Source organism: Cellulomonas sp. P1_C4 (assembly GCF_056406355.1).
This window is the reverse complement of sequence record NZ_JBFUAI010000002.1, coordinates 172,204-228,941: the sequence shown is the minus strand read 5'-3', so window position 1 is coordinate 228,941 and position 56,738 is coordinate 172,204. Positions and strand designations below refer to the sequence as shown.

The window sequence follows — 56,738 nt, the reverse complement described above, 5'->3', positions numbered from 1 at the left end:
GGCCATCCGGTAGCCGATGGGGAGGTTGCCCTCCTCCTCGGAGATGTACAGGAGCGCGTTCGCCAGTTCCACGGCTCGCTCCGGCAGCAGCGTGGTGAGCAGCGGCAGCTGGGTCCGGTAGATGTCCCACATGGTCGCGATGTCGAACGCGAACGGGCCGTCGGCCGGCCAGAACGGTGACTCGTCGGGGGCCAGGCACGGCTTGATCAGGGAGTGGTAGAGCGCCGTCGAGAAGACGGTCTGCTTGTCCTTCGACGGGGTGTCGACGCGGATCTTGCCCAGGGTCGCCTGCCACTCGGCGGCGGTCGCCGCGCGCCGGGACGCGAAGCTGGACGGCCCCGGGCCGCACTCCCGCTCGAGGTTCTCCCGGGCCTGGTCGACGCCCCGCAGCGAGAACCCGAACCGCAGCTCCACCACCTGGCCGGGCTCCGACGGTCCCGCCCACATCAACCCGAACGGGCGCAGGGTGGTGGGCCGGATCCGGTCGAAGTCGAGCCGCGTCCCACCGGGCATGAGCCGGCGGTCGTACCAGAGCATCTGCCGCCAGCGCGGATCGTTGCACTCGACATGGATGGCCAGGGGCGCACCCTCGACGACGATCTCGCCCTGCGCGACCCCAGGGCTGATCGAGTGCAGGTGCGCCCGCAGCGGCACCGTCCGGCCGTACGGGATGGTCAGCCCGCCGAGCGAGAAGTCGATGACCAGCCGCGCGTCGCGGTGCGCGGGGAACGTGTACCGGTGGACCGCGCTCTTCGGGCCGACCGTGATCTCCGCGCGGATGCCGGAGTCGAGCGTCGCGGCGTAGTACCCGGGCTCGGCGGCCTCGTCGACGATGTCCCACAACTGCCCGAGGGCGTCGAGCGGCTGCAGCATCGGGGTGACGCGGAAGTAGTTGTAGTACTTGCGGATGGCGCCGGTGCCGGACTGCTGGAAGTGCGTGAAACCGCTGGCCACCTGGCGCTCATGCATCTCCGTGGGCAGACCCTCGGTGCCGAGGTCGTAGCGCCCGTAGCCCGTGGGGTAGGCGCCGCTGTACGCGCACGCGCTGACCATGCCGAGCGGGTACGTGGCGCCCGGGTGCGTGTTGCCGACCTGCGGCTTCGGCCACCACCACGTCGTCGCGAGGCCTCGTTGGGCGGGCAGGCTCGTGGCTTCCGTGCCGATGAAGGGGTCGACGCGTTCGAACATCGGGCCACACCTCGCGCTCGTCCTCGGGGGTCACAGGGTCGCGTTCGGGCGACCACTGCGTCCGTGCCTCGTGAGGGGGACGTTACGGCGGGAGTGTTGCGGGGGGGTTTCGGGGGTCCCAATCCGGCCGAGCTGTCACCGCGACAAACTGAATCGGTCCCAGCGCCAAGCGAGCAGATCACGATCKGGGTGGTCGGCCTTATGCCGCGGAAGCGTCAATCGCCGCCCGTGCATCGCCTGTATCCCGTGCTGCAGCATGGGCCCGTCCACCTCTGCCAGAACGTCCGTCGCGATCTGGATGTCGAGGTCCGGAGTGATGCCGAGCATGTTCTGGTCGTACGCGGCGTGGTGGATCTTGCAGAGTGCGAGCCCGTTCGGGGTCGTGGGCACGCCTAGCTCTTCAGAGTCGGGCACGATGTGCGCGGCGTCGAGCAGGGCTCCGTGCTTGAGCGTGCACACGGCGCACCGAGTCTCGTAGGCCAGCAGCACTCGCGTGCTGAACGCTGGCTGGTGCAGCCGCTGTTTCGCCAACCGCAGCGCGTACTCGCGCTGGCGAATGTCGAGCGTGCGCAGGTCGCCCATGAACCGAAAGGCCTCGTCGAGCGCGATCAGGAACGTGCGATTCTCGGGGAAGTCGTCGACGACGTAGACGGGCATCACCGGCGTGTAGTAGTTCGCGATCTCCTTGCGGAAGAGGATCAGGGGCATTCCCGTCTCGATCGCGGCTCTCATCTTCTTGTTGTCGCCGCTGAATTCATCGCCGGCCCGATAGGCGTAGTGGAGCAGTCCGTCGTCCGACTCGGTGTCGTCGTATGGCCCCGACGCGGATGCCACGATCGCGAGAGTCGACGAGAAGCTTGCCGGATTCCGGATGCCGCGAGAGAAGTCGATGATCGGCAGGTCCCGCCCGTCGATCCGGAAGCTCAGCAGCTCCTGGCGGTGAAGAAATCCCCCATTGGCCTCGGCGCGCTCCTGGACCCATTCCATGATCCGCACTCGTAAGGCGGCTTCAATCGCGGTGTCCATGCGGCGAGCTCATCAGCTGGCGCGTTCGACCACAAGGCCCAGTCGTGTGAGCGCTACTTGCCCGTCAGATGTGGGAGCAGGTTCAGGGCGAGGAAGAGCCCCGCGCCGACGAGTGCAACACGGAGCAGGGCGGCGCGGACGGCCTTCTGCTGGCGTCGAGCCGCGGCGGCTCGACGCTGCGCCGAGCCTCGCTGAGGGCGGTCGGCGCGAACAGAGACCTGCGCAGACCGCTGCCGGGTCCGCCGAGGCGGCCTGGATGTTGCGGTCACGCCTGGACTCGTCGCACCGCCGAGGTGGCCTTGGAGATAGCGCCCGAGGTCTGCCACGTCGAAGGGAGTCAGCCGGGGAGGCATGCTGGCGAGAAACGCCGGGAGCTGCGCCCGACCAACCACGGTCACGCCCCACGGGAAGCTGGTGGGGTCGAGATCCTGGCTCGCGAGGCAGACGATGCCACGTACTGCCGACCGATGGTTGGGGGCAAGTTGCGCAACCAGGTCCGCCACAGCGGCTGCTACCGACTCGACCTGGCTCGTTCGGTCGTACCCGTTCTGACGAAGCCGCCCGTCGACACCTGTGACGTCCCCTGACCAGTTCTTCGCGTCGACGAGGACCACTCCGCCGGGCCCGAGTGCGACGTGGTCGAGGTTTGCCTTCGGCCTGCCCGGCCAGTGGAGATCATGCAGAGCCGTCCAGCCGTACCGATCCAGGCTCTCGAGGGCGACGGCGACGAGACGCTCGCCCTCTGCGCCTGCAGACCACGCGCGCTGGTCGCGTTGGGCGCGCGCCAGCTGAGCCTGAACCTCGGCGTCCAGCGCCGTTCCGCGTTCTTGCTCGGCGCGCAGCTGGGCCACGCGTCGAGCTCGACGGCTCGCCTGTTCTTCGGCGCCGAATCCTGCCTCGCCCATCGCACCTCCGCTGCTGCTTCGGCCGACCGGGAGTCGCACTTGAGGTTGACGGCAGTTCTCTCGTGAATCGGGAACTGCGTGTTTCTGTCGCCCCGATTGCGGCCGCACTCAACCGGGGGGAGCGTTGGCGGCGACATGCGCACAGGCCGCGTCAGGACCCTCCCGAAGGACAGAGCTCATGGCGGAAGCGTCCAAGGCACCCGCCTACCAACCCCCGACCGTCCCCCGCAGCGCGTGGAACGCGCTCATCGTCCTCATGGCCGGCATGTTCATGGCCCTGCTGGACACGACGATCGTCAACGTCGCGCTTCCGACGATCCGGAACAGCCTCGATGCGTCGGAGGCGACGCTCAGCTGGATCATCAGCGGGTATGCGCTGGCCTTTGGCATCGCGCTGATCCCTGCGGGGCGGGTGGGGGACCGGATCGGGCACAAGTGGGTCTTCTTCACCGGCCTGCTGCTGTTCACCGTCGCCAGCCTGTTCTGCGGGCTCGCGCAGACGAGCCTCCAGCTGATCATCGCGCGTGTGGTTCAGGGGCTCGCCGGCGGCATGTTCGTGCCCGGCGTCACGGCCATGATCCAGCTGCTGTTCCAGCCCGCGGTGCGCGGCAAGGCGTTCGCGATCCTCGGGTCCGTTATCGGAGTCTCGACTGCCCTCGGGCCGATCCTCGGTGGGTTGATCATCGAGGCGTTCGGCGACGAGAACGGCTGGCGGCTCGTCTTCTGGGTCAACATCCCGATCGGGATCATCGCGCTGATCGCCGCCGCGAAGATCCTTCCGGCCGGGCACGAGGGACAGGCCAAGCCGGGTTACGACTTCGTCGGGCTGGCGTTGCTGACGTCGGGGCTGGTCGCCGTGCTGGTGCCGTTGATCGAGGGCCAGGACAAGGGGTGGCCGGCGTGGACGTTCATCACGCTCGCCGCGGGCGTGCTGCTGATCGTCGCGTTCGCGCTGTGGGAGCTGCGGATCTCTGACAAGAACCCGATGGTGCCGCCACACCTGTTCTCGCACCCCCAATTCACCGGCGGGACGATCCTCGCGCTGGTCTACTTCGCGGCATTCACCAGCATCTTCTTCACCATCTCGCTGCTCTGGCAGGCGGGTCTCGGGCACACCGCGCTGGAGTCCGGCGTGGTCGGGGTGCCGTTCGCGATCGGCAGCATCATCGGTGCGTCGCAGAGCAACCGGCTGTCGCAGCGGCTGGGCCGCACCGTCCTCATCGTCGGCACCGCGATGGTCTGCGTCGGGCTGGTCTGGGTGTGGCTGGTGCTCCGGATCGAGCCGGCGGCCGACCTGGTCAACTGGGACCTGCTGGCTCCGCTGCTCATCGCGGGCATCGGCAGCGGTCTCTTCATCGCGCCGAACGTCCAGTTCATCGTCGCGACGGTCGACCGGTCCGAGGCCGGGTCGGCCAGTGGCGTGATCAGCGTGATGCAGCGCGTCGGGTCGGCCATCGGCATCGCGGTCATCGGCAGCGTCCTGTTCGGCACCCTGCACATCACCGGCCCCGCGGACGTCCAGCAGGCGTTCGTCGACGCCGCCGCGCACGCCATGGCGGTGAGTGCTGCGCTGTCGATCGTCGCGTTCGCGCTCGTCTTCGTGCTGCCGAGGAAGGTGAACGCGTACGGCGGGCCGCCGCCGACGGAATGAACACAGCGCTCGGGCGTGCGCGTCACTATCCGTTGGTGAGGCCGAAGGTCACCAATTCAGGCCCGGGTGCGCAGAGGTATTGCACGCCGTTAGGCGCGAGCGCCTCCCAAGACTCGTAGAGCGGAATCGGTCGGGCGACGAGCCGACTGCCGTCCGAGAACGTCAACGAGAGAGTGCAACTCGCATCTGTGGATGCCTTCCGGATCGTCAGTCCCGCGAGCACGTTGAAGGTGAGGTCACCGGAGCGGTCGGTCTCACCGATCGCAACGATGCTTGTTGAGCCGGCGTGCTCGAACGCCACGGGAACCTCGATCACAATCCCGCCGCCTCCGATGGCGTCCAGCCGCAGGGAGTAGTCGAACGCGACCGTGTCGACGACCCAGCCGTCGAAGTGAAGGTCCACGATCACCAACCCTCCGGAATGGGGTAGCCCCCGTCGGGCGCGATGTGATGATGGGTCTCGGCGTGGCTCCCTGGCCTGCCCTCGATGCTCAATCCCTGACCCGATTCGTTGGTGTACCGCACATAGCCTCGTTCATATAGATCGGTCGGCTCGGCGAGCCGGAAGCCAGAGGCCTTGAGGCGGCCAGCTGCGAACTGTTCCGGATCCTGCCAGACCCACCCCTTTCCATTCAGCGCGCGAAACTTGATCCAACCCGTCTTCCCACCTGGTGGAGGCGCCGGATCGGCAACGCCCGTGAGCCCAAGCTTGTTGGTTACCCGCTCACCCTCCGGCAGCCGATCCAGCGCGGACACAGGCTCCTCAGCCGCGTGCTGCATCAGCGACCCGGCGCCCCCCGCGACGAGCACGGCACCGGCGCCGATCAGGGCGGCCGACGCGATGTTGATCGGCACGCCGGCAACGGCGCCGACGCCGGTGGCATCGAGTGCGAAGCCGCCGACCTCACCCCCGGCGCCGAGCTGGATCAGGACCATGCCGCCCACCAGTGCGGCGACGTCCTCGGGGTGCTGACCGGCCGCGTGGCCGACGGAAAGAAGGGTGTTCGCGGCGTCGATGCCTGCGTTGGCGCCGGCGTGCCAGGCTCGCGACCACCAGTCGCCGACGTGGTCGGCCCAGGTCGGTGACTGCGGTGCCCAGGACGCCGCCTCGTCGATGCGGCGGGCGGCCTCGTCGCCGGACCGCTCCAGTTGGTCACGGGCGTCGGACAGGACGTCGGCCGCCTCGGCGCGCAGCCGCTCGCCGTCGGGCGAGGTCGCGGCGAGGGCGAGCAGCTGGTCGGCGTGGCGCGCGCGGGCGTCGGCCCACGCGACGGTGTCGGCGTGCCGCTCGAGGGCGTCGGCCGCCGCGGTCATGGCATCGGCCGCCCGGAACCACCGCGCGGGCTCGGCGGCGTAGCGGTCGCGAAAGGCCTCCGCCGCGGGGCCGGTCCAGCCGTCGGTGCACGCCGAGCGGAGCTGCTGGCCGGCGTCCTCATACGACGCGGATCGCGCTCGGAGCTCGGTGATCACCGCAGGCCCAGGAGGCGTTCGGCGACGAGTTCGTCGGTCGAGCGCGTCGACGAGACGACGTCGCGAAGGCCCGTGCCGGCGGCCGAGGCGTCGGTCGTGAGCACCTGATGACCCCGGGTCCACGCGGCCCCGAACCGAGCGAGCGCGGCGTCGAGGCGGCCGTGGCCGACGCGGGCAACGGGGATGGCACCGTCGAGGTCCGAGGCGGCATCCAAGCGCCTCGCGACCGCGAGCAGCTCCTCGGCGTCGAGCTCGAAGCCGTCCATCGATCTCTCCCTCGTCCGTCGACCAGCGGGACGTTAGCGACGATCACCGGGACCCCGCGGGCGGCCTGTGGACAAGTCGTCGGCAGGACGTCATCCGGTCGTCGGGCGCGCGTCACGCCGGCGCCACGTCGACCGCGTCTGATGGGTGGTGTCGACGAGAGGACCAGCCATGGCCGCCACGCTCGCATCGCCCCGTCTCTACTCCGCGACCGACAACCACCAAGCCGACATCGGTGCGACGGTGTGGGCGGTGGCCCACCCGATCGGCGAGGTCGCCGACGACGGCCCGGACGACCGTTGGGTGATGGTCATGGGCGAGGTGATGGGCGTTCGTCTGGACACCCCGGGGTGGCCCAACGGTCAGGTGTGGTCGAGCGAGGAGCTGTGCCGGCAGCACGCCTGGTCGCGGCACGTTCTCGGCCGGCGCACGGGCTTCGAGGTTCGTCGGCTCGAGGTCGTGACGCCGGCGCTGTTCCGGCTGGCGACGGCCTAGGACGCCGGTAGCGTGAGCCTCGCCCGCAACGACGAGGGAGCACGCACATGAAGGACTTCGACCAGGCGCTGCGCACCGCGGCTCCCGGCACGATCGACGGCGCCAAGCTGCTGACCCGGTTCGCCTACGAGCCGCTGGCGGTACCGAGCGGCGGCCCGGTCGGCGAGCACTTCGAAGGGTTCATCCCGGCGATCCTCGACCGCGAGGGCGTGCACCACCTGGTCGCGTTCTCGTCGGCGCAGCGGTTTCACGACGAAGGCCGCGTGGGCGGCGAGGCCATCGCGATGCCGGTGCGCGAGGTGCTGCTGCGCATGCCCGCGGACGTGGGCATCGTGGTCAACCCGGGCAGCTCGCAGGGCTTCGAGCTGGGGCCGGACGTCGTCGCGACCCTGCGCGACGAGCTCGCCCGGCCCCACGACGAATGAGCTAGGGCTTGACCGTGGTCAGGAACGCCGCCGCCTGCGTGAGGTCGTCGAAGTCGTTGCCGACCAGGTCGACCAGCAGGTCGTTGCTCCACAGGGCGAGCCGACCGATGGTGAACTGCTCCTTGGCGACGTCGGGCAGCGTGAGCCCGTAGACCCGCTTCGCGATCTCGCGCTTGCCGCCGCGTGCGGCGCCGTAGGTCGAGATCGGCAGGTAGGTGTCGGGCGCCATGGCGCACAGCACGCGGGTCAGCGCCGGCTCCTTGAAGCCGGTCATGCCGAGGCCGCCCTGGCCCAGGATCAGGCGGGTCAGCCGGTCCGGGAGCGGCACGGTCTCCGGCCCGTAGAGCAGGTAGCGGATGGTGTTGCGCGTGCGGGCCGAGGCCTCGTGCTCACCCATCTTGTCCCAGGCGCGGTTGAACGACGCCGTCGTCGCGTTGGTCGCACCCGGGGTGTCGTTGACGAACGCCTTGAGGTCGCGCGGCTCGCAGGTGGTGATCTCCTCGCGGCTGAACACCTGCTGGTAGTGCGACCAGTCGTACCCCGGTTCGGTGGGCGGCGCGGCCGCGGCCAGCTTCTCGACCTGCTCGAGCCGGGTCGGGTCGACGGCGGTCCGGTCGGGGAACCGGGCCTGCAGATCGGCCGACGACGAGGGCAGCGGTGCCGACGTCTTCGCCTCGCCGCGCGTCCACTGGTGGTTGCAGGCTGTGCAGCGAACGGTGCGGCGGTCGTCCGCCAGCCGTTCGACGAGCTCGAGCTCTCCGGATCTACAGACCGGGCATGTCAGCATGGTGCTCCTTCGCGTCTAAGGAGAGTGTGACGCACCTTCGGGCCCTCCATGTCCGGCACCAGGGCGGCCCGCGACGAGGACCGGGCTGCTTACGGCGCTGACCTGGGACGATGCGGTCTGCGACCTCGTCATGCCGGAAGGTGCAGCCACCACGTGATGCCCATCCCGATCAGCCGCAGCCCGCACCGCTCGTAGAGCGCGCGGCCGGTGGGCGTCGAGTTGAGCACGACGTGCTCGGCCCCGGCCGCGGCGGCCGCGGAGCACACGGCCTGCATCAGCCCGGTTCCCAGGCCGCGACGCTGGGACGACTCCCACACCGCGACGTCGAAGACCCCGGCGAGGTTGCCGACGAGGTGCGACCACGCCCGACCCGCCAGCCGGTCGTCGTCGTACGCCGCGGCGTGCCAGGCGCGAGGCGGTCGCAGCCGGGCCATCGCCAGCTCGGCCGCGTAGGTGGCGTGCTCGTCGATCCGCTCCTGCAGCTCGACCCGCGGGTCGGCGGGGAGCCCGAGGTCGGCCGGCCCGGTCATCCACCACGGCGACCAGCCCCGCTCGAACCCCGCGGCTGCGAGCGGGCTCGCATCGACGTCGAGACCCAGCCAGGCGCCGACGATGCGCGTGCCCGTGGCGCGTGCCCGCTCCACACCCCGTGCGAGTGCCGCCGGGTCGATGACCTGCGGGAACATGAGGTCGCCGTTGGCCCAGGTGAGGCCGGTGTCCTCCCAGGACGGCACGCCGAGCACCTCCGAGCGCAGCTGGAACCAGCTGGTCTGGACGCGCTCGCAGTCGGCGACCGTGACCGGCGCGCGGGTCACGTCGGGAGAGGACCGCGTCGGATCCGCTCCAGCAGGCCGTCGGGGGTGACCGTGTCGAAGTCCCAGTTCGAGTCGATCCACCACGTGACCCCGGCGGCCTCGAGGGCCTCGACCTTCTCGCGCGCGGCGGCGGGGTCCGTCGGCAGCACGCCCTCGGCGATGAGCTCGAAGGGTTCTCCGCCGCGCTGCTCGGTCACCCAGGCGCTCACCTTGCGCAGCTCGTCCGGCTTCAGCGGGTCGAACCCGTCCTCGCGACGGATCGCGATGACCCCGTCGCGGCCGGCCGCCCGACGCATCGAGCGCGGCGCGAACCACGACCCGATCACCCAGACCGGGATGGTCCCGCGCACCGGCCGTGGCTGGAACACCAGGTCGGTGACCTGGTGGAACGTGCCCGCGTAGCTGAACGGCTCCCCGGTCCACGCGAGGTCGAGGATGGCGAGGGAGTCGTCGAGCAGCGCCGCCCGGTCCTTCGCGTCGACGTGCTCTCCGGACACCCGGCTGTAGGCGCCGTCGTCGATCGCCCCGAGCCCGACCGGGAGCACGAGCCGCCCGCCCGAGAGCTGGTCGACGGTGAGCGCCTGGCGAGCCACCTCCCACGGCTTGCGGCGGGGGAGCGAGAACACCATGGCGCCGAGCGTGAGGCGGGTGGTCTGCACCGCGGCCGCGCCGAGGATCGTCCACGGGTCGAAGGTGTCCATGGGCCCGACGCTGATGCCATCCCAGGCGAAGAACCCGTCCCAGCCCGCCTGCTCGGCGGCGACGGCCATCTCGATCGACTGGGCTGCGGAACCGCAGGAGGCCGTGACTCCGAACTTCATGGCACCCGACGCTACGCCCGACCTCCGACAGGCACTGGCGCCCGCGCGGCGAGCATCTCCTGGACGACCTGGTCCCACGGCGTCGCGACGAAGCCGAGCACCCGCGACGACGCGGCGGTGTCCATGACGTACGGCTGGGAGAAGTGATCGGAGACGGCCGCCACCTCGCGCAGCAGGGGGACGACCAGCCCGAGCGCGCGCATCACGGGCGCCGGGACCGGCGCGATCCGAGGGTTCGGGGCGAACCGCGCGCCCAGCTCGCGGAACGTCAGCGGCTCGGCGGTCGGAACGTGCCACGCGCGTCCCCACGCGGCCGGGGTGCTGCCGGCGGCGACGAGGGCCCGCGCGAAGTCGGGCAGGTACGTCCAGCTGTGCGGCTGGTCGACGGCGACGATCGGGCGCACGACCTTCCCGGCCAGCAGGGGGTCGAGGAAGCGTGGCCCGGCGTGCGCCTGGGAGTCCGCCAGCGGGCCGAGGTAGTCGGCGGCGCGCACCTCCGTCGCCCGCAGCTCACCGGAGCGGTGTCGACGCTCGGCGTCCCGCCACATCTGCGCGCGGACGGCTCCCTTGGTGTCGGTGGCGTCGAGCGGGCTGTCCTCGGTCATCACGGCGCCGTGCGTCGCGTACCCGTAAAGGTTGCCGGCCGTGACGAGCACGGCGCCCGTGGCCGCCGCGGCGTCGAGCATCGCAGTCATCAGCGGCGGCCAGTCCGTCGCCCAGCGGTCGTACGCGGGGTTGCCGCAGTTGTAGAGAACCTCGGCCCCGTTGGCGGCGCGCACCAGTGCGGGGACATCGAGGGCGTCGATCGCGGCGTGCGTGACGAGGCCCGACGACGTCCCGCCCGACCGGCTGAGCACCAGGACCTCCGAACCCTGCTCCGCGAGCAGCTGGGCCAGCGTGGAGCCGACGGCTCCCTTTCCGATGACGACGTGGCGCGGCATGATCGACTCCTCGAGAAGTGAGAGCGGTGCTCTCGTCTGTGAGCGATGCTCGCACACTCTCGGACCCGCCGCAAGAGCGGTGCTCTCACTTGTGATCGGTGCTCTGGCACACTGTGCCCATGGCCGAGATGAAGACAGCGCGCGAACGTGCCCGCGCCGAGGTGATGTCCGACCTGCTCGCCGCCGCCCGCGCGCGACTGGTCAGCGACGGCGCGGCCGACCTGTCGCTGCGCGCGGTCGCCCGGGACCTCGGCGTCGCATCGTCGGCGGTCTACCGCTACGTGCCATCGCGCGACGCGCTGCTCACGCTGCTCATCATCGAGTCGTACGACGCCGTCGGCGCCGTCGCCGAGGCGGCCGCCGCCGAGGCCCGCAGCCGCGGCGCCGACCCCGCCCAGGTGTGGCTCGAGGTCGCGCGGGCCGTCCGGGGCTGGGCGCTCGACCAGCCGTACTCGTTCGAGCTCATCTACGGCACCCCGGTGCGCGGCTACCGGGCACCGGACGACACGGTCGCGTCCGCCCTGCGGTTGTGGGGCGTCGTCGTCGGCCTCCTCATGCAGGCGGCCGGTGACGGGTCCCTTCGACCCACCGGCCCCGACTTCGACCCGCACGGCCGCCTCAGCCCCGAGGTGTTCGCGTTCGCCGGCTGGTCCGACCCCGCCGACGTGCCCGTCGACATGGTCCGCGCGGCCGCGCGTTCGGCCACGCTGTTCACGTCGCTCGTCGGCGCCATCTCGGTCGAGCTCTTCGGCCACCTGCACCGCGTCGCCGCCGATCCCGCCCTGCTGTTCGACGTCACGATCGCCACCGCGGCGGCGGGGGTCGGGCTGCACGTGCCGCTCGACTGAACGGACACCGCCGAGCGGGTGACGTGCGTTGCGCGGCGTGACCTGCGGCTCAATACTCCCGGGCGCCCTGTCGATTGAGGTGCTGACATCCAGGACCGCTATCGAGCACCGCAGGAGATCCGTGAGCACCCAGGACTCTTTCCCGCCGCCGTCCGGCGCGTGGAACCCGGCCCCGGCCGCTCCGTACGGTCAGCCCGCGGCCGACCCGTACGCCCCGCCGGGCCCCTACGCCCAGCCGGTGACCGACGCCTACGGCGCTCCCGCGTACGGCGCCCCCGCTTACGCGCAGCCCGCCTACGGACAGCCGGCGTACGGACAGGCGGCTTACGGACAGCCGGCTTACGGACAGCCGGCTTACGGACAGGCGGCTTACGGCACTCCGGCCTACGGTGCTCCCGCCTTCGGTGCCCCCGCCTACGGGCAGCCCACGTACGGATACCAGTACGGCGGCTTCGGGTTCGCGCCTGCATACGCGTCGTGGATCCAGCGGGTCGGTGCCTACCTGCTCGACGCGCTCGCCGTGCTCCCCTACCTGGCGGGTCTGCTGGTGATGTCGATGGCGACCGAGCCGGGGTACGACGCCTTCGGCAACCCCGTCGACCAGCCGTCGTCGGCCGGTCTCGGCGCCCTCGCCGTGGGTGGGCTGGTGTCGCTGGTCCTGTGGGCGTGGAACCGGTGGTTCGTGGCCGGTCGGACCGGGCAGTCGTGGGGCAAGAAGGCCGTGGGCCTCACGATGCAGAAGGACGCGACGGGTCAGCCGATCGGCGTCTGGATGGCGTTCGTCCGCGACGTCGCGCACTACGTCGACGGGTTCTTCTACCTCGGGTACCTGTGGCCGCTGTGGGACGGGAAGCGGCAGACGTTCTCGGACAAGCTCACCAAGACGGTCGTCGTCAGCTGACGCGCGTGCGGAGCGCCTCCGCGTAGGCGCTCCGCACGACTCCCTCGGCGGCCTTGCCGAACACGCAGTAGTCGTCGTCCGTCGCCGCGACGCTCTCGTCGTAGAGCCGAGCCGGCCAGTCCCAGAGCAGGAAGCCGCCCACCCAGTCGCGCCGCGCGCAGGCGGTGAACGCGGCCTCGTACCACTCGACCTGCGCCTGCTCACTCGGCGCCCCCGCGAGCGCCCAGTCGTTGGGCAGGGCCGGGGAGCCGACGCGGCTCGGGCAGCCGGCCTCCAAGAACACGAACGGCTTGCCGTGCACCGCGACGACGGGCGCGATGCGGTCCAGCTGGTTCTCCCAGTCGTCGACCGGGTAGTAGCCCGACGACGAGATGACGTCGACCGCGTCCCACCAGCCGACGTGGTCCTCCTGGTACTTGTCGCAGTTGTAGGTGACCAGCCCGCGGTAGACGGCACGGACCTCCGCGATGAGCGCACGCCACTCGGCCTCGCGGCGGTCCGACTGGACCATCTCGCAGCCGATGCAGAACATCTCGACGCCCTCCTGCTCCGCGATCCGGGCGTGGTGCACGATGAACTCCGTGTAGGCGGCGAACCACTGCGTCCAGGTGGGCTCGGGCGGCACGTCGACGTCGAAGAAGTTGATGTGCGCCCGCCAGGTCCCGTTGCGGACGTTGACGACCGGCTTGAGGCACACCGACAGATCCCGCTGCTTGGCGGCGCGGATCGCCCACCGGACCTCGTCGTCGGTGACCGTCGGCTCGTCGCGGAAGTGGATCTCCGTGGACTGCGCGGTGTCCTGGAGGGCGCCGAACGTGATCGCCGTCCAGGTCACGCCGAGCCGCTCGACCATGAGGTCCATCGACCGCTCGGCCTCCGGGCCGCCCCACGTGCCGCGCACGCCGGTCCAGCCCCACGTCATCCCCGCCACGTAGTCCACCATCCCGGCAGCCTAGGGCTTTTTTCGATGCCTTAACAAAGGATCTAGTGCATCCACGGGGTGTACGTGATGCCCACCAGCAGGCCCTCGGGGCTCTGGAGGCGGGCGGTCGTCTGGCCCCAGGGCTCCTCGGTCGTGTCCTTGAGCAGACGGTGTCCCTTGGCGCGCAGCTCGGCGACGCCCGCCGCGACGGCGTCGACCGTCGGCACGTCGAACTCGAGCCACGCCTGCGGCGTCGGCACGTCGGCCGGCCAGTCCGGGGACCCGAACGTCGACTCCGCCGCCTGCGACAGCGGCCACAGGGCGAACGCCTTCACGCCCTCGAGGTCGTCCTTGGTGAGGTAGCCCGGCACCGGCTCTTCGAGCGTGAGCCCGAGGCCGTCGCCCCAGAACGCCCGGGCGGCGTCACCGTCGGTGGTGATGGGACCGAAGCCCGCGACGAACGAGATGTCCATGCGCTCAGGCCTGGCAGACGACCGTGGTGTCGACCGTCATCTGGCTGATCGCGCCTCCCCGCCGACCCTGGGGTCCGGCTGATTCCTCGTCCGAATACGTCGTCGCGCTCATCGTCGAGCCCTCCCCTGGGTTGCTCGCAGCCTAGTGAGCCGGACATGTCAGACACCAGGGCGGCGGCCCACCGTCACCCGGCGAGGGCCCGCGCTCGCAGCAGCACCGCGTCCAGCATCGGCGGGGTCAGCCGGCCCGTGAAGGTGTTCTGCTGGCTGACGTGGAAGCAGCCGAGGAGCACCACCTGCGCACCGCCCGGTCCGGTCAGCACCAGCTCCACGCCGTGGCCGAACCGCGGTCGCGGACGCGGGACGTCCCAGCCCTGCTCGGCGAGCGTGGTGAGCAGCGCCTGCCAGCCGAACCCGCCCAGCACGACGATCACCGCCGGGCGCACCAACGACAGCTCCCGACCGAGGAACGGGCCGCACGTCCGACGCTCGAGAGGGGTCGGGTCGTTGGCCGGCGGGGCGCAGCGCACGGGCGCCGTGACGCGGATGTCCGTCAGGGTCAGGCCGTCGTCGCGGGACACCGACGTCGGCTGGTTGGCGAAGCCCGTGCGGTGCATCGCCGCGAAGAGGAAGTCGCCCGAGCGGTCGCCGGTGAACATGCGGCCCGTGCGGTTGGCGCCGTGGGCCGCGGGGGCGAGGCCGACGACGAGCACTGCGGCGTGCTCGTCGCCGAAGCCCGGGACCGGTCGCGCCCAGTACGTCTCATCGCGGAAGGCGGCCCGCTTCTCGACGCCCACGAGCTCCCGCCACGCGACCAGCCGAGGGCACGCGCGGCACGTGGGGACGACGGCGTCGAGCGCGGCGAGGTCGGTCGCGGCCGCCGCGGCGCGGACCACGTCGTCCGCGCTCGTCGGCACGTTCGTCATCGGCACCCCTGAGCGAGAGTTCGGMACGAGATCGAGGGGCTCCCGATCTCGCGGCCGTCACCCATCGTGCGGGCCCAGCGCGTCGACCAACCGGAGAGCCTCGTCGAGGGTACTCACCGGATGCAGTCCCGGGTCCCCAGGGAGCGACCACCCCCGGAGCGCCACGACGGGCACCCCGGTGCGGACCGCCAGCGCGACCTCGCTGAGCGTGCCCCAGGACCCGCCGACGCTCACGACGACGTCGCTCGACCGCACGAGCAGGGCGTTGCGCATCTCACCCAGTCCGGTCGGGATCGCGACGGTGAGGTGCGGGTTCGCGGCTGAGCGGTCGGTCCCGGGCAGCAGGCCGACGACGATCCCGCCGGCTTGGGCGGCCCCGCGCGCGACGGCCTCCATGACCCCGCCGTGACCGCCGCAGAGCACGACGTGCCCGCGCTGGGCGAGTCCGCGCCCGACGGTCGCCGCATCGGCCAGGTCAGCCTCGTCGGCCGCGGACGGCCCGACGACTGCGACGTAGCTGCTCACTGACTCACCCTCCCGCCGACGCCGGTCGTGCGCCAGCGAGCTCGAGATCGTGACATCGCGTCGAGCTCGCCGGTTGCGATGCGACCGGCGAGCTCGACCGGGAGTCACGAGTTCGGCGCCGGCGGAGGTCAGAAGCGGTCCGGGTCGCCCGCGCCCACGCGGACCACCTCCGGGGTGCCGTCGGTCCAGTCCACCACCGTCGTCGGCTCCGTGCCGCAGTCGCCGGCGTCGACCACGGCGTCGAGCACCAGGTCGAGCTCCTCCTTGATCTGCCAGCCCTCGACCATCGGCCACTCGTGGCCGGGCATCAGCAGGGTGCTGGACAGGAGCGGCTCGCCGAGCTCGCGCAGGATCGCCTGGGCCACGGGGTGGTCGGGGATGCGCACGCCGACGGACCGCTTCTTCGCGTGCGCGAGCCGCTTGGGAACCTCGGGCGTGGCCAGCAGGATGAACGTGTACGGGCCGGGGGTGGCCGCCTTGATGGCGCGGAAGGCGCTGTTGTCCAGGTGCACCAGCTGGCCCAGCTGCGCGAAGTCGGAGCAGACGAGCGTGAAGTGGTGCCGGTCGTCGAGGTGCCGGATCTTGCGGATGCGGTCGGCGCCGTCGTGGTTGTCGATCCGGGAGCCGAGCGCGTAGCAGGAGTCCGTGGGGTAGGCGATGACCGCGTCCTTGCGCAGCAGCTCGACCACCTGCGCGATCGAGCGCGGCTGGGGGTTCTCGGGGTGGACGTCGAAGTACCGGGCCATGGGGACGAGGCTAGGGCTTGTGGGGCGCGACGCCGCGAACCTCGTCGGCGGCGAACCTGCGGTGGGAGTCGGCCAGCTTGGCCCGGGCCGCCTCGCCCAGGTCGACGCCGAGCACATCGGCCAGGCACACCAGGTAGACGAGGATGTCGGCCATCTCCTCCGACACCCGCGCGTGGCGGTCCGGTGACGAGAAGCGCTCCACGGCCTCGTGCGCGGGCACCCACTGGAACAGCTCCGCGAGCTCCCCGACCTCGCCGACGAGGGCGAGGATCACCGACTTCGGGTCGTGGAACTGCTGCCAGTCGCGCTCGGTGCTGAACTCCCGGACCAGGCGCGTGAGCTCGGTGAGCTCCCGCTCGTCGGTCACGCGGGGACCAGGTGGTCGGGGCACACCTCGAACCGGTCGGCCTCGATCGACAGCTCGGCGCGGCCGCCCGTCAGCGAGCGGAGGTCGAGCACGTACCGGGCCAGCTCCGCCTCGGGCACGGACGCCTCGATGAGCACGAGCCCGTCGTCGAGGGACGTGGTCGCGTTGATGTGCCCGCGGCGGGCGGACAGGTCGCTCATCACATCGCCCTGCGCCGTCGTCGGCACCGTGACGGACACGTGGCTGACGGGTTCGAGCACGATGGTGCCGGCCGCGTGCAGCGCGTCGCGGACGCCGTTGCCCGCGGCGGTCCGGAACGCCATGTCGGAGGAGTCGACCGAGTGCGACTTGCCGTCGTAGACCTCGACGCGCAGGTCGACCACGGGGTACCCGTGCGGCCCGCCGGAGGCCATCGCCTCGACGACGCCCTTGTGCACGGCCTGCACGTAGGTGCGGGGGATGGCTCCGCCGACGATGGCGTCGACGAACTCGAACCCCGATCCGTGCGGCAGGGGCGAGACCCGCAGCTGCACCACCGCGAACTGCCCGTGCCCGCCGGACTGCTTCTTCACCTTGCCCTCGGCCTCGACGGGTCGGCGGATGGTCTCCCGGTAGCCGACGGGCACCGGCGACGTGCTCACGTGCACCCCGAACACCCGGCCCAGGCGTTCCAGCGCGACGGCCAGGTGCGTGTCGCCGAGGCCGCGCAGCACGGTGCTGTCGCCGGAGCGGTCGACACGCAGGGTGGGGTCCTCGGCGACCAGCCGGCCGAGGGCGGCCGAGAGGCGGTCGTCGTCGGACTGCGTGAGGGGTTCCAGCGCGAGCCCGTAGACGGTGTCCCGCTCGCGCGGCGGCCGGGCGGTCATCGACGCGGCCGGGCCGGTGCGCTCGGCCAGCAGGGTCCCCGACGGGGTGCCGGTGAGCTTGGCGACGGCGCCGATCTGCCCCGCCGGGACGGCGTCGACGGGCAGGTGCTCCTTGCCGCGCAGCCGAAACAGCCCGGGGATGCGCTCCTCGGTGCGGGTGGCCGTGTTCAGCAGGCGGTCGCCGTTGCGGACGGTGCCTGACAGCACCCGGAACATGGTGACCTGGCCGACGAACGGGTCCGCGAGCGTCCGGAACGCGTACAGCAGCGTGGGGCCCTTCGGATCGGCGGCGACCTCGACCTCGGTCTTCCCGGCCCGGACCCGGGCGGTCCGGTCCGCCGGCGACGGCCCGAGCTCGCACAGCAGGTCCGCCAGCCGGTCGACGCCGACGCCGGTGACGCCGGACGCCAGGAGCACGGGGAAGGCCTCGCCGTCGCGGACCTCGTGCGCGAGCGTCGTCTCCAGCTCCGCCGCGGTCGGCTGCTCTCCCGACAGGTAGCGCTCGAGCTGGTCGTCGTCGTGCGCGACGATCTCCTCGGTGACCTCGTCGTGCAGCCGGTGCTCCTCGTCGGCGAGCCCGGTGGGCAGCGCCTCGGTGTGGTGGTGACCCTCGCGGTCGTAGGCGAGGCCCTCCTCCGAGAGCACGTCGGCGACGCCCGTGAAGGCCGTCTCCTCGCCGAGCGGCAGCTCGAGCGGGACGAGCCCGTCGCCGAACGCCTCCCGCAGGTCCGCCAGCACGTGCCGGAAGTCGGCCCGCGCCTTGTCCTCCTTGGTGACGACGACCATCCGCGGCACCCCGGCCTCCGCCGCGAGCCGCCACGCCGCTTGGGTGCCCGCCTGGACGCCGTCGACCGCGCTCACCACGATCAGCGCCAGGTCCGCGGCCGCCAGCGCCGCGTCGACCGCGCCCGCGAAGTCGGCCGACCCCGGGGCGTCCAGCAGGGTCACGTCGTAGGCGTTGCCGTCCGGTGCGGTCCACGGAAAGGGGGCGACCCCGAGGCCCAGGGAGATGCCGCGCGCGATCTCCTCCGGCTCGTGGTCCGTCACGGTGGTGCCGTCCTCGACCCGACCCGCCCGGGTCAGCACACCGGCGCGGTGCAGCAGCGCCTCGGTGAGCGTGGTCTTGCCCGATCCCGCGGCGCCCAGGAGCGCCACCGTGCGGATCCTCGGCGTCGCTGCCTGGTCCATCGTCCACTCCCGGGCTCCGGAATCGTGTGGCTCTTCCCCGCCACCCTAGGACGCGACGAGCCCGGGACGCGAGGCGTCCCGGGCTCGTGGTGGAGCGGTGCGTGCTAGGACGCGGCCAGGATGTCGACGACGAAGATCAGCGTCGAGTTCGGGGGGATCGTGTCGCCGCTGCCCTCGGCGCCGTAGCCGAGGTCCGGCGGGATGACCAGAAGCACCTGGCTGCCGACCGTCTGGCCCGTGAGTCCCTGGGTCCAGCCCGGGATGACGCCGGTCAGCGCGAACGTCGCGGGCTCGCCGCGGTCCCACGAGGAGTCGAACTGCGTGCCGTCCCAGAGCCAGCCGGTGTAGTGCACGGTGAGCGTCTGGTCGGCCGTCACGGGGGCGCCCGCGCCCTTGATCAGGGGCTGGACCACGAGCGTGGTGGGGGCCGCGTCGGTGATCGGCGTGATCGACGGCTTGCCGTCGGCGTCGAGCGTGACGGTCGGCAGGCCGGCGGGGGGCGTCACGGCCTCACCCTCGGCGCGTGCCGGGACCGGCGGGGTGTCCTTGGCGTCGACGACCTCGGCGGCGACGACGTTGGTCCCGCTGTCGGTCGGCACGGCGAAGAGGATCCGCACGCCGACCTTCTGGCCGACCAGCGCGTCGTGCAGCGCCGGCGGCAGCTTGTCGTCGGCGACGACGGACTCCGGACCGCTCTCGTAGTTGTCGCCGAGGACGCTGCCGTCCGTGCCGGACACGGCGACCTCGTTGATCGAGAGGGTCTGCCCCTCGGTGATCTCGGCGCCCGTGCCCTCGTCGACGACGCGCACCGTCACCCCGGTCACCGTGAACGGCTTCGAGGGGAGGGTGATCGTCGGCTTGGTGCCGGGGTCACCCTCGACCGTCACCTTGGCGAGCGCGGCGGTGTCCGCGGCGTTCTCGGCCGACGTGGCCGACGCGGACGGCGAGGCCGACGGGTCGGAGCCGCCGTCACCGGAGCAGGCGGCCAGCGACAGGCCGAGGGTCAGGGCGAGTGCTGCGGCGGCGAGGCCGCGGCGGGCGGTGGTCGTGCGGCGCACGAAGGTCCTCCGTCGTTTTGGGTCCCGCCCGGGGAGGCGGCGGACCTCGGCACGGTACGCGAGTTTTCTGGGAGGCCGCTGAGCGAGCCGGTGGATGGGCTGCCCGAAACAGTTCAGATCAGCCGGCGGTCGCCCTCGCGGACGACGCGGAGCCAGCGGTAGCCGTAGCCCTCCAGGTCGACGTCCGTCCGGCCGCGCGCGTCGATGGTGCACGAGCCGTCCTGCAGCAGGTCGACCAGCCGCACGGTGTCGTCGCAGTCGGCGAACCGCAGCGGCACGGTGACGGCGTCGGGAGACAGGTTGTGCACCGCGATCGTCGACCCGTCGCCCCAGGTGCTGCGGTGCGCGAGGACGGCCGGGTGCGGCTGCGCGAGGATCTCGGCCCGCGGGGTCCAGCCGAGCTCGGGGCTCTCCCGGTACCGGCGGATCAGCAGCTGCACGAAGTTGAGAATCGAGCCCGGGTCCCGACGCTGGTCGGCGACGTTGACGTGCTCGGGGGAGAAGCCGCCCTCGGTGACCGGGCCGGACAGCTTGGCCTTCGACGCCTGCGAGAAGCCGCCGTTCGTCCCGGACGTCCACTGCATCGGCGTGCGAACGGCCATGCGGCCCTCGGCGGCCAGGTTCTCGCCCATGCCGATCTCCTCGCCGTAGAAGAGCACCGGGGTGCCGGGCAGCGAGAACAGCAGGGAGTAGACCATCCGGATGCGGCGCGGGTCGCCGTCCAGCATCGTCGGCACGCGCCGCCGCAGGCCGCGACCGTACAGCTGCATGTCCGGGTCAGGACCGAAGGCGTCGAACACCTCCTGCCGCTCCGTGTCGGAGAGCTTGTCGAGCGTGAGCTCGTCGTGGTTGCGCACGAAGGTGGACCACTGGGCGTCGTGCGGGATGTCGGGCCGCTTCGAGAGGGCGTCGGCGATCGGGCGGGCGTCGCGCCGCGCGAGCGCCAGGTACAGGCTCTGCATCCCGATGAAGTCGAACTGCAGCGTGAGCTCGTCGCTGTCGGCCGCCCCGCCGCCGAAGTACAGCCGCTGCTCCGCGTACGGCAGGTTGACCTCGCCCATGAGGATGGCGTCGCCGACCCGTCGGGTCAGGAACGACCTGAGTTCCTTGAGGAAGTCGTGCTTGTCGACGATGTCGTCGCCCGGAGTGTTCGCGGCGTCGGCCAGGAAGAACGGGACGGCGTCGACCCGGAACCCGCTCAGCCCCACCTCCGCCCAGTAGCCGATCACCTTCGCGATGGCGTCCCTGACCTGCGGGTTCGCCGTGTTGAGGTCGGGCTGCTGGTGGTAGAACGTGTGCCGGTACCACTCGCCGGTCGCGTCGTCCTTGGTCCAGATGCCCGTCTCCTTGTCGGGGAAGACGACCTTGTCCTTGGTGGACGGCGGCTTGTCCTTCCGCCAGACGTAGAAGTCGCGGTACGGGTTGTCGACGCTCTTGCGCGCCTCCTGGAACCACCGGTGCTTCCACGACGTGTGGTTGACGACGAGGTCGGCGATCACCCGGATCCCGCGGTCGCGGGCGGTCCGGATCACCTCGACCAGGTCGCCCACGTCACCCAGTCGCGGATCGACCCCGAGGAAGTCGGAGATGTCGTAGCCGTCGTCGTAGTCCTGCGTCGGGTAGAACGGCATGAGCCACAGGCACGTCACGCCCAGGTCGGCCAGGTGATCGATCCGCTGCACCAGTCCCGGCAGGTCGCCGACGCCGTCGTCGTTCCAGTCCATGAACGTCTCGACGTCCAGGCAGTAGATGACGGCGTTCTTCCACCACAGGTCACCGGTGTCGTGGATCCTCATGGGGATCGTTCCTACCCGTTGTGGTGCCGCGCCGCCCGTCGAGAGCCGGACTGCAGCTGGGGGAGGAGGTGCTCGGCGGCCATGTCGACGAACGCCTCGAGAGTCGCGCTGCGCGGGGTGCGGGTCGGTGCTGCGTCGCCGTGCTTCTCGTCGTCCGGGACGGCGTCCGTGGCGACCTGGTGGAGGTACAGCGCGTCGAACCCGATCGTGGCCAGCTCGCTCAGGCGGTCCGCCAGGCGGGAGGGGTCGTGGTCGACGAGGACGCTGCGGCGGACGCTCTCGTCGCCGACATGCTCGCCGATCGAGTCGAAGGCTTCCGGAGTGTCGAGGTCCCACGCGACCGGCGGCCCGAACACCTGGCCGCGCCACTGCTCGCGCGCGGTCGCCAGGGCGGTCTCCTCGTCGGGCGCCCACGACACGTGCACCTGCAGCGCGATCTCGCCCCGGCCACCGGCGTCCCGGTACTCCTGCACCACCTGCCGGAGGATCTCGGGGGTCTGGTTCACCGTGACCAGTCCGTCGGCCCAGGCCGCGTGCGACCGTGCCGTGGCGGGGGTCACCGCCGGGCCGATGAGGAGCGGCGTCTCGTCGGGAAGCGTCCAGAGCTTGGCGCGGTCCACCGTGACCAGGCCGTCGTGGGTGACCTCTTCGCCGTCGAGCAGCGCGCGGATGACGTCGACGCACTCCCGGAGCCGGGCGTCACGCGTGGCCTTCGGCGGCCATCCCGCGCCGGTGATGTGCTCGTTGACGTTCTCCCCGGACCCGAGCGCCACCCAGAACCGGCCCGGGAACATGGCGCCCAGCGACGCCACGGCCTGGGCGATGATCGCCGGGTGGTAGCGCTGGCCCGGCGCGTTGACGACGCCGAACGGCAGCTGCGTCGTCGCCATGGCCGCGCCCAGCCATGTCCAGGCGAACCCCGAATGGCCCTGCCGGACCGACCACGGGGCCCAGTGGTCCGAGCACATCGCGGCGTCGAAGCCGGCCTGCTCCGCGCGCTGGGTCACCGCGAGGAGCGCCGCGGGGTGGACCTGCTCGTGCGAGTTGTGGAAGCCGACGATGGTCATGTCCATCGTTCCTACCGGCTCCGCCCGGCACGTGCCCGCCGAGCGGGCTGGGGGTGAATGCCGACTGGGTGGTGCCTGTGAGGTTCGTGCCCGCATTGTCTGCAGCTGGCGGGCGTGACAATCTGCAGGTGAGCCGCGCATCGGGTGCGGTGCGGGAGGCAGGCAGGACGTAGGGCCAGAGGCGGTGTCGGTGCAGGTTCCTACAGTGGAACGATTGCCCCGTCGAACCCGATGCGGCTGACGACTTCGACGGGAGAGCGCGTGGTCGACACCGTGGTCCGGCACGATGCCGTACGCGCCCCGGCCTGGCCGGCGTTCGCCGCTCTGGCCGTCGCTGTGGTGTCCGTGGCGGTCGCCCTCGTCTCCGTCCTCCTGCTGGACGCGCCGTCGGTGCCGCTCCTCGTCGCCGGATACGTGCTCGGCGCCGTCGTCACCACGATCGTGGCCAGCGTGTACCGCGCGATGCGGGGCCGACGTCGGCCGGACCCGCGGTTCCGGCCGCAGCCGTGGCTGGACCGGCTGGCGACGTCGGCGCTGGTGCTCGGTGTCGCCGCGGGGCTCCTCAACGCCTTCCTGCTCGCGACGGAGCTGGCCAAGTGAACCGGGTGCTGCGCGCCGTGGCGTCGCTGGCCGCGCTCGGCGTCGCCGCGTCCGCGTCCCTGGTCCTGGCACCCTCCGCGACGGCCGCCTCCGACCTCAGCGACGCCGGTGCCTCCGCGTTCGCCGACGTCGCCAGCTGCGCCGCGAACGCCGACCACCTGCTCGCGGCGATCGTCGTCGACGCGTCCGGGTCGTTGCGCCAGACCGACCCCGACGACCAGCGTGTCGGCGCCATCTCCACCGCCCTCGACTCGCTCGCCTCGTTGCGCGCCAGCAGCGACGGGACGCTCGACGTCCAGGCCAGCCTCGCGACGTTCGGCGCGGAGTACGAGGAGCTCGTGGCCTGGGGGACGGTCGACGGCAACCAGCTCGCTGCCCTCGAGGACTCGGCGACGAACGACCTGCCCGGCCGCGACCAGGAGAACCTCACGGACTATCGCGCGGCCCTGCGCGGCGCGCAGTCCTCCCTCGACGCGCAGGCGGCCTCGCTCGACGGCACCAGCTGCAAGGTCCTCCTGTGGTTCACCGACGGCCGGCTCGACGTCGACGGCACCGGCGGCGGCGAGCCCGCGACCGACGCGGCGCGGACCGAGCTGTGCACGCCCCAGGGGCAGATCGACGGCGTGCGAGGCGACCAGATCGCGATCATCGCGCTCGCGCTCTTCACCGAGGGGTCGGTGACCCAGCAGGACCAGGACCGGCTGCGAGCGATCGCCGAGGGCACCGGGGGCGGCGAGTCGTGCGGGACGGTGCCCATCCCCGCGACCTCGACCGGCGGGGCGTTCCTGCGCGCCGACGACGCCGGGGCGATGCGGCGCCTGTTCGCGCAGGCCGCGGCCCTCATCGCGGGCGGCACCTCGTGGAAGTCGGTCGACTGCCCGTCCGCGGAGTGCGTCAACGGCACGCTCCCCATCCCTGCGGACCGCGGCATCGGGCGCTTCCGCGTGGTCCTCGAGCGCGACCCGGGCGCGGCTCTGCCGACGTTGCTGGCACCGGACGGCGAGGCCGTCCCGCTCGACGGTTCGGTCGCCGACGTCGATGGCGCCCAGCTGGTGGTCAGCGACCGCGACGGCCTCATGACGATCGACGTGACCTTCCCGCCGGCCGGTTCCGACGGCGGGGAGTGGACGCTGCAGCTCGGCGACACGGCGACCCTCGTGGACCTCTACTACTTCTGGGGTGTCGAGCTCGCGATCACCGGGCCGGATCGCGGCCTCACCATCGGCGAGACCAGCACCGTCACGGTGACTCCGCAGCACAAGGACGGCAGCGCCGTGCGGCCGGCCGAGCTCTCCGGCCCGCTCGACCTCGGGGTGACGGTGGCGGGAGCCGACCAGAGCGCCGACGTCGAGGACAACGGCGACGGCACCTACTCGTTCGACGTGACGATCCCCGCCGACGGGGCCGCGCCGTCGATGGCGATCGAGGCCACGGCGCGCGGGGTGAGCCGGCCCAGCGAGATCCCCCTCGGCCCCGTCACCTCCCACAAGGACCTGCCGACCGCCCTGCCCACCTCCTACCCGACCGTGGCGCCGACCCGGTTGATGCTGCCCAACCTCGTCGGCGACGGCACCGCTGCCGGGACGCTCACCTTCACCGGGTCGAAGGACGGCGCCACGCGCGCCTGCCTCGGGGACGCCACGTTCACGGCACCGGAGCCCGCGGGTGAGATCACCCTCACGCCCGACGCCGGCTGCGTGGACATCCCGGCGAACGGCACCGCGCAGATCGCCGTCGAGGTGTCGGCCGAGAACCCGGCCGACGGTCGTGTCGACGGCTCGCTGCCGATCACGCTGACCGCGGCCAACGGCGGGGACGACGTCACGCTCGCCGTGCCGGTCGGGACGTCCATGACGCGGCCCGTCGACACGGAGAAGCAGCTGGGCCTGACAGCCCTCTTCCTGCTGGCCGCCCTGCTCATCGCGTGGCTCACTGCGGAGGTGTCGAGGCGTGTCGCGGACCGCTACCGACTCACCACCGACGCTCGGGTGGCGTCCGTGCCGGTGCTCGTCACCGCCGGTGGCGTGCGACGCGCGACCGACGACAGCGCCGAGCTGCTCGACCCCGCCTTCGACTTCGAGCCGCTGCGGGTGGGCAAGTCCGGCCGGCTCGGGAGGTTCGACGCCGCCGGGCTCGAGTTCCGGCGCTCCTTCCCGTGGTTCCCGCTGCGGCAGGGGACCGGCGTGGTGCGGGCGGCCGGGGACTCGATCGTCGTCACGACGGCCGGGAACGAGCTGACGCGCGCGGACGGCCGAGCCTCTGAGGTGGACCTGCCGGGCACCATGGGGTTCGTCCTCGCCGCCGAGCCGCCCCTGCCGGGCGCGACCGAGATCCGGGGCCGGCTGGTCATGGTCGTCGACTCGCGCGAGGGCGTCGCCGCGGTGCTTCCGGAGCGGCTCGACGAGGTCCGCGATGCGCCGTGGGACCGGATCGTCGACGCGGTCGTCGGTGCGGCCGCGGCTCGCACGGCTGGTCCGACGCCGACCGCGCCGTCGGCGGGGCCGGCACCGACGAGCGACCGGGAGCCCCGTGCGGCGTCCTGGGCGGACGACGAGGCCACCCCGGCGGCGCCCGGGCCCGCGCCGGCGTCGAGCTGGGCCGACGACCTCGGCCCCGCCACAACCCCAGCGACGCCCGCGCCGACCGGCCGTGGTCGGCGGGGCCGTCCCGCGAAGTCCACCCCGCCACCCGCACCACCGCCCGCCGCCGACGACGCACCGCCGAGCTCGGTCAACTTCTGGGACTAGCAGTTCCGCACCTACTCACCCCAAGGACATCTCATGCTTCGTCCGTTCCTCCTCGTCGGTGTCGGCGGTTCCGGCGGCAAGACCCTGCGCGTCGTCCGCGAGGACCTCGAGCGGCGGCTCCAGMAGGCGGGGTGGGTCGGTGACCTGCCGMGCGCGTGGCAGTTCCTGCACATCGACGTGCCCACGGTCGCGGACGGCAACGACCCGGACCTGCCCGCGCAGCTGCCCGACCGGGACTACCAGGGGCTGGTGGCCAGCGGGGTGGACTACCGGACCATCGACGCTGCGATGACCAGCACGGCCAGCGCGCACCTCGCGGACGCGCTGGGCGGGTGGCGGCCGGACCCCAACCGCGTGAACATCCCGGCGAGCAAGGGCGCCGGCCAGTACCGGGCGCTCGGGCGGGTCATCACGGTCGCCGGCCTCGACCGGGTGCGCGAGGCGCTCCAGCACGCTCGCCGTCAGCTCACGGGCGCCGAGGTGATCGGCGAGCTCCAGCAGGTCACCACAGCCCTCGGGGGCGTGCCGTCGAGCGTCGTCCACGAGCCGACCGTCGTCGTCGTCTCCTCGATCGCCGGCGGCAGCGGCTCCGGTGCCGTGATCGACGTCTGCGACGCCGTCCGCGCGCTCGGGGACAAGTGGGCCAGCGAGATCGTCGGCATCCTGTATGCCCCGGACGTCTTCGACTACCTGCCCGAGGAGGCCCGTCGCGGGGTGCGGCCCAACTCGCTGGCGGCGCTGGCCGAGCTGCTGAGCGGCTTCTGGAACGAGGACGGCGCGACCGAAGGGACGACCGACCTCTTCGCCCGGTACGGCGTCCAGCTGGGCACGGCGAAGCGCCTCGGCCCGCGGTACCCGTTCCTGGTCGGCGCCCGCAACGAGCACGTGACGTACCGGACGCAGAACGACATCTACCGCGCCCTCGGGCGCTCGCTGGGCGCCTGGGTGGTCAGCGAGCGGCTGCAGGACTCGCTCTCGACGTACACCCAGGGCAACTGGGCACCGACCGCGCAGTCGGTGCCCGACAAGCTCGGCCTGCACACGCAGGGCACCGAGACGCCGTTCGCGGCGCTCGGGTCGTCCCGCGTCGGGCTCGGGCGCGACCGGTTCCGCGACTACGCGAGCGAGCACCTGGCCCGCACGGTCGTCGAGCGGTTCACGCGACGGCACGAGGAGCTGCGGCAGCGCGGCGACGACCGGACCGAGAAGCAGCTGGTCCGGGACACGGCCGACGACGTCTTCGGCGGGTTCCTGGCGGCCTCGGGCCTGGACGAGCGCGGCAAGGACCGCAACCAGATCGTCGACGCGCTCCGCCCGCAGAGCCTCCGGGACGACCTCAAGGCCGTCTTCGTGGAGATCCAGACCAAGGCCAAGGAGGCGATCCCGGACAAGGGCGCCCGCGCGGAGGACGTGCGCCGCAACATCAGGAACCTGGTCAAGGACCGGCAGTCGCACTTCCAGACCGCGCAGCTCGCGGCCCGGACGGACGCTGCGCGCAGCTGGGTCGACAACATCCAGCGTGACCTGACGGCACTCACCGCCCGGTACATCGCCTCCAGCGGCGCGCCCGTCACCGTGGAGCTGCTCCGCCGCCTGTCGACCGAGGTCGGGCAGGTCCGCGACGAGCTCCGCAGCGAGGCGAGCGCGAGCCGTCGGTGGGCCGCGGACGTGGACCAGCAGATCCGCGGCGCCCTCGACGACGCCGACACGGCGGTCATCCTGCGCACCACCGACAGGCTCGCCGAGGCGGTCAAGCGGGCCGTCCAGACATTCGCCGAGGAGCAGGAGGCCGAGATCCGCGACCTCGCGGTCGAGCTGATCCAGGACCTCGTCGACAACGTCCTCGAGCCGCTCGTCCAGTCGGTCGAGCACGGTCTCGAGGCGCTGGCCGAGGCCGGCAGCATCCGCGGTGACGGGCGCCCGTCCGTCATCGCGCTGTGGCCCGAGGGCGACGTCATCCCGATCCGCCTGCGGCCCGCGCCGAACGAGTTCTTGCTGGAGAAGCCGGACGACTACCCCTCGATCCTCTCCTCGCTCGTGTCGCGCACGATCGGGATCGAGCAGCCGCGTGAGGCGCGGAAGTCGGCCGACATCCAGGTGCTCCTGGGGACCGACGAGGTCGAGGGCCGGGTGCAGCACCTCGTCGTCCGGACCGCCGACTGGGTTCCCCGCAACCACCTCCTGCACCGCACGGTGACGGCGGCGCCGAGCCGGGCGTCGTTCGTCGTCCACGCCACGGCCGGCGACCTGCTGGACCGGGCGCGCGGGTGGCTCCACCGCGACGGGACCGCGGTGGGTCGGTACATGGACGAGGGCCTGCGGGACTACCTCGACCCGGCATCGGTCGGCCCGGCCGATCTCGCCGCGCGCCTGCAGCGCTTCGAGGGACAGCTGATCGCCGCCCTCAACGCGGGCTCGCCGCTGGTGAGCGTCAACCCGTCGGTCCTCGTGCAGGTGCACGGCAAGAACGAGGTCTCCTACACGACCCTCTTCAGCGAGGTGCCGCTGCCGGAGAAGTCGCCGGCCCGTGAGCGGTTCCGGACCCTGCTGGAGTCGCGCAGCCAGTGGAACGAGGTGGTGGAGAAGTCGTTCAGCGACGGCAACGGCGCGTTCATCGACATCTTCACCGTCAACCGGGAGCCGTACGAGCCGGTCGTCTTCGACAGCCTCATGCGCCCGATCGCGAGCGAGTGGGGTGCCCGCAGCGCGTCGACGGACCAGCGTGCGGAGTTCTGGCGCTGGCGTCGGTCCCGTCCGCTGTCCGAGGCGCTGCCCTTCTCGCCGGCCGTCCTGCGGTCGCTGGTGCGCGGGTGGTTCGTCGCCGGGTGCCTGGGTCACCTCGACGTCAGCGACACCGGCGCCCGCGTGTTCGTGCCGGCCGACCTGGGCAAGGGCGGTCGGATGGCGGCGTTCCCGTGGCCGACGCTGACCAGCGTGAAGCCGACCGGCCCGGACCTGCTGCCGGCGCTGCTGGAGTCGGTCACCCTCGCGATGCTCGACGTCAACACCACCGAGTCCCTCGACCCGATGAAGCCGTACGAGCGCCTGCGAGCCCTCGGCAGCAGCGGGGACGACGTGCCGGACGAGCTGTCCGCGTGGATCCTCGACGGTCGGAACCCGAACGGCGACACCGGTCCCGCCGCCGACTGGGAGCTGCGGCGCAAGAAGGTGGAGCAGCGGATCGACGCGCTCAGCGCCAAGTTCGACGAGCACTTCTCGCGGGTCGAGGAGGGCAACGACCTGCTCGGGTTCCCGGGTTCGTACGAGCTGCGCGGCGAGATCCGCGCGTCGCTCGGCGACCTGCGTCGCAGCGTCGGCAACCTGCAGCCCGTGGCCGATGGCGGGGGCTTCTACTGACATGCGCACCCTGACCGTCTTCGTCGTCGGCAGCGGGGCTCGCGACACCGCGATCCGCGGGCTCGCCGAGTCGTGGACCGGCGCGGGCATCGTGGAACCGTCGCTGTGGGTCACGCCCGACGACGTGACCGTCCACCCGGCGGGTCCGCCGTCGGTGCGGGCCCGGTTGGTCGACGCGGGCGGCGTCCATCCGGTCGACCTGTTCGAGCACATCGGTCGGTTCCGGCTCGATCTCGTGCGCGTCGTCGTCGGGCACGTGCTGCTCCACGACGCCGGGACCGACCTGACGCTGTCCGCGACGGGCTGCGCGGTCGCCGACGCGATCGAGTCGACCCTCCCGCGCCGCACGGATCTGCACGAGGTCGGCTGCCGGCTGCACCGCTCGGTCGTCGTGCTACCGGTCAGCGGGGCGTTCGGGGCGAACCCGGCCATCTTCCAGGCTCAGTGGGACGTCAATGTCGTCATCTCCCCCGAGGACCGTCCCGACCTCGACCGCGCGAGCGTCTTCGTGCGCTTCCCCGGCAACCTCGACGGCCACGCCGCGGCCGCGCTCGCCGCTCTCGGCGGCATCCTGCGGGGGGTGCCGGACGGCGTGCTCGACGCCCTGACCACCGACTCGAGCGCGCGCGAGGCCGATGCCGTGGTCGCGCGCGTCTCGATCCGTTCGGTCGTCGGCGAGGACATGCTCGACCACCTCGTCGCCGAGGCCCTGGACACGAGCCGTCTCGACCAGACCGGGCCGGCGCCGGTGCTGGCGTGGGCGCGTCCGGCCGCGCGCCCGGACATGATCGCCGCCCAGGCGGCGACGGCGATCCTCGAGTCGCCGGAGTGGGCGCCGACCCAGGAGCGGATCCCGAGCGGGCCGCCGGACCGGTACCGCGGGTTCTGGGCTGCGCTGCGCACGGCCGCCGGGTTCAACGTGCGCACCGTCGGCGCGGTCGGCAGCTGGGTGGTCGCCCGGGTGCGCGGCCGGGCCGAGGCGCGGGCGACCGACGCGATCATCGGCGCCGAGAACGGCATCCTCGTCACGCTCGGCCCGAAGCCGGTCGACGACCTCGCGAACGCGTCGACCCGGCTGCTCGAGCGCGAGCGCGCCCGCATCGACGCCACCACCCGGTTCGAGGCCACCCGGACGATCGCCCCGGTGCCCGCCACGTGGGCGCGGCCGCGGTCGCTGCTCCTCGCTCTGGTCGACGGTGGCGACCTGGACGACTTCCCCGAGCCCCGGCAGGCCGGCCGGCGCGAGCTCCTTCCGCCCAGCGCCGCCGTCGTGCCACCCGGCGCGCACTGGGTCGGTCTCGACGACGAGGTCGTCGCCGCCGACGACCCGATGTCGATGCGCGGGTACCGGACCGATCTCGCCGCCCACCTGGCCGAGGCCAAGGAGGCGGCCGAGGAGGCCGCGGCCGAGCTGGCGGCGGCGCAGGCCGCTCGCGCGGAGTCCGAGAAGGTGCGCGACGCGGCCCGCGCGGCAGCAGCCGCCGCGGCGAAGGCCGCCAAGGCGAAGTCCCGCGCCAAGGCGCAGGACCCGGGCTCCGAGCCTCCCGCCAAAGAAGCGCTACCGGCCGTGCTGCCCGACGACGCCACGCTGGCGGAGCTCGCCGGCGAGCTGGACCGCTGCCGGGAAGCCGTCGCGGCGCTCACGCTCGAGACCGACAGGTACGCGGCCTGGTACGCGGAGATGTCCGGCACCGTGCTCTGGAAGGTCGGTGACGACGTCGCTCACCGACGCGCGGACCTGCAGGTCAGGCTGGACAAGATCGCCGCCCGCAAGCCCAGCACGCCGCCCGCCGAAGCGCTGACGCGCGCCAAGCTGGTGGTCACCCGCTGGTGGCTGTGGACCGTTCCCATCTGGCTCCTCGCCACCGGCGCGTTCGTGTACCTCCGGTACGGGCCGTGGCCGGACGCGATCGCCGACTACGACTTCCCGCTGTCCTCGATGCTCGCGTGCTGCGGCATCCTGCTCGTGGCGGCGCTCGTCCTGCTGGCCGCGGCCAACCACCAGTTCTACAAGGCCGTCCTGACGTACGAGTCGGCGGTCGAGCGCGAGCTGACCCGGATCCACCGGGACCACGCGGAGCTGCTGTACGCCGGCACGGAGCTGGCGCGGCTCGACCTGCTCGACACCCTGCTGCGGGACTGGGTCCGCATCCTCGGCGAGGCGATCCACCGCCCCTGGTCCTCGCCGGAGCGCCGCTTCGACGACCTGCCGGAGGACGTGATCGACGCGCTCCCGGCGGCGATGGGCGTCGCGCGGCAGGCGACCGGCCAGGACGCGATCCCGACGACGACCCTCGTCTCCGCCTACCGCGTGCTGTACCCCGCGCGCTGGGCGTCCCGGAACTTCGACATCGCGTACGAGGCGTTCGAGGCGTCGGAGCCGACCGGCCCGAACGAGGGATACCGCTCGGTCGACCTCGATGCGCTCGACGGTGTCATCAGCCCGCGCAAGCGGCTCCGCGAGTTCTGGTCGTCGGGCGCGGCCCGCGCCGTCCTCACGGAGCACGCGCACCACGACCTGCACCGGGCCGTCCGCGAGGGCGAGCTCGAGCTCCCGACGAGGGTGGTCGGGCGGATCGGTAGGTACGCCGACGGCGAGACCGGGCCGGAGCCGGAGTTCTTCCGGGCCACGGCGACGGAGAGCACGACGTTCTCGACCGACGCCTTCAGCCCGTCCGGGCGGCAGGCCCGTCGGCACTACGTCGAGCGGTCGATCGCGTGGATGCCGACGTCGGCTCGCGGCGAGGTCCGGGAAGACGGCGTGGTCCAGTGGCACGACTGCGCCGGCCCCACGGCGGTCCGGGTGGACGTGTCGCGACGGACGGCCGCGCACGACCTGTCCATGTTCTCGGCCGAGCCAGTCGAGCCGGAGGCCGAGCTCGAGACCCCGGCCGCCGTGACGGTCGAGACCGACCTCGAGGACGTCGCCTGGCACTGAGCTACGCGGGCCCGCACAGCCCGATGAACGCGCCCAGCTCCGCCAGCTGCTCGGGCCTCGTCGGCAGGTAGTCGCTCAGGCGGCGGGAGCGCACGATCACGGCGCACCACTGCGCCCGGGATACCGCGACGTTGAGCCGGTTGCGGTTGAGCAGGAACTCCATGCCGCGCGGCACCTCGTCCGCGGACGACGCGCAGGTGGTGACCAGCACGACGGCGGCCTCCTGGCCCTGGAACTTGTCGACGGTCCCCACCCGGACGCCCACGATGCCGGCGACGTCGAGCGCGCGGCGAACCGTCCACACCTGCGCGTTGTAGGGGGCGACGACGAGGATGTCCGACCCGGCCAGCGGCCGGTCGGTGCCGGTGTGCGGGTCGCTCCAGCGCCGACCCAGCAGCTGCCGCACCTCCTCGACGACGACGGCGGCCTCCTCCGGTGACGACACGGCGTTGCCCTCATGGTCGACCAGCACCGTCCGGACGCCCGGCGCGACCCCGTCGAGCGAGCGGTCGGCGGTGAGCGGGACGGCGGCCAGCCGGTCGTCGTAGGACAGCCGCGACACCGCCGCGCACAGCGTCGGGTGCATCCGCCACGTCCGGTCGAGGAAGTAACCGAGCTCGTCCGGCAACGTGTCGTGGCCCTGGGCGAGCCAGCCGAGCGCCGACCGGTCGACGGGCGCCGGGTGGCGGCCCTGGGTGACCTGGGGGAGCTGTTGCGGGTCGCCCAGGAGCAGCAGGTTCCGCGCGGCCGTCGAGACGGCGACCGTGTCCGCCAGCGAGAACTGCCCGGCCTCGTCGACGACCAGCAGGTCGAACCCGCCGTCGGGGATGCGGTCGCGCGTCGTGAAGTCCCACTTGGTGCCGCCGATGACGAAGCCGCCCGCCTGCTGGGCGTGGAACGCCACGGCGTGCTTGCCGGACGGCAGCGACTGCCACACGGCGTCGTCGGGGTGCTCGTCCTGGGCCTTCTTGCCGATGCGCTCAGGGGCGAGACCGGCGGCGTTGACCGCCCGCAGCATGTTCTCGACGACGGCGTGCGACTGGGCGACGACCGCGACCTTCCAGCCCTGCGCGGCGAGCGCCGCGATGACATGGCCGCCGGTGTAGGTCTTGCCGGTCCCGGGCGGACCCTGCACCGCGAGGTAGGAGCCGTCGAGGTCGAGGACCGCGTCGATGATCGCCTCGGTGACGCCCGTGGCGTCGTCGGGCCGGGGGAGGGGCAGGCCGCTGCGGGTCCGGGGCGGGATCCGGCGCAGCAGGTCGACCACGGGCAGGTTCGGGAGCGTCGGCAGACCGACCGCGACGCCGCTGACCAGCTCCCGGATGGCCTCGACGATGCTCTTCACGCCCGGGCCGGGCGCCGGCGCGAGGGCCATCGGGAGGTCCGGTGAGGGCGTCGCGCCGATGGGCAACCGCTCGCTCACGAGCAGGACGTCACGCGTGCCGGATGCCGAGTCGACGGCGCCGCGCGCGGTGACGTCGAGGATGCCTACGCTCGCCGTCCACCCCCGGTGGCCCGTGCTGGACGTCTGCGCGTAGGCGGGCGGCGGGTCATACAGCGCGCACGCCTTGCCGCCCGCGCGCAGGTCGCTACCGGGCTCGAGCTGACCCGTGAGCCGCAACAGCCGGGCGAACGTCCGCTTGCCGGTGCCGATGTTCCAGTCCTCGACGACCTCGGGCGTGCCCTCCACCAGCAGCGTTCCGCGCGGGTCCATCCACTCGGCGGGGTCGGACTGCAGGCGGTCGAAGTGCGCCCACCAGAACGGCTTGGCCTCGCGGGAGTGGTAGCCGACGGCCGCGGCGAGCATCTCGACGGCCTGGCGGTTGTGCACGTCGGGCAGCGCCTCGGCCTGCGCGAGCAGCCCGACGACGAGCGGATCCTCGTCGGCGGGTTCCTGGGGCTCGGGCGTGGTGTCGCCGGACGGCGCGATGCCCGCCGACGCGCCCTGGGCCAGCAACCAGTCGCGCAGCCGGAGGGTGGAGACGCAGTCGTACCGGTTGTAGTCGGCGATCTGGGCGAGGCGCTCCTGCCAGGCGGTGGCGTTCCCGGCGTCGCGAAGGTCGCAGGCCTCGGCGTACTCGGTGATGGAGTCCGTCGCGGTGGTCACCGCACCCTCGCGGTGCTCGGACCCCATGTACAGCGGCTCGAGCTTCTTCAGCGAGTACGAGTCGCTGCCCACGCGCAGGCCGCGGCGGACGGTCGCGTACAGGTCGACCAGCACGCCGTCGCGCAGCAGCTGGTCGACGGCGTCCTCGCCGACGCCGTGCCGACCGGCCAGCCGCAGCAGTGCCGTCCGCTCGTACGGGGCGTAGTGGTAGACGTGCATGCCCGGGTGGGCGGCGCGGCGGTCGGTGACGTACGCCAGGAAGTCGACGAGCGCCTGCTTCTCCTGCGCGCGGTCGTGCGCCCAGAACGGCCGGAAAGTCCCCGATGCCTCGACCACCCCGAAGAGGTATTCCAGCCCCCAGTCGGCGGGCTGGTCGGCCGGGACGGTGTCGTCGGTCCACAACGGGTCGCCCTCGAAGTCGAAGAAGATGTCACCGGGGTCGGGCGCGGGGAGGTCGCGGACTGCGCCGGCGTCGACGAGCTCGAACACCAGCGGCTCGCTCGCGGTCTCCTGCCGGACCTGCAGCGCCGCCTGCCGGCGAAGGTTGGCCAGCGTGGCGTTGCCGATGCCCGTCACCGGGCCTGCGCTCGAGGCCAGCCGGTCGATGGTGCCGATGCTGGCCGCCGCGAGCCGCGCGCGCTGCGTGGACCGCAGGCCGGCCACCAGGAGCACGTCGCGGTGCGCGGTGACCTCCGTGGCGCACACGTCGCACCGGCCGCACGCGCGGTAGCGGGGGTCGCCCCAGCCGACCGGCGTCGCGGACGCCCGGTGCTCGTCGACCATGTCCTCGAGGCGGGCGCGGCGCTCGCGGTACAGCGGGAGCAGGTCCGCGAGGCGGTGACTGGACCGCGACCGGTCGCCGAGGATCAGGTGCACCTCGGGCGTCGTCGGGATGCCGGCCGTGATGAGCTGGTCGGCGTACGCCGCGAGCTGCAGCAGCGCCGTGACCTTCACGCTCCGCGCGAGCTTGGTGTCGAGCACCGTCCAGCCGTCCGGCTCCCGCACGACGAAGTCGGCCCAGCCGGTGAACCGGCCGTCGAAGAACCCGGCCTGGTACACGACGTCCGTGGCCGGGGAGCCGAGAGCAGCGAGCGTCGAGGCGTGCACGCCTTCCAGCGCGGCCCGCTCGGAGGCGGCGTCGTACCGCGGTCGGGCGATCGTGACGACGCGGTGCGAGGCCTGGTACGCCTGCAGGACCCGGTTCTCGTGCGCCGTGCCGAGGGTGGAGACCCGCTCGAGCATCGCGTCTGAGGCGATCGGCGCGGGCTCCGCGAGGCCGAGCCGCCCGTCGAGGTTGCGCAGCACGGCGAACTCGCAGGCGGCGGCGTTGGCGAGGTCGCTCGGCGAGAGCACCAGACCGCCGTCGTCGAGAAGGAACATGCCGCGAGGGTAGAGCCCTCCGGGGACACCGCTCGTGCGCTAGACACGTCCCATGCCCCGCCTCTACCCCGCGGACCCGCCGTTCCGCGACGACGTCGGCGCCGAGCGCGTCGTGTGGGAGGCGTTGCGCGACCAGCTGCCCGACGACGTCGCGCTGTTCGCCGGGGTCGGCCTGCAGGACGGGTCGACCGAGCGCGAGATCGACCTGCTCGTCGCGTGGCCGGGCGTCGGGCTGGCGGTGATCGAGGTCAAGGGCGGGCACGTCACGCGCGAGGACGGTGCGTGGTGGCAGGGCTCGGGGCCTCGTCGGCACGAGATCGACCCGGTGCACCAGGTGCAGGACGCCCGGCACGTGCTGCACCAGCTCCTGCTGCGGTACGGGCTCGACGCCGCCCGGGCGCGCTCGGCGCACGTCGTCGCGCTCCCGCACGTGTACGTGGCCCAGGACTGGGCGGCCCCCGAGCTGCCGCGGACGATGCTGATGGACCGCAACGACGTCGGGAGCGCCGCCGGGCTGGTGAAGCACGCGATCGACCTGCACGGGGCAGGGTTCGCGCCCCTCGACGAGTCCGCGATGGACGGGCTCGTCGAGTTCCTCGCGGGTAGCTTCCCGTCGCAGGTCGAGATCCTGGCCACGGCCGCGGAGTTCGAGGACCATCTCGACCACCTGACCCAGGACCAGGCCCGCATGCTCGACCACCTCGCGTACTTCAACCGGCTGCAGGTGGTCGGCGGCGCAGGCACGGGCAAGACGTGGCTCGCGCTGGAGCAGGCCCGCCGACGAGCGGCAGCGGGGGAGCGGGTGGCTCTGCTGTGCTACTCGCGCGGCCTCGGTCGCTACCTCCAGCGGATCACGCAGACCTGGAAGCCCAAGGAGCGGCCGGCGTTCGTCGGCCTCTTCCACGACCTGCCCGTCGAGTGGGGCGCGGAGCAGGGTGCCGACGACGACGTCGACTACTTCGAGCGCGTGCTGCCTGCCCGCCTGGGCGAGCTGGCCGACGCCCGGCCGCGCGCGCAGCTGTTCGACACCGTGGTCGTCGACGAGGCCCAGGACTTCGGGGAGCAGTGGTGGCCGTCGTTGGTCCGGTGCCTGCGTGACCCGGAGAACGGCGGCCTCTTCGTGTTCCTCGACGAGGCGCAGCGGGTGTTCGGCCGCGACGGCGTCGCCCCCATCGTCACGCCACCGATCGCGCTCGACGAGAACCTGCGCTCCACCAAGCAGATCGCCCAGCTGTGCGGATCGCTGCGCGACGGCGTGACCCGGCCGCGGGGCATGGACGGCGCCCCGGTGCGCATCGTCGACGTGCCCTACGAGCACGCGATCGAGGCGGCCGACGACATGGTGGACACGCTGCTCGACGAGGGCTGGCTGCCCGGGCAGGTCGCGCTGCTCGCGACGGGATCGCGGCACCCGCTGCAGGTCGAGCTGGTCAGCGGTTCCGGCCACGCTGGGTACTGGGACGGGTTCTTCGCCGGCGAGGACGTGTTCTACGGGCACGTGCTCGGATTCAAGGGCCTCGAGCGGACCGTCGTGATCCTGGCCGTCAACGGCTTCCGGGACCTGGAGCGCGCCCGGACGATGCTCTACACCGGCCTGTCGCGGGCGCGCATGCTGCTCGTGGTCGTCGGGCCGCGCAGCGAGATCGAGCGCATCGGCGGCGAGGGCGTGCGCAAGCGGCTCGAGCGGGCGGAGGTCTGGCGGCCCGGGTAGGCGGCCTGCCTCGCCATCACCCTAGGCGCCGACGAACCAGGCGGCGATGGCGGCGCCGGAGCTGCCGACGTCGAAGGTGCGCACCTCGGTGGCGACCTCGACGAGCTCCTCCAGGTGTCCCTCGCCGGTGCCGCGCGCTGGATCCTCGATGGTTCCGCGCGCGTAGACCACGATCCCCGCCGGGAGGCGGGTGGCCTGCGTCGGATGCAGGATCGGGCTCATCCGCTGGACCGACTGCCGGGTCGACCGGCTGCCCGCGAGCACCACGACCACGTCGACGGGCGGCAGGTCGAGGCCCTCGTCGAGCACCTTGGGTGCTGTCAGGGCCCTGAGGCTGCCGTCCCGGAACGAGCGCAGGCTCGACCGGCGGGTCTCGAGGCCGTGGTGCACGACGTCGGTGGCGACGCCCGCGGTCCGGAGCCGGGTGGCGGCCGACTCGGCGTCGTCCTTGGTGTGCGTGAAGACGACGCTGTGCGTCGACCGGGCGACGGTCGGCGCGAGGAGGGCGAGGGCGTCGAGCTTGGCCGACGACGTCGCGAGCAGGTCGCGGCGCGTGCTCACAGCGCGCAGGTACGCGCTGGCGTCGGCGGCCGCGGCGCTGTTCTCCTGCCAGCGACCCTGGAGGCCCTTGACGTCGTCGACGAACGCTCCGGCCCGGCACCCGTGCACCTGAGCCAGCCGGGCGGCGAGCTGGTCGATCTGCGCCGACAGCGCGTCGTGCTCGGCCTGCTCGGCCGCGTCGAGGTCGACGGGGACGAACGCCAGCCGGAAGCGCGCGAGCACGCCCTCCTTGCGGCCGCGGCGCAGTTCGCAGCCGTCGAGCACGGTGCCGAAGTAAGGCAGCAGGATCTCGTCGACCCCCGCATCCAGGCGCTCCACCGACGACGTCAGGCCGAGCCGCGCCCCGAACTCGCGCCGCAGCGTCTCGGCCGGTCGCGCCGTCCCGTACTTGTGCACCGCGTCGGCGACGAGCAGGCCCGCGCCGTGCTGTAGGAGGTCTTGCCCGAACGCCGCGCTGACCAGCGAGACCAGCACGTCGCAGTCGTCGAACGTGTGCGTCCAACCGTCCCCGCGCCGCCCGAGCGACAGGCCCGGCAGCTGGATCTCGAACGTGCTGAACCACTGCTCCATCAGGTCCGTCGTGGGCACGAGCACCAGGACCTTCTCGCCGCGCGTCAGGGCGTCCCACGTCGCGAGGACGCCGACGGTCGCGCGCCCTTGTGCGCTGACCGCCTCGACGATCCCGCGTCGGTCCGTGGACAACCACGCGTCGAGCACGTCCTTCTGCCAGCGGCGAAGCTGCGGGCCGACGTAGCGGACCTCTCCGCCCGGAGCGAGCGGCCCACGGTCGGTGCCCGTCTCTTCGACGACGGCGGGCGATGCCGGGGAGACCGCTGCCGACGGGGTCGTCTCCACGGGGGTGGCCGGATCGTCGACGACGAACGCGTGGTGGGTCGCCTCGACCACGACGGCCTCTGGGGTCGCCACGAGCTCGCCCTTCGCGACGGCGATGGTCGGCTCGCTCACGGGTGGCTCAGGATCCGTGACAGGAACGTCGACGGGGGCCGGGACGGGAGCTGGCCTCGGCACGCGTTGCGCGAGCGGCCGGGCCGGCGCAGCGACGACCGGGGGCGTGGCGGCAGGGCGCGCGACGACCGGCGCAGCGACCACCGGGACCGAGACCGAGGCGGTCGAGACGGGAAGGGTGTGCGGGACCCAGGTGGGCGCGGGTGCGGCACCCTTCGGAACCCACACCGGAGGCGCCGAGACCGGCGCCGCCGGCATGGCATCGGCCGGCTCGACCGGCGCCAGGGCACGGGCGAGCACGGGGACGCGGACGGGCAGCGCAGGAAGCGTCCGAACGGGTCGCGCGACGGGCGGGGTGACCATCGCGGCCTCAGGTGTCGGCGCCGCCGCAGGATGCCCCGGGAGCCGCACTGGCGGTCGGCCGCCGAAGGCGCTCGCGGGCAGGATCCCGCCCGGCGTGGCCGCCGGTTCGGGCGCTCGGACCGGTGCCCGATCACCGAACGACGCGGCCGGCGCGAGCACGGGCATCGCGGGGTGGTGCGGCGCGGGGACGTTCGCGAGCGGTGCGGGCTGGCCGGTGCCCAGGGCGCGCCAGCGCGGTGGAGTTCCGCCGTCGTTGCGGAGGCGCGGGTCGCGGTGCAGCAGCTGGCCGACCTCGACCACGCCGAGCCCGTGGTGACCCGATCGCGCGAGAGCGTCGACGAGCTCGCCGGCGGTCTGCTGCGGCTGCGCACTGAGGGCCGCGTGCAGCACGTCGCTCGGCGTGGACACGGCAGCCCTCCCTCGGTCTTGACCTGCACGGATGCGGGCGCACGGCACCCTACGACTGTTGTCGGCATCGTTGCGGCCGGAGTTCAGTCGCGCGGGCGAACTCGTGTCGCCGACCCGGGAAATCCGCGGGTCTGGCGTCAGGCGGGCGCGACGATCTCGTCGGCGTTGTCGACGATCCACTCCATGAGCGGCAGCAGCCGGGCGACCAGCTCGGTGCCCCGCGGCGTCAGGGAGTAGTCGACGCGCGGCGGGATGCTCGGCGTGACCTCGCGGTGCACGATGCCGTCGGCCTCGAGCGTCCGCAGTGTCTGGGCGAGCATCTTCTCGCTGATGCCCTCGACGATCCGGCGCAGCTCGCCCCAGCGCATCGTCCGCTCGGAGAGGGCGACCAGCAGCAGGACGCCCCACTTGCTGGTCACGTGGTCGAGGACGATCCGCGACGGGCACGCTGCGGGCAGGATCCCGTCGGTCATCAGTCGGTCCAGGGCGCTGACCTCGTTGCTCACCGTCACGTGCGTACCTTACGCCGAAGTGGGTACCGACGATCGGGAAGGTTCGGGTGCGTGCCCCCGTTGCCGCAGACGACAAGCACGACCGTCTCGAAGAGAGCAGGAACCACTCATGTCCGTCGTCGTCACCGGTGCCACCGGCCACCTTGGCCGTCTGATCGTCGCGAACCTGCTCGCGGGCGGCCTGCCGGCCCACCAGATCGTCGCGACGGGCCGCCGCACCGAACGGCTCGCGGACCTCGACGTCCGCTCCGCCGCTGCCGACTACGGGGACGCGGCTGCGCTGGCCGCGGCGTTCGAGGGTGCCGAGACCGTCGTCCTGGTCTCCGGCAGCGAGCCGGGCGTGCGGGTGGCCCAGCACGGCGCCGTCATCGACGCGGCGAAGGCCGCCGGCGTGCGTCGCCTCGTCTACACCAGTGCCCCCCACGCGGACACGAGCGCCCTGGCCCTCGCTCCCGACCACAAGGCCACGGAGGAGCTGGTGCAGGCCTCCGGGCTGGCGTGGACCATCGTCCGCAACAACTGGTACACGGAGAACTACGTCGGCGCGCTCGAGCAGGCGCGGACCACGGGCGTCCTGCTCTCGAGCACCGGCGACGGCCGCGTGGCCAGCGCATCGCGCGACGACTACGCGGCGGGCGCGGCGGCCGTGGCGCTCGGCGAGGGCCACGAGGGGCGGGTCTACGAGCTCAGCGGCGACGTCGCGTGGTCGTTCGACGAGCTCGCGGACGCCATGGCGACCATCCTCGGGACGCCGGTGGTGAACAAGCAGGTCTCGTTCGACGAGCACCGGGCGATCCTGGTCGACGCGGGGCTCGACGAAGGGACCGCTGGATTCCTCGCGACCTTGGACGCCGACATCCGCCGCGGTGACCTGGCGGACGCGACCCCCGACCTGCGGACCCTCATCGGCCGCCCGACGACGCCTCTGGTCGACGGGCTGCGCGCAGCAGCCGGGCAGTAAGACGGGGCGGACCAGCGGCCTGACCGCGTACGGTCGCACCTCCGCCGAGCAAGGAGAATGACCGCATGACCGCCACTGTGCAGGCCAAGGGAGTCGGGGCCGGCTTCGGCGATCGCGAGCTGTTCTCCGGGGTCGACCTCGTCGTCGCGCCCGGCGACGTCATCGGGCTCGTCGGCCCCAACGGCGCCGGGAAGTCCACGCTGCTGCGGATCCTCGGGGGGATCCGACCGCCCGACACCGGCAGCGTCGCCGTCTCGCCGGCCCACGCGCAGCTGGGGTTCCTCGCGCAGGAGATCGAGCGCCTGGACGGGGAGTCGGTGCGCGCCCACCTCGAACGCCGCACKGGCGTCGCGCCCGCGCAGCGGGACATGGATGCGGCGGCGGAGGCGCTGGGCGCGGGGGAGGACGGGGCCGACGACGCCTTCTCCGAGGCGCTCGAGCGGTGGCTCTCGCTCGGCGGCGCCGACCTCGGGGCGCGCCTGGGCACGGTGACCGACGACCTCGGCCTGACGGTCGACCTCGACCACCCCATGACGGCGTTGTCGGGCGGCCAGGCCGCGCGGGTCGGCCTGGCCGCGCTGCTGCTGTCGCGCTACGACCTCTACCTGCTCGACGAGCCGACCAACGACCTCGACGCCGCCGGCCTGGACCGGCTCGAGGAGTTCGTCGACCGGTCGGAGGCCGCGATCGTCGTCGTGAGCCACGACCGCGAGTTCCTCAGCCGCACCGTCACGGCCGTCGTCGAGATCGACCGCAGCCTGCAGCGCGTGTCCACGTACGGCGGCAGCTACGACTCCTACCTGGAGGAGCGCTCGATCGCCCGCCGCCGCGCGCGGGAGGCGTACGAGGGGTACTCGTCGCGGCTCGATGCCCTCAACGCGCGCGCCCGCATGCAGCGCGCGTGGATGGAGAAGGGCGTGCGCAACGCCCGCCGTAAGGCGTCGGACAACGACAAGCACGTGAAGCACCACCGCGGCGAGACGTCGGAGAAGCAGGCGGCCAAGGCGCGGCAGACCGACAAGATGATCGCGCGGCTGGACGTGGTGGAGGAGCCGCGCAAGGAGTGGCAGCTCCAGATGACGATCGCCGCCGCGGGTCGCTCGGGGGCCGTCGTCGCGGTGGCCCGGCACGCCGTGGTGACTCGCGGTGGCTTCACGCTCGGGCCCGTCGACCTGCAGCTCGACTGGAGGGACCGTGTGGCGGTCACCGGCCCCAACGGCGCGGGCAAGTCGACCCTGCTGGCGCTGCTGCTCGGTCGGCTGCAGCCCACATCCGGCGCGGTCGACCTGGGCTCCGGCGTGCTCGTCGGCGAGGTCGACCAGGCCCGCCGCGCGTTCGAGGGCGACGAGCCGCTGGGCGACGCGTTCGCCCGCGAGGTCCCCGACTGGCCCACCGCGGATGTCCGCACGCTGCTGGCCAAGTTCGGCCTGGGCGGCCACCACATCCACCGGCCCGCGTCGTCGCAGTCGCCCGGCGAGCGCACCCGCGCGGCCCTGGCGCTCCTGCAGGCCCGCGGCGTCAATCTGCTGGTCCTCGACGAGCCGACCAACCACCTGGACCTGCCCGCGATCGAGCAGCTGGAGTCGGCGCTGGACACGTTCGACGGGACGATCCTGCTGGTCACGCACGACCGCCGGATGCTGGAGACCGTCCGGCTGACCCGCCGCTGGCACGTCGAGGACGGCCAGGTCACCGAGGTCACGGCGGACTAGTCTCGACGCGCACGCATCCCCCGACGACGAGGACAGCGCATGACGCAGCAGGGACCCATCCGGTTCGGCGTGGTCGGCAGCGGGTGGCGGGCGGAGTTCTTCGTCCGGATGGCCCGCCTGATGCCCGACCGGTTCCAGGTGACCGGCGTGGTGACGCGGTCCGCACTGCGCGGGGCGGAGGTCGAGGAGGCGTGGGGCGTCCCGACGGTCCGGACCATCGAGGAGCTGGTCACGGGCGCGGTCCCGGACGGCGGCACCGACCGGCCCGAGTTCGTCGTGGTCTCGGTCCCGTGGCCCGTGACCCCGGAGGTGACCGCTGAGCTGGTGTCCCTCGGGATCCCCGTGCTGGCCGAGACGCCGCCCGCGCCCGACGCCGAGGGGCTCCGGGAGCTGTGGGCCGAGGTCGGCTCGTCGGGCCTGGTGCAGGTGGCCGAGCACAGCCCTGCGATGCCGTCCCACGTGGCCCGGATCGCCGCGGTCGAGGACGGCCTGATCGGGACGCCGACGAGCGTACAGATCAGCTCGACCCATCTGTACCACGCCGTCGGACTCATCAGGCGGCTGCTCGACGCGGGCCGCGGCGAGGTCGTCGTGAAGGCCTCGGTGTTCAACGCGCCGCTTGTCGGCCCCCTCGCCCGCGACGGCTGGACGGGGGCGACGGAGCCCGTCGACTCCTGGAACATCCTCGCCACGCTCGACTTCGGGAACGGCCGCAGCGCGCTGTACGACTTCACGGACAACCAGTGGCACAACCCGCTGCGCACCAACCGGATCGTCATCCGCGGGACGCACGGCGAGATCGTCGACGACACGGTCACCCGCTGGGTCGACGAGCGCACAGTGGTCAGCTCACCGATCGTCCGCCGCGTCACCGGCCTCGAGCAGAACCTGGACGGGTTCGACCTGGAGCACCTGAGCCTGGACGGCCGGGTGCTCTACCGGAACCCGTTCCAGGGCGCCCGGCTGGCCGACGACGACATCGCCGTGGCCTCCCTGATCGACGCGACCGGCGCGTGGGTGCGCGGCGACGGACCGCCGCCGTACCCGCTGGCCGACGGCTGCCAGGACCACCTGCTCGGCCTGGCGATCGAGGAGGCCGGCCGCACGGGCGTCACGGTGCGCACCGAGCGCGAGGCCTGGGCCGACGCCTGACGGGATGCGAGGCGGTGGCAGGAGTGCGACCGTCGATCGGTGACACGTTTCGGCTACACCCTCATGACCGAGCAGTCCGGACCGAAGGACCTGGTCCGCTACTCCCTCGCCGCTGAGCGCCTCGGGTTCGACTTCGAGGTGTCGAGCGACCACTACTTCCCCTGGCTCGACGAGCAGGGCCATGCGCCGTACGCCTGGACGCTGCTGGGCGCGGTCGCCCAGGCGACCGAGCGCGTCGAGCTCATGACCTACGTGACCTGCCCCACCGTCCGGTACCACCCAGCCGTCGTCGCGCAGAAGGCCGCGACGCTCGGGGTGCTCTCCGACGGTCGGTTCCAGCTCAACGTCGGCGCGGGGGAGAACCTCAACGAGCACGTGGTCGGCGAGCGCTGGCCCGCGGTCGGTGAGCGGCAGGACATGCTCGAGGAGGCGATCGAGATCATCCGCTCGCTGCTCACCGGCGACCGCGTCAACTTCGCCGGCGACTTCTTCCAGGTGGACTCCGCCAAGGTCTGGGACCTCCCCGACGAGCCGATCCAGATCGGCGCCGCCGTGTCGGGCCCGGACTCGATCGAGCGGTTCGCCACCCTGGCCGACCACCTCGTCGCTGTCGAGCCCGACGCCGACGCCATCCGGCACTGGGACGACGCCCGCGGGCACACGCTGCCCGAGTCGCGCAAGATCGGGCAGATCCCCATCAGCTGGGACCCGGACCGGGACGTGGCGATCGCCCGCGCGCACGAGCAGTTCCGCTGGTTCGCGGGCGGCTGGAAGGTGAACGCCGACCTGCCGACCACGGAGGCGTTCGACGCGGCCAGCCAGTTCGTGCGGCCGTCCGACGTGGCCGAGCAGATCCCGTGCGGCCCGGACCTGGACGCCGTGGTCGAGGCCGTCTCCGCGTACTGGGAGGCCGGCTTCACCGACATCGCGCTCGTGCAGGTGGGCGACGAGCGGCAGGACGAGTTCCTGTCGACGGCCGCCGGACCGCTGCTCGAGAAGCTCCGCGCCGCCGCCCCCACCGACTGAGAGGACGATCGACATGGCTGTGACCGCATTCGGCGACCTTCCCCTGGCCGACCGCGACCGCGCGTGGGACGGCGACGCCGCCGAGAAGCGCGTGCGGGCGTGGGCGAAGGCCGAGGACGAGCCCAACGAGAAGTACCGGGACGCGCACGTCTGGTACGACGCCGACTCCAAGGAGAACTTCACCGCCTACAAGCTGCTCATCGCCGACGTCATCGACGGGAAGCTCACTGCCGTACCGCGCGGCGTCTTCGCGGCCGCCGCGGTGATGCAGGGCTCCCGCGGCGGGGTCGACGTCCCGGACAAGGACCGTGACCGCATCAAGAGCCACCTGGCGAAGTACTACGCGAAGCTCGACGAGACGCCACCCTGGGAGGACTGAACCATGCCGGACCCGCTGGACTCCCTGATGCGCGCGAACCTGCTGGAGGTCTTCGGCGAGCATGACCCGGACCGTCGGCTGGAGGCGATCCGTCGGACCTACACGCAGGACGTGGTGTTCGCCGACGGAGACGGCCAGCTCCAGGGCCACGACGCGTTGAACGCCAAGGCCCAAGGGATCCTCGACGGCGCCCCCGACTTCGTCTTCCGACCGGCGGGGGCCGTCTACCAGGTCCAGGACCTCGGTTACCTGGCGTGGGAGCTCGGCCCGGCGGGCGGGGGTCCGGTGGTCAGCGGCGTGGACATGGGCTTCGTCCGCGACGGGCGGCTGGCGCGGGTCTACACGGTCGTCTTTCGGTGACCTGACGCTGCGGACCGCCGCGTCAGCGCTCAGCGGCCGAAGCGGTCCAGCTCGCTGATGTCGTCGTGCCGCAGCTCGAACCAGACTGCCTTGGCGGCGTCGCCCTGCTCCTCGGAAGTGCCCCAGCTCGACGCCAGCTTGTCGACGAACATCACACCGCGGCCGCCGAGCGCCGTCGGCGGCGGGTTGCGGACCACGGGCACCTCGCGGACGCCGTCGGTGACCTCGACGCGGGTGCGCTCGTCGTCGACGTGCACGCGCAGCACCACGGGCGGGTCGGCGTGCGCGACCGCGTTGGTCACCAGCTCGCTGACCAGCAGGACGAGCAGCTCGAGGCGCCCGTCGTCGACCCCCGCCTCGCTCAGTCGGTCCCGTGCCCAGTGGCGCGCGGGCGCGATCGCGGAGAGCGCGGGTGCCACGGCCGTCTCGGCGTACATCGGGAGCCTCCCGGAGAGTGGAACGGGGACGAAGCCCGCCATGGGCATCCGTCGGTTCACGCCACGGTTCTGCACATCCGATGATTCGGCAACCTGAACACCGCTCTGAAGCCCGATTCGGGTCCGCACGGCTGCGACCATGGAGCAGTGCCAACCCCCACCACCGCCCGTCAGAGCCCCTCGAGATCCCAGATCCGGCGCTGGCGCAAGTACCTTGCCGACGAGCGCGCCGAGGCCGCGGTCTACCGCGACATCGCGTCCCGGCGCACGGGCGAGGAGCGCGAGATCCTGCTCGCGCTCGCCGAGGCCGAGGGCCGGCACGAGCAGCACTGGCTCGATCTTCTCGGTGACGACGTCGGCAGGCCCCTGCAAGGCGACTTCCGCACGCGCACGCTCGGGGTGCTGGCTCGCCGGTTCGGTTCCGTCTTCGTCCTGGCACTCGCGCAGCGGGCGGAGGCGCGGTCGGGGTACGACGACGACGAGGACGCCACCCCGGCCATGGCCGCCGACGAGGCCATCCACGAGGAGGTCGTGCGCGGCCTGGCGACACGCGGGCGCAACCGCATCTCGGGGACGTTCCGGGCGGCGGTGTTCGGCGCCAACGACGGACTGGTGAGCAACCTCGCCCTGGTGCTCGGCATCGGCGCGAGCGGCGCGTCGACGGCGGCCGTGCTGCTCACGGGCCTGGCGGGACTCCTCGCGGGCGCGCTGTCCATGGGTGCCGGCGAGTACGTGTCGGTCCGGTCGCAGCGCGAGCTGCTCGAGGCGTCCCGGCCCGGGCAGGCCGCCCGGGCAGCGCTGCCGCACCTCGACGTCGACGCCAACGAGCTCGCGCTGGTCTACCGCGCCCGGGGCATGGAGCCCGACGAGGCGCAGGCCCGCGCCGACGAGGTGCTGGCGTCGCTGGACCACGCCGACGCGCTCGCCGACCCCGCCGCCGAGGAGGAGGTCGACGAGCACGAGTCCGTCGGCACCGCGGTCGGCGCCTCGGCGGCGAGCTTCTGCTTCTTCGCGTCCGGCGCGGCCATCCCGGTCCTGCCGTACCTGCTCGGCGCCGAGGGGATCGTCGCCGTCGCGTGGGCCTCGTTCCTGGTCGGGCTCGCGCTGCTGGCCACGGGCGCCACGGTGGGTGTGCTCTCCGGGGCGTCGCCGGCCAAGCGTGCGCTGCGGCAGCTGGCCATCGGGTACGGCGCCGCCGCGGCGACCTACCTGCTCGGGCTGGCCTTCGGGGGCGTCGTCTAGCCCCTCCGCGTTCGCCATGTGGATGAGGTTTGGCAAACCTTACTTAGTGCAGGCTAACCTGCACTCGTGAGCACCCCCGACGCGCTGCGCGGCGACGACCTGACGCTGGCCTACCACGGCACGGTCGTCGTGACGGCGGCCGGCCTGCGACTGCAGCCCGGCCAGGTCACGGCCCTCATCGGCCCCAACGGCTCGGGCAAGTCCACGCTGCTGAGGGCGCTCGCGCGGCTGCACACCCCGGAGAGCGGCACGGTCAGCCTGCCGGACGTCCCCGACGCGCACGCGCTGTCCGCCAAGGACTTCGCGCGCCGCGTGACCCTGCTGTCCCAGTCGCGGCCGACGCCGTCGGGGGTCAGCGTGCGGGACGTCGTGGGCTACGGGCGGCACCCGTACCGCGGGCGCTGGCGGCAGGACGACGCAGACGGCCCGCGCGCGATCGCGTGGGCCATGGAGGTCACGGGCGTCGGGTCGATGGCCGACCGCGGCGTCGACGAGCTGTCCGGGGGCGAGCTCCAGCGCGTCTGGCTGGCCACGTGCCTCGCGCAGGACACGCGCGTCCTGCTCCTCGACGAGCCGACGACGTACCTCGACCTGCGCTACCAGGTGGAGATCCTCGACCTGGTGCGGGACCTGGCCGACGACCACGGCGTCGCCGTCGGCGTCGTCCTGCACGACCTCGACCAGGCGGCGTCCGTCGCCGACCACGTGGTGCTGCTGCGCCGCGGCGTCGTCGTCGGTTCCGGCCGCCCGCACGAGGTGCTCACGGCCGACGCGCTCACCGACACGTACGGCATCCGCATCGAGGTGGTGCGCGACGAGCACACCGGCCGCGTGCACACCCGGCCCGTCGGCAAGCACACGCATCGCTCGCACCTGACCACCGTCTAGTACCCCGTTCACGCCAACTCTGAAGGACACCCMTGTGCGCAAGATGACCCTGCCTGCCCTCCTCGCGGGCGCGGCCCTGCTGCTCGCCGCCTGCGGCACCACGGAAGACGCCGCCGAGGCGGCCGAGGCGCCTTCTGCCGCCACCGGCGGCCCGGTCTCGATCACCGACGATCGCGGCACCGTCGAGCTCGACGCGCCCGCCACCAAGGTGGTCTCGCTCGAGTGGGGCCTCACGGAGAACCTGCTGACGCTCGGCGTCACGCCCGTGGGCGCGGCCGACGTCGCGGGCTACAACACCTGGGACACCGTCGTGCCGCTGGACGCGTCGACGCCCGACGTGGGCTTCCGTGGCGAGCCGTCGCTGGACGCGATCGCCGCCCTGGAGCCCGACCTGGTGGTCACCACCACGGACCTGCCCGCCGAGGTCATCGAGCAGATCGAGGCCGAGTACCCCGTGATCGCGCTGCGCGGCTCGGACGCGTCCGACCCGATCGGCAAGATGCGCGGCACGCTCGAGATCCTGGGCGAGGCGACCGGCACCTCGGACGAGGCGGAGGCGGCGCTCGCGGACTTCGACGCCAAGGTCGACGAGGCGAAGGCGACGCTCGGCGAGGCCGGCAAGGCCGGGGCGGCCTTCACGTTCGCCGACGGCTGGGTGGCGGACGGGACCGTCTCGATCCGGATGTACACGCCGGGGTCCTACCTGGGCGGCGTCGCGGGCCTGCTCGGCCTCGAGAACGCGTGGACCGGCGAGGGCGACCCCGACTACGGCCTGGCGCAGACCGACGTCGAGGGCCTGACCAGCCTCGGTGACCTCGAGTTCCTGTACGTGGGCAACGACACCGACGGCGGCGACGCCTTCAAGGACGGGCTGACCGGGAACGCGATCTGGGAGCAGCTTCCCTTCGTCGTCGCCGGGAACACGACCCGCCTGCCCGACGGCATCTGGATGTTCGGCGGCCCGGAGTCGGGCGAGGCGTTCATCGACGCCGCCGTGGCCGCGATCACCGCCTGACCTCGGAGCCCGCCACCATGAGCGTGGATGCACCGATGAGTGCAGCGTCCGTCGCTGGGGATCCTGCACGCAGGGCCGCTCCGGGGACGCCGACGGGAGCGCCGCCGAGCGCCGGCCGGGCGCGACGCGGGCGGATCACGGCCGTCTTCGTCGCGGCGGTGCTCCTCGTGGTGCTGCTCGCGGCCGTCGACCTCACGCTCGGCACGTCACGAGTCGGGCTCGGGGACCTGCTGGGGCTGCTCACGGGCTCGAGCGACGACGAGACCCTCGCGGTGCTGGTCGCGTCGCGCGCGCCGCGGGTGCTCGCCGGGCTGCTGGTCGGCGTCGCGCTGGGCATGTCCGGCAGCGCGCTGCAGTCGGTGGCGCGCAACCCGCTGGCTTCGCCTGACACGCTCGCGGTCAACGCCGGGGCGTACTTCACGGTGGTCCTCGCCGCGGTGACGGGGTTCGCGCTGCCGTTCGCGGTCAGCGGCGCGCTGGCGTTCGTCGGCGGGCTCGCGGCGGCCGCGCTGGTGCTCGCGATCGCGCGCGGCGGGGCCGAGGGGCCGACGCGGCTGGTGCTCGCCGGGTCGGCGACCATGCTGGCGCTGTCGTCGGTGACGATCCTGCTGATGATCCTGTTCGCGCAGGAGACGCAGGGGATGTTCGCGTGGGGCGAGGGCTCGATCGTCCAGTCCGGCACGACGAAGGTGGTGCAGGCGGCGCCCGTGGTGCTGCTCGCGGCGATGGTCCTCGTGGTCTGGTCGAGGCGGCTGGATGTGCTCGCGCTCGGCGACGACACCGCGTCCGTGCTCGGACTCGACGTCCGGCGCACGCGCGTGGTCACTGTCCTGCTCGCGGTGCTCCTGGCCGCGCTCGCGGTCACGGTGGCCGGACCGATCGGCTTCGTCGGGCTCAGCGCGCCGGTGATCGCGCGGCTGGTCGCCGGGCGTGTCCCCGGCCTCGCGCACCACCGGCTCCTGCTGCCCCTCGCGGCGCTGACGGGCTGCATCGTGGTGCTGGCCGCCGACGTGCTGCTGCGCCTCGCGGTGCCGGGCGTCGCCGGCGTGGCGATCCCGACCGGCGTCGTCACCACGCTGTTCGGCGCGGCGATCATGGTCTGGCTCGCCCGGCGCCTGCGCGACTCGGGCCCCGCGCGCAGCACGGCGGCCGTCGGGGCGCACCCGGCGTCGCGGCGGCGCGTGGCGCTCGTCGTCGGCACCCTGGTCGTCGCGGTGGTCGCCGCGCTCGTCGCCGGCTTCCTGCTGGGTGACCGCCTGCTGCTGATGGGGGACGTGGCGAACTGGTTCGCGGGCGTCAGCGGGCGCCAGGTGAGCTTCGTGCTGGACCAGCGCACGCCCCGCGTGCTCGCCGCGCTGCTGGCCGGTGCGGCCCTCGGGCTCGCCGGCACCACCGTGCAGGCCGTGGCGCGCAACCCGCTCGCCGACCCGGGCCTGCTCGGCATCACGGGCGGCGCCGGCGTCGGCGCGGTGCTGGCGATCGTCCTGTTCCCGGGGTCGACCATCTGGGTCGTCTCCGCCGCCGCGTGCCTGGGCGCACTCTCGACGTTCGCGCTGGTCTACGGGCTGGCCAACCGTCGCGGGTTGAGCTCGGACCGGCTGGTGCTCGTCGGCATCGGCGTCTCGGCCGTCGCGACGTCGCTCATCACCCTGATCGTCGTCCTCACCAGCCCGTACAACACGACCATGGCGCTCACCTGGCTGTCGGGCTCGACCTACGGGCGCACGGCCGCGCAGGTGTGGCCGGTGGCGATCGCGCTCGTGATCCTCACGCCGCTGGTCGTGCGCTGGCGCCGGGACCTCGACGTGCTGTCGGTCGACGACGACGTGGCCCGCGTGCTCGGCGTGCAGCTCGAGCGGACCCGCCTCGGGGTGCTGGTGGTGACCGCGCTGCTCACGGCCGTCGCGGTGTCCGCGATCGGTGTCGTCGGATTCGTCGGGCTCATGGCTCCGCACCTGGCTCGCTCGCTCGTCGGGTCGTCGCACGCGCGCGTGGTCCCGGTCGCCGCGCTGCTGGGCGCACTGCTGGTCAGCGTCGCCGACACCCTGGGCCGCACGGTCATCGCCCCCGCGCAGATCCCCGCCGGCCTGCTCACGGCCATGATCGGCGCCCCGTACTTCATCTCCCTGCTGTGGCGGACCCGAAGGAGCGCACTGTGACAAGGACTGCTGTGACGAACGCCGCGGTGAGGACAGCCTCACCTTCCTCTACCCTGGACGACGTGCCCGTCTCGGTCGAAGCCCCAGCGCTGCCCTTCCGCATGTTCGCGGTGCAGGTGGCTGCCGTCCAGACCATGTGCCCGAGCGTGCTGCGCGTGACGTTCACGGGCGACGACCTGGACCGCTTCGCGGACAACGGCTTCGACCAGCGGATCAAGTTCTTCCTGCCCCTGGCTGATGCCTCGTACGACGAGCTGCTCAGCCTCTCGGGCAGCGACGACTGGTACGGCCGCTGGCGCGCGATGCCCGACGACCGTCGCCACCCGATCCGCACCTACACGGCCCGCGGCGTGCGCCAGGACCGTCGCGAGGTCGACGTCGACATCGTGCTGCACGGCGACCTCGGCCCGGCCTCGCGCTGGGCGCTGTCCGCCGCACCCGGCGACGACCTGGTGATCCTCGGCCCCAACGCCGAGGCCACCGGCCCGCACGGCGGCGTCGACTTCGTCCCCCCGGCCCACACCGACCGCCTGCTCATCGCCGGCGACGAGACCGCGCTGCCCGCCATCGCGGGGATCCTCGAGCGCCTCCCCGCCGACGCGCGGGGCGAGGCTCTCATCGAGATGCCGCTCTCGGGCGACCGCCTGCCGATGGACGCGCCCGCCGGCGTGACCGTCCGCTGGTACGGCCGCGACGGTCGCGCGCACGGCGAGCTGCTCGTCCCCGCTGTCCAGGCCGCGTGCGCCCGGCTGCTGCCGGGCCAGGCGCCCGCGGCGGACGTCGAGCTCGAGGACGTGGACGTCGACTCCGGGTTGCTCTGGGAGGTGCCCGTCGACGGGTCGGGCGTCCCGCTGCGAACCGACGCCGCGCTCTACGCCTGGCTCGCCGGAGAGGCCGCCGTCATCAAGACCCTGCGCCGGCACCTCGTGGCCGAGTGCGGCGTCGACCGCAAGGCCGTCGCGTTCATGGGGTACTGGCGGGCCGGCCGCTCCGAGGCGAACTAGCCCTACGCCACCGAGCCGGCCTCCGAGGACGCGCCGACTCCGAAGCCCTTGCCCGCGAGCCAGTCGATGGCGAACTCGGCGACCTCGGACCAGCCGGAGTCGATGGTCAGCGAGTGGCCCTTGCCCTCGAACTCGTGGTACTCGGTCGACGAGGCCGTGTTGTCCGAGTAGAGGTCGAACACCTGCCGGGTCACCTTGGCCGGGACGGTGTGGTCGACCGATCCCGACGTGAGCAGGAGCGGCCCGCGGACGGCCGTGTGGGTGTCGATCTCGGCCGGGGAGTGGCGGGAGAAGTTGGCGGCGGCGTCCTCGAACAGGGGGCGGCCGGGGCCGGGGATCGTCCACGCCTCCCAGAGCTGGTCCGACTCCTCGTCGCTGAGCGCGTTGCCGAAGCTGTAGCGGAACTCCTTGGCGGTCAGGGCGACCGTGCGCTTCTTGTTGGCCGGGTTGCCCAGCACCGGCAGGCCGGACTTGAGCTGGGAGAACGGCAGCGCCTTGGCGCCCTTGATGGGGGCCGGGTCGATGGCGACGGCCGCGACGGCGAGGTCGTGGGCGAGCAGCTCCTGGGCGATGAGGCCGCCGAAGGAGTGGCCGATCACGATCGGCTTGATGCCCTCCGCCTCGAAGATGCCGGCGTAGTGCTCGCAGATCGCCGTGATGCCGACGTCGTTCTGCGGCTCGGGGTGCTCACGGGTCTCCGCGACCGTGGCGGCCTCGCCCGGCCAGCCCGGGGCGGTCGCCGTGAAGCCGCGGGTGGCGAGCAGGTCGATCCAGGGTGCCCACGCGGACGCGTGGATCCAGAGGCCGTGGATGAGGACGACGGGCGGGTTCTCGGTCATGTCGGTGCTCCTTGAGTGTGGGGCGAGGGTAGGAACTGGGGTTCAGCGGCCGGCGGCGCTGAGGATGACCTGGACGACGGCGTCGGGGCGGCTGAGCATCGGGACGTGCGAGGTGTTCAGCTCGACGGTGGTGGAGCCGGCGCGGGCGGCCATCACGCGCTCGGCCTCCGGCGGGATCGCGTGGTCCTTCGTCGCGACGACGTACCAGGACGGGATCGTGCGCCAGGCGGGGACGCCGGACGGGGTGCCGAGCGCGGAGGCGAGCAGCGGGCGCTGCCCTGCCGCCATCACCTGGGCCTGCGACGGGGGCAGGTCCGCCGCGAAGACGTCCCGGAAGAACGCCGGGTCGATGTAGGCGTCCACGTCACCGGGTGCGGCGCCCGCGGTCGGCCGGACGACGATGTGCTGGCCGAGCAGGGCGGTCCCGCCACCCAGCGCGTTGGCGGCGCCGATGCTCTCACCCTCCTCGAGCGCGTACGCGGCGACATAGACGAGGGCCTTGATGTTCCCGTTGCCGGTGGCGGCGTTGGTGATGACGGCGCCGCCGTAGGAGTGGCCGACGAGCACGACCGGTCCGGAGACGGTCGCCAGGAACGAGCGCAGGTAGTCGGCGTCCGGGGTGATGCCGCGCAGCGGGTTGGCCGGGGCGTAGACGGTGTAGCCCTTGTGCTGCAACCGCTGCGTGACCTCCGACCAGCTCGACGCGTCGGCGAACGCGCCGTGCACGAGGACGATCGTCGGCTTGGGTGCCTCCGGGCGGTGGGCGCTCGCGCTGCCCATGGTGAACGCGGCGGCGAGGGTGAACAGCAGCGTGGCGGCGACCATGCGGACGACGGCGCGGGCGCTGCGGGCGATCGGTGCGGGCATGGCGGTCTCCTGGGTGGGTGAGCCGGTCACAGCGTGGTGACGAGCCCGCCGTCGATGCGGATGTCGATGCCCGTCGCGTTCCAGGCGCGGGCGCCGGCGAGCAGGACGACGAGGTCGGCGACCTCGTCGGGACGGGTGAACCTGCCGGTCGCGGAGTCGGCGGCGGCGCCGGCGGCGACGTCCGAGGCGCTCCGGCCGGTGCGGGCGGCGATCGTCTCGGCGACGCCGCCCCCGCCCAGCCACAGGTCGGTGGCGACCGGGCCGGGGCTGATGGTGTTGACGCGGACGCCGAGCGGACCGACCTCGCGGGACAAGGACTTGCAGAAGTTGGTCAGCGCCGCCTTCGCGGAGCTGTAGTCGATGACAGCCGGGTCGGCCAGCGAGGCGTTGACCGAGCTGATGGTCACGACGGACGACGGCGCGCTCGCCAGCAGGTGCGGCAACGCCGCTCGCGTCGCCCGGACCGCAGGCATGAGGTTCGTCGCGAAGGCCCACAGCCAGTCCTCGTCGGTCACCGAGGCGAAGCCGTCCAGGCGCGGGCGGACGCCGCCGATGTTGTTGACCAGCACGTCGAGCCGGCCGTGCGCGGCGACCGCGGCGTCGATCAGCAGCCCGGGACCGTCGGCCGTGGCGAGGTCACCGGTGACGATCTGCACGTCGCCGCCGACCGCCTCCAGCTCGGCGTTCGACGACCGCACGCCGGCGACGACCACGGCGCCCTCCGCAGCCAGCGCGCGGACGATCGCGAGACCGATGCCCCGGCTCGCGCCGGTGACGACGACGACCTTGCCTGCCAGCTCCTGGTCCATGCGTCCACCGGACCACGACGCCCGGAATGTCCGCACCCGGGAAAGACCCCAGTCAGCGCCCCAGCGGGCCGCGCAGCTCCCGCCGTGAGGTGGCCCCCGTCTTGCGCAGGATCTTCGTCATGTGGAACTCGACGGTCGACGCGGTGACGAACAGGCTCGACGCGATCTCGGAGTTCGTCATGCCGCGCGCGGCGAGGCCTGCGATCCGGGACTCCTGCGGCGTGAGAGTCCCGTCGCCCTGGTCCCGAGCGGGTGCCGAGGTCCGTACGCCGGTCGCGAGGAGCGCGGAACGGGCGCGCTCGGCGAAGGCGCCGGCCCCCATCGCGGCGAACATCTCGTGCGCGCGTCGCAGCTGCACCCGGGCGTCGGTGCGACGCCCGCAGCGCCGCAACCACTCCCCGTAGAGCAGATGGCAGCGCGCGAGGTCCGTGGCGACGTTCGTCGTCTGCAGCAGCGCCAGGGCGGTGGTGAACAGCTCCTCGGCCTGGTCGTCGTCGGCGAGCAACGCCCGCGACCGAGCCAGCAGCCCGGCCGCGACCGGCGTCGAGACGGCCGCCGCCCGGGCGGTCAGTCGGTCCAGGGCGCGCCGCGCGCCCGCGTCGTCGCCCGACCGCGCCGCGGCCTCGACCAGGTCCGGCAGGGAGGTGGTCGAGAAGCCGGGGGTGTCGTCGTCGAAGATCTCCGTGAGCAGGTCGCGCGCGCCCGCGTAGTCCTGCTGACCGAGCGCCAGGATCGCCAGGCAGTGGGCGCCGAACGACGTCCAGAGCCCGAGGCTCTGCTGCCCGCGCATGAAGCCGGCGAGCTCGCGCGTCTGCGCGTCGCGACCCTGCCATGCGTACAGCAGCACCCACGGGGCCTCGCTGCGCAGGCCGTACGCCGCGCTGAGCTCCTGGCTCTCGGCGTAGAGGACCGTCGCCTCGGCGAACCGCCCCTCGCGGACCAGCCCCGCGGCACCGGACGAGAGGGTGATCGAGAGGTCGACCAGTGCGCCCTCCCGGCGCAGCCGCCGCTCGAGCCTGCCGAACAGCTCCCTGCGCGCGTCCTCGTCCCACAGCTCGTCGCAGGCCATCATGGCGAGCAGGACCGCGCCGACGGTGTTCCGTCCGAGGTGGCCGGCGTCGAGGGTCAGCGCGTCGAGGGCGGTGCGCATCGGGCGCACCGCAGCCTCGTACCCCGAGCCGATCCGGATGGCGAACGCGTCGAACAGCTGGTCGAGGGCCTCGAGCTGCGGGCGCCGGCCCGCGGTGGACAGCGTGGCCGCGGCGACCGCCCGGTGCGTCGTGCCGCTGAGGTAGCGACCGGCCAGGACGGCGGACAGCAGCGCCTCGCACAGGCAGCTCCGGATGAAGTCGGTGTCGCCGGGCGCCGCCTCCGCGACGGCCTGCATCAGCGTCGCGGTGGCGCCGGCCGGGCCGGCACGCGCGATGGCGATCTCAGCCTCGACCAGCAGCCCGCGGGCACGCTGCGGGCCCGTCGACGAGGCGGCGCTCTGCTCGACCAGGAGGCCGGCGGTCTCGAGGTCCCCGGACAGGACGTACGCGTCGGCCGCGTCCAGGGTGCGGCGCAGGGCAATCGTCGGGTCCGTGGTGAGCTCGGCGGAGCGTCGCAGGTACGTCGCCTGCGCGGCGTACCCGCCACGTGCGCGGGCGCGCTCGGCCGAGAGCTCCAGCTCGGCGGCGACCGCGTCGTCCGGAGCGCCGGCCGCCTGGGCCAGGTGCCACGCCCGTCGGTCGGGATCGGTCGGGGCGGTCGCCTCGGCGAGGGCGG

49 protein-coding genes (2 of these 49 only partly in view) are annotated in these 56,738 nt (G+C 72.8%); 21 read left to right on the top strand and 28 right to left on the bottom strand.

Annotation, left to right across the window (positions count from 1 at the left end; genetic code table 11):
* From AC1DYZ_RS02590 to AC1DYZ_RS02580, 3 genes are all read right to left on the bottom strand, one after another.
* Window positions 1–1,188 carry the 5' portion of a glycoside hydrolase domain-containing protein gene (locus tag AC1DYZ_RS02590; RefSeq protein ID WP_477063657.1) on the bottom strand. The gene continues 1,032 nt to the left of window position 1, outside the view, so 1,188 of the gene's 2,220 nt are visible here — the first part of the coding sequence; it begins with the start codon at window positions 1,186–1,188; the stop codon falls past the left edge of the window.
* Window positions 1,189–1,323: 135 nt separating this feature from the next.
* A complete protein-coding gene (locus AC1DYZ_RS02585; RefSeq protein WP_477063656.1) occupies window positions 1,324–2,214 on the bottom strand; it encodes an HNH endonuclease in 891 nt (296 codons plus the stop codon).
* 53 nt (window positions 2,215–2,267) lie between these two features.
* On the bottom strand, window positions 2,268–3,065 hold the full coding sequence (locus AC1DYZ_RS02580) for a nuclease-related domain-containing protein (protein ID WP_477063655.1): 798 nt from the start codon (window positions 3,063–3,065) through the stop codon (window positions 2,268–2,270).
* A 232-nt stretch (window positions 3,066–3,297) separates the two neighbouring features.
* On the opposite strand from AC1DYZ_RS02580, the gene AC1DYZ_RS02575 reads away from it, so the two are divergent.
* Complete coding sequence (locus tag AC1DYZ_RS02575; protein WP_477063654.1) at window positions 3,298–4,770, top strand: MFS transporter; 1,473 nt, start codon at window positions 3,298–3,300, stop codon at window positions 4,768–4,770.
* 25 nt (window positions 4,771–4,795) lie between these two features.
* On the opposite strand, the gene AC1DYZ_RS02570 is transcribed toward AC1DYZ_RS02575, so the two are convergent.
* The 3 genes from AC1DYZ_RS02570 to AC1DYZ_RS02560 are packed head-to-tail and all read right to left on the bottom strand — an operon-like array spanning window position 4,796 to window position 6,506.
* Window positions 4,796–5,179 (bottom strand): DUF6188 family protein, encoded by a 384-nt coding sequence (locus AC1DYZ_RS02570; RefSeq protein WP_477063653.1) that lies wholly within the window; start codon window positions 5,177–5,179, stop codon window positions 4,796–4,798.
* Entirely contained in the window at window positions 5,176–6,240 is a 1,065-nt protein-coding gene (locus AC1DYZ_RS02565) for a putative T7SS-secreted protein (RefSeq protein ID WP_477063652.1), read from the bottom strand. Before AC1DYZ_RS02565 ends, AC1DYZ_RS02570 begins: the two co-directional genes overlap by 4 nt.
* A complete protein-coding gene (locus tag AC1DYZ_RS02560) occupies window positions 6,237–6,506 on the bottom strand; it encodes a hypothetical protein (protein ID WP_477063651.1) in 270 nt (89 codons plus the stop codon). The genes AC1DYZ_RS02565 and AC1DYZ_RS02560 overlap by 4 nt, the downstream gene beginning before the upstream one ends.
* Window positions 6,507–6,675: 169 nt before the next feature.
* On the opposite strand from AC1DYZ_RS02560, the gene AC1DYZ_RS02555 reads away from it, so the two are divergent.
* Together AC1DYZ_RS02555 and AC1DYZ_RS02550 are read left to right on the top strand one after the other, a co-directional pair.
* Window positions 6,676–6,999, top strand: a complete 324-nt coding sequence (locus AC1DYZ_RS02555; RefSeq protein WP_477063650.1) for a hypothetical protein — start codon at window positions 6,676–6,678, stop codon at window positions 6,997–6,999.
* A 47-nt stretch (window positions 7,000–7,046) separates the two neighbouring features.
* A complete protein-coding gene (locus tag AC1DYZ_RS02550; RefSeq protein WP_477063649.1) occupies window positions 7,047–7,424 on the top strand; it encodes an SseB family protein in 378 nt (125 codons plus the stop codon).
* A gap of 1 nt (window position 7,425) precedes the next feature.
* On the opposite strand, the gene AC1DYZ_RS02545 is transcribed toward AC1DYZ_RS02550, so the two are convergent.
* The 4 genes from AC1DYZ_RS02545 to AC1DYZ_RS02530 form a co-directional block, all read right to left on the bottom strand.
* Window positions 7,426–8,211, bottom strand: coding sequence for a zinc ribbon domain-containing protein (locus tag AC1DYZ_RS02545; RefSeq protein WP_477063648.1), 786 nt, complete (start codon window positions 8,209–8,211; stop codon window positions 7,426–7,428).
* A 128-nt stretch (window positions 8,212–8,339) separates the two neighbouring features.
* A complete protein-coding gene (locus tag AC1DYZ_RS02540) occupies window positions 8,340–9,026 on the bottom strand; it encodes a GNAT family N-acetyltransferase (RefSeq protein ID WP_477063647.1) in 687 nt (228 codons plus the stop codon).
* The gene (locus tag AC1DYZ_RS02535; protein WP_477063646.1) at window positions 9,023–9,847 is read right to left on the bottom strand and encodes an LLM class flavin-dependent oxidoreductase; all 825 of its coding nucleotides are present in this window, start codon (window positions 9,845–9,847) and stop codon (window positions 9,023–9,025) included. The genes AC1DYZ_RS02540 and AC1DYZ_RS02535 overlap by 4 nt, the downstream gene beginning before the upstream one ends.
* Before the next feature lie 11 nt (window positions 9,848–9,858).
* Window positions 9,859–10,788: an NAD-dependent epimerase/dehydratase family protein gene (locus tag AC1DYZ_RS02530; protein WP_477063645.1), complete on the bottom strand. Its 930-nt coding sequence runs from the start codon at window positions 10,786–10,788 to the stop codon at window positions 9,859–9,861.
* 119 nt (window positions 10,789–10,907) lie between these two features.
* Here AC1DYZ_RS02530 and AC1DYZ_RS02525 point away from each other — a divergent pair, with 119 nt between their 5' ends.
* Both AC1DYZ_RS02525 and AC1DYZ_RS02520 read left to right on the top strand, forming a co-directional pair.
* The gene (locus AC1DYZ_RS02525) at window positions 10,908–11,636 is read left to right on the top strand and encodes a TetR/AcrR family transcriptional regulator (protein WP_477063644.1); all 729 of its coding nucleotides are present in this window, start codon (window positions 10,908–10,910) and stop codon (window positions 11,634–11,636) included.
* 121 nt (window positions 11,637–11,757) lie between these two features.
* The gene (locus AC1DYZ_RS02520) at window positions 11,758–12,537 is read left to right on the top strand and encodes an RDD family protein (protein WP_477063643.1); all 780 of its coding nucleotides are present in this window, start codon (window positions 11,758–11,760) and stop codon (window positions 12,535–12,537) included.
* Here the strand turns inward: AC1DYZ_RS02520 and AC1DYZ_RS02515 are convergent.
* The 10 genes from AC1DYZ_RS02515 to AC1DYZ_RS02470 all read right to left on the bottom strand — a co-directional run bounded on the left by AC1DYZ_RS02515 (window position 12,530) and on the right by AC1DYZ_RS02470 (window position 22,471).
* Window positions 12,530–13,480, bottom strand: coding sequence for a glycoside hydrolase family 113 (locus AC1DYZ_RS02515; protein ID WP_477063642.1), 951 nt, complete (start codon window positions 13,478–13,480; stop codon window positions 12,530–12,532). The genes AC1DYZ_RS02520 and AC1DYZ_RS02515 overlap by 8 nt on opposite strands.
* Window positions 13,481–13,521: 41 nt before the next feature.
* The gene (locus AC1DYZ_RS02510) at window positions 13,522–13,932 is read right to left on the bottom strand and encodes a VOC family protein (RefSeq protein WP_477063641.1); all 411 of its coding nucleotides are present in this window, start codon (window positions 13,930–13,932) and stop codon (window positions 13,522–13,524) included.
* Window positions 13,933–14,117: 185 nt separating this feature from the next.
* On the bottom strand, window positions 14,118–14,858 hold the full coding sequence (locus AC1DYZ_RS02505) for a uracil-DNA glycosylase (protein ID WP_477063640.1): 741 nt from the start codon (window positions 14,856–14,858) through the stop codon (window positions 14,118–14,120).
* A 57-nt stretch (window positions 14,859–14,915) separates the two neighbouring features.
* On the bottom strand, window positions 14,916–15,383 hold the full coding sequence (locus AC1DYZ_RS02500) for a TIGR00725 family protein (protein ID WP_477063639.1): 468 nt from the start codon (window positions 15,381–15,383) through the stop codon (window positions 14,916–14,918).
* Between the two features lie 128 nt (window positions 15,384–15,511).
* Window positions 15,512–16,129: an L-threonylcarbamoyladenylate synthase gene (locus AC1DYZ_RS02495; protein ID WP_456824096.1), complete on the bottom strand. Its 618-nt coding sequence runs from the start codon at window positions 16,127–16,129 to the stop codon at window positions 15,512–15,514.
* 10 nt (window positions 16,130–16,139) lie between these two features.
* Window positions 16,140–16,496, bottom strand: a complete 357-nt coding sequence (locus tag AC1DYZ_RS02490; RefSeq protein ID WP_477063638.1) for a nucleotide pyrophosphohydrolase — start codon at window positions 16,494–16,496, stop codon at window positions 16,140–16,142.
* Complete coding sequence (locus AC1DYZ_RS02485; protein WP_477063637.1) at window positions 16,493–18,550, bottom strand: elongation factor G; 2,058 nt, start codon at window positions 18,548–18,550, stop codon at window positions 16,493–16,495. Before AC1DYZ_RS02485 ends, AC1DYZ_RS02490 begins: the two co-directional genes overlap by 4 nt.
* A gap of 104 nt (window positions 18,551–18,654) precedes the next feature.
* On the bottom strand, window positions 18,655–19,608 hold the full coding sequence (locus AC1DYZ_RS02480; RefSeq protein ID WP_477063636.1) for an FKBP-type peptidyl-prolyl cis-trans isomerase: 954 nt from the start codon (window positions 19,606–19,608) through the stop codon (window positions 18,655–18,657).
* A gap of 113 nt (window positions 19,609–19,721) precedes the next feature.
* The gene (locus AC1DYZ_RS02475) at window positions 19,722–21,404 is read right to left on the bottom strand and encodes an alpha-amylase family protein (protein WP_477063635.1); all 1,683 of its coding nucleotides are present in this window, start codon (window positions 21,402–21,404) and stop codon (window positions 19,722–19,724) included.
* A gap of 11 nt (window positions 21,405–21,415) precedes the next feature.
* Window positions 21,416–22,471: a TIGR03885 family FMN-dependent LLM class oxidoreductase gene (locus AC1DYZ_RS02470; RefSeq protein WP_477063634.1), complete on the bottom strand. Its 1,056-nt coding sequence runs from the start codon at window positions 22,469–22,471 to the stop codon at window positions 21,416–21,418.
* 261 nt (window positions 22,472–22,732) lie between these two features.
* On the opposite strand from AC1DYZ_RS02470, the gene AC1DYZ_RS02465 reads away from it, so the two are divergent.
* From AC1DYZ_RS02465 to AC1DYZ_RS02450, 4 genes are read left to right on the top strand one after another with little or no spacing between them, the layout of a single operon-like run.
* A complete protein-coding gene (locus tag AC1DYZ_RS02465; protein ID WP_477063633.1) occupies window positions 22,733–23,071 on the top strand; it encodes a hypothetical protein in 339 nt (112 codons plus the stop codon).
* Entirely contained in the window at window positions 23,068–25,818 is a 2,751-nt protein-coding gene (locus AC1DYZ_RS02460) for a VWA domain-containing protein (RefSeq protein WP_477063632.1), read from the top strand. The genes AC1DYZ_RS02465 and AC1DYZ_RS02460 overlap by 4 nt, the downstream gene beginning before the upstream one ends.
* 33 nt (window positions 25,819–25,851) lie before the next feature.
* Entirely contained in the window at window positions 25,852–29,175 is a 3,324-nt protein-coding gene (locus AC1DYZ_RS02455) for a tubulin-like doman-containing protein (RefSeq protein WP_477063631.1), read from the top strand.
* Window position 29,176: 1 nt separating this feature from the next.
* Complete coding sequence (locus AC1DYZ_RS02450) at window positions 29,177–32,113, top strand: hypothetical protein (protein WP_477063630.1); 2,937 nt, start codon at window positions 29,177–29,179, stop codon at window positions 32,111–32,113.
* Between the two features lies 1 nt (window position 32,114).
* Here the strand turns inward: AC1DYZ_RS02450 and AC1DYZ_RS02445 are convergent, their stop codons facing one another.
* Window positions 32,115–35,600: a TM0106 family RecB-like putative nuclease gene (locus AC1DYZ_RS02445; RefSeq protein WP_477063629.1), complete on the bottom strand. Its 3,486-nt coding sequence runs from the start codon at window positions 35,598–35,600 to the stop codon at window positions 32,115–32,117.
* A 52-nt stretch (window positions 35,601–35,652) separates the two neighbouring features.
* Between AC1DYZ_RS02445 and AC1DYZ_RS02440 the strand changes: the two genes are divergently transcribed.
* The gene (locus AC1DYZ_RS02440; protein WP_477063628.1) at window positions 35,653–37,311 is read left to right on the top strand and encodes an NERD domain-containing protein; all 1,659 of its coding nucleotides are present in this window, start codon (window positions 35,653–35,655) and stop codon (window positions 37,309–37,311) included.
* A 21-nt stretch (window positions 37,312–37,332) separates the two neighbouring features.
* Here the strand turns inward: AC1DYZ_RS02440 and AC1DYZ_RS02435 are convergent, their stop codons facing one another.
* Entirely contained in the window at window positions 37,333–39,609 is a 2,277-nt protein-coding gene (locus tag AC1DYZ_RS02435) for a DEAD/DEAH box helicase (RefSeq protein ID WP_477063627.1), read from the bottom strand.
* 137 nt (window positions 39,610–39,746) lie between these two features.
* A complete protein-coding gene (locus AC1DYZ_RS02430; RefSeq protein WP_477063683.1) occupies window positions 39,747–40,082 on the bottom strand; it encodes a winged helix-turn-helix transcriptional regulator in 336 nt (111 codons plus the stop codon).
* A gap of 148 nt (window positions 40,083–40,230) precedes the next feature.
* Between AC1DYZ_RS02430 and AC1DYZ_RS02425 the strand changes: the two genes are divergently transcribed.
* From AC1DYZ_RS02425 to AC1DYZ_RS02400, 6 genes are all read left to right on the top strand, one after another.
* A complete protein-coding gene (locus tag AC1DYZ_RS02425; protein WP_477063626.1) occupies window positions 40,231–41,082 on the top strand; it encodes an SDR family oxidoreductase in 852 nt (283 codons plus the stop codon).
* Between the two features lie 65 nt (window positions 41,083–41,147).
* A complete protein-coding gene (locus tag AC1DYZ_RS02420; RefSeq protein WP_477063625.1) occupies window positions 41,148–42,794 on the top strand; it encodes an ABC-F family ATP-binding cassette domain-containing protein in 1,647 nt (548 codons plus the stop codon).
* Between the two features lie 39 nt (window positions 42,795–42,833).
* The gene (locus tag AC1DYZ_RS02415) at window positions 42,834–43,946 is read left to right on the top strand and encodes a Gfo/Idh/MocA family protein (protein WP_477063624.1); all 1,113 of its coding nucleotides are present in this window, start codon (window positions 42,834–42,836) and stop codon (window positions 43,944–43,946) included.
* Window positions 43,947–43,985: 39 nt separating this feature from the next.
* On the top strand, window positions 43,986–44,972 hold the full coding sequence (locus tag AC1DYZ_RS02410) for a TIGR03557 family F420-dependent LLM class oxidoreductase (protein WP_477063623.1): 987 nt from the start codon (window positions 43,986–43,988) through the stop codon (window positions 44,970–44,972).
* A gap of 13 nt (window positions 44,973–44,985) precedes the next feature.
* The gene (locus AC1DYZ_RS02405; RefSeq protein WP_477063622.1) at window positions 44,986–45,351 is read left to right on the top strand and encodes a hypothetical protein; all 366 of its coding nucleotides are present in this window, start codon (window positions 44,986–44,988) and stop codon (window positions 45,349–45,351) included.
* 3 nt (window positions 45,352–45,354) lie between these two features.
* Window positions 45,355–45,711 carry a nuclear transport factor 2 family protein gene (locus AC1DYZ_RS02400; protein WP_477063621.1) on the top strand — a complete coding sequence of 119 codons (357 nt, stop codon included), beginning with the start codon at window positions 45,355–45,357 and terminating at the stop codon, window positions 45,709–45,711.
* A gap of 29 nt (window positions 45,712–45,740) precedes the next feature.
* Here the strand turns inward: AC1DYZ_RS02400 and AC1DYZ_RS02395 are convergent, their stop codons facing one another.
* Window positions 45,741–46,148, bottom strand: a complete 408-nt coding sequence (locus tag AC1DYZ_RS02395) for an ATP-binding protein (protein WP_477063620.1) — start codon at window positions 46,146–46,148, stop codon at window positions 45,741–45,743.
* Between the two features lie 147 nt (window positions 46,149–46,295).
* Here AC1DYZ_RS02395 and AC1DYZ_RS02390 point away from each other — a divergent pair, with 147 nt between their 5' ends.
* From AC1DYZ_RS02390 to AC1DYZ_RS02370, 5 genes are all read left to right on the top strand, one after another.
* On the top strand, window positions 46,296–47,390 hold the full coding sequence (locus AC1DYZ_RS02390) for a VIT1/CCC1 transporter family protein (RefSeq protein ID WP_477063619.1): 1,095 nt from the start codon (window positions 46,296–46,298) through the stop codon (window positions 47,388–47,390).
* Window positions 47,391–47,456: 66 nt separating this feature from the next.
* Window positions 47,457–48,278, top strand: coding sequence for an ABC transporter ATP-binding protein (locus tag AC1DYZ_RS02385; RefSeq protein WP_477063618.1), 822 nt, complete (start codon window positions 47,457–47,459; stop codon window positions 48,276–48,278).
* Window positions 48,279–48,321: 43 nt separating this feature from the next.
* Window positions 48,322–49,293 (top strand): ABC transporter substrate-binding protein, encoded by a 972-nt coding sequence (locus AC1DYZ_RS02380; RefSeq protein ID WP_477063682.1) that lies wholly within the window; start codon window positions 48,322–48,324, stop codon window positions 49,291–49,293.
* Between the two features lie 35 nt (window positions 49,294–49,328).
* Window positions 49,329–51,452 (top strand): iron ABC transporter permease, encoded by a 2,124-nt coding sequence (locus AC1DYZ_RS02375; protein ID WP_477063617.1) that lies wholly within the window; start codon window positions 49,329–49,331, stop codon window positions 51,450–51,452.
* A 101-nt stretch (window positions 51,453–51,553) separates the two neighbouring features.
* Window positions 51,554–52,456 carry a siderophore-interacting protein gene (locus AC1DYZ_RS02370; RefSeq protein WP_477063681.1) on the top strand — a complete coding sequence of 301 codons (903 nt, stop codon included), beginning with the start codon at window positions 51,554–51,556 and terminating at the stop codon, window positions 52,454–52,456.
* Window positions 52,457–52,458: 2 nt separating this feature from the next.
* Here AC1DYZ_RS02370 and AC1DYZ_RS02365 read toward each other — a convergent pair whose 3' ends face one another.
* The 4 genes in view from AC1DYZ_RS02365 to AC1DYZ_RS02350 are tightly spaced (at most 52 nt apart) and all read right to left on the bottom strand, a layout consistent with a single transcriptional unit that may run on beyond the window.
* Complete coding sequence (locus tag AC1DYZ_RS02365) at window positions 52,459–53,295, bottom strand: alpha/beta fold hydrolase (protein WP_477063616.1); 837 nt, start codon at window positions 53,293–53,295, stop codon at window positions 52,459–52,461.
* A gap of 42 nt (window positions 53,296–53,337) precedes the next feature.
* Entirely contained in the window at window positions 53,338–54,162 is an 825-nt protein-coding gene (locus AC1DYZ_RS02360; protein WP_477063615.1) for an alpha/beta fold hydrolase, read from the bottom strand.
* Window positions 54,163–54,188: 26 nt separating this feature from the next.
* The gene (locus tag AC1DYZ_RS02355) at window positions 54,189–54,971 is read right to left on the bottom strand and encodes an SDR family NAD(P)-dependent oxidoreductase (protein WP_477063614.1); all 783 of its coding nucleotides are present in this window, start codon (window positions 54,969–54,971) and stop codon (window positions 54,189–54,191) included.
* A 52-nt stretch (window positions 54,972–55,023) separates the two neighbouring features.
* Window positions 55,024–56,738: the 3' portion of a helix-turn-helix transcriptional regulator gene (locus AC1DYZ_RS02350; RefSeq protein WP_477063613.1), read on the bottom strand. 1,024 nt of this gene lie beyond the right edge of the window; only the last 1,715 of its 2,739 coding nucleotides appear in the window; the start codon falls outside the window, past its right edge — the gene reads right to left on this strand; its stop codon occupies window positions 55,024–55,026.

What these genes read in the sequence shown, in the direction of transcription:
- AC1DYZ_RS02415 (WP_477063624.1), top strand. Translation starts at nt 42,834, where the DNA reads ATGACGCAGCAGGGACCCATCCGGTTCGGCGTGGTCGGCAGCGGGTGG.
- AC1DYZ_RS02510 (WP_477063641.1), bottom strand. Translation starts at nt 13,932, where the DNA reads ATGGACATCTCGTTCGTCGCGGGCTTCGGTCCCATCACCACCGACGGT.
- AC1DYZ_RS02525 (WP_477063644.1), top strand. Translation starts at nt 10,908, where the DNA reads ATGGCCGAGATGAAGACAGCGCGCGAACGTGCCCGCGCCGAGGTGATG.
- AC1DYZ_RS02495 (WP_456824096.1), bottom strand. Translation starts at nt 16,129, where the DNA reads ATGGCCCGGTACTTCGACGTCCACCCCGAGAACCCCCAGCCGCGCTCG.
- AC1DYZ_RS02400 (WP_477063621.1), top strand. Translation starts at nt 45,355, where the DNA reads ATGCCGGACCCGCTGGACTCCCTGATGCGCGCGAACCTGCTGGAGGTC.
- AC1DYZ_RS02355 (WP_477063614.1), bottom strand. Translation starts at nt 54,971, where the DNA reads ATGGACCAGGAGCTGGCAGGCAAGGTCGTCGTCGTCACCGGCGCGAGC.
- AC1DYZ_RS02405 (WP_477063622.1), top strand. Translation starts at nt 44,986, where the DNA reads ATGGCTGTGACCGCATTCGGCGACCTTCCCCTGGCCGACCGCGACCGC.
- AC1DYZ_RS02395 (WP_477063620.1), bottom strand. Translation starts at nt 46,148, where the DNA reads ATGTACGCCGAGACGGCCGTGGCACCCGCGCTCTCCGCGATCGCGCCC.
- AC1DYZ_RS02360 (WP_477063615.1), bottom strand. Translation starts at nt 54,162, where the DNA reads ATGCCCGCACCGATCGCCCGCAGCGCCCGCGCCGTCGTCCGCATGGTC.
- AC1DYZ_RS02430 (WP_477063683.1), bottom strand. Translation starts at nt 40,082, where the DNA reads ATGACCGACGGGATCCTGCCCGCAGCGTGCCCGTCGCGGATCGTCCTC.
- AC1DYZ_RS02470 (WP_477063634.1), bottom strand. Translation starts at nt 22,471, where the DNA reads ATGACCATCGTCGGCTTCCACAACTCGCACGAGCAGGTCCACCCCGCG.
- AC1DYZ_RS02485 (WP_477063637.1), bottom strand. Translation starts at nt 18,550, where the DNA reads ATGGACCAGGCAGCGACGCCGAGGATCCGCACGGTGGCGCTCCTGGGC.
- AC1DYZ_RS02375 (WP_477063617.1), top strand. Translation starts at nt 49,329, where the DNA reads ATGAGTGCAGCGTCCGTCGCTGGGGATCCTGCACGCAGGGCCGCTCCG.
- AC1DYZ_RS02440 (WP_477063628.1), top strand. Translation starts at nt 35,653, where the DNA reads ATGCCCCGCCTCTACCCCGCGGACCCGCCGTTCCGCGACGACGTCGGC.
- AC1DYZ_RS02545 (WP_477063648.1), bottom strand. Translation starts at nt 8,211, where the DNA reads ATGCTGACATGCCCGGTCTGTAGATCCGGAGAGCTCGAGCTCGTCGAA.
- AC1DYZ_RS02535 (WP_477063646.1), bottom strand. Translation starts at nt 9,847, where the DNA reads ATGAAGTTCGGAGTCACGGCCTCCTGCGGTTCCGCAGCCCAGTCGATC.
- AC1DYZ_RS02370 (WP_477063681.1), top strand. Translation starts at nt 51,554, where the DNA reads ATGTTCGCGGTGCAGGTGGCTGCCGTCCAGACCATGTGCCCGAGCGTG.
- AC1DYZ_RS02515 (WP_477063642.1), bottom strand. Translation starts at nt 13,480, where the DNA reads ATGGTGGACTACGTGGCGGGGATGACGTGGGGCTGGACCGGCGTGCGC.
- AC1DYZ_RS02425 (WP_477063626.1), top strand. Translation starts at nt 40,231, where the DNA reads ATGTCCGTCGTCGTCACCGGTGCCACCGGCCACCTTGGCCGTCTGATC.
- AC1DYZ_RS02505 (WP_477063640.1), bottom strand. Translation starts at nt 14,858, where the DNA reads ATGACGAACGTGCCGACGAGCGCGGACGACGTGGTCCGCGCCGCGGCG.
- AC1DYZ_RS02575 (WP_477063654.1), top strand. Translation starts at nt 3,298, where the DNA reads ATGGCGGAAGCGTCCAAGGCACCCGCCTACCAACCCCCGACCGTCCCC.
- AC1DYZ_RS02365 (WP_477063616.1), bottom strand. Translation starts at nt 53,295, where the DNA reads ATGACCGAGAACCCGCCCGTCGTCCTCATCCACGGCCTCTGGATCCAC.
- AC1DYZ_RS02380 (WP_477063682.1), top strand. Translation starts at nt 48,322, where the DNA reads ATGACCCTGCCTGCCCTCCTCGCGGGCGCGGCCCTGCTGCTCGCCGCC.
- AC1DYZ_RS02560 (WP_477063651.1), bottom strand. Translation starts at nt 6,506, where the DNA reads ATGGACGGCTTCGAGCTCGACGCCGAGGAGCTGCTCGCGGTCGCGAGG.
- AC1DYZ_RS02475 (WP_477063635.1), bottom strand. Translation starts at nt 21,404, where the DNA reads ATGAGGATCCACGACACCGGTGACCTGTGGTGGAAGAACGCCGTCATC.
- AC1DYZ_RS02555 (WP_477063650.1), top strand. Translation starts at nt 6,676, where the DNA reads ATGGCCGCCACGCTCGCATCGCCCCGTCTCTACTCCGCGACCGACAAC.
- AC1DYZ_RS02550 (WP_477063649.1), top strand. Translation starts at nt 7,047, where the DNA reads ATGAAGGACTTCGACCAGGCGCTGCGCACCGCGGCTCCCGGCACGATC.
- AC1DYZ_RS02530 (WP_477063645.1), bottom strand. Translation starts at nt 10,788, where the DNA reads ATGCCGCGCCACGTCGTCATCGGAAAGGGAGCCGTCGGCTCCACGCTG.
- AC1DYZ_RS02450 (WP_477063630.1), top strand. Translation starts at nt 29,177, where the DNA reads ATGCGCACCCTGACCGTCTTCGTCGTCGGCAGCGGGGCTCGCGACACC.
- AC1DYZ_RS02445 (WP_477063629.1), bottom strand. Translation starts at nt 35,600, where the DNA reads ATGTTCCTTCTCGACGACGGCGGTCTGGTGCTCTCGCCGAGCGACCTC.